Source organism: Tatumella saanichensis (genome assembly GCF_000439375.1).
GTDB lineage: Bacteria > Pseudomonadota > Gammaproteobacteria > Enterobacterales > Enterobacteriaceae > Tatumella > Tatumella saanichensis.
The window spans coordinates 173015-230685 of record NZ_ATMI01000041.1; the positions used below are offsets into that span (position 1 = coordinate 173015).

At 50.6% G+C, this 57671-nt stretch carries 54 protein-coding genes, 2 tRNA genes and 1 other RNA gene (2 of these 57 running past the window's edge); 37 read left to right on the top strand and 20 right to left on the bottom strand.

What is annotated here, in order from left to right; genetic code table 11:
- The 8 genes from DW47_RS0112385 to DW47_RS0112410 all read left to right on the top strand — a co-directional run.
- Window positions 1-681, top strand: the 3' portion of a protein-coding gene (locus tag DW47_RS0112385; RefSeq protein WP_029686726.1) for a 1-aminocyclopropane-1-carboxylate deaminase. It extends 336 nt beyond the left edge of the window; the window shows 681 of its 1017 coding nt (coding positions 337-1017); its start codon lies beyond the left edge, outside the window; its stop codon occupies window positions 679-681.
- An 821-nt stretch (window positions 682-1502) separates the two neighbouring features.
- The gene (locus DW47_RS0112390) at window positions 1503-2171 is read left to right on the top strand and encodes a haloacid dehalogenase type II (RefSeq protein WP_029686727.1); all 669 of its coding nucleotides are present in this window, start codon (window positions 1503-1505) and stop codon (window positions 2169-2171) included.
- 12 nt (window positions 2172-2183) lie between these two features.
- On the top strand, window positions 2184-3461 hold the full coding sequence (locus DW47_RS0112395) for an NAD(P)/FAD-dependent oxidoreductase (RefSeq protein ID WP_029686728.1): 1278 nt from the start codon (window positions 2184-2186) through the stop codon (window positions 3459-3461).
- 27 nt (window positions 3462-3488) lie between these two features.
- Entirely contained in the window at window positions 3489-5081 is a 1593-nt protein-coding gene (locus DW47_RS0112400) for an ABC transporter substrate-binding protein (protein ID WP_029686729.1), read from the top strand.
- Window positions 5082-5576: 495 nt separating this feature from the next.
- Window positions 5577-6152, top strand: a complete 576-nt coding sequence (locus DW47_RS17735; RefSeq protein WP_071846647.1) for a PAAR domain-containing protein — start codon at window positions 5577-5579, stop codon at window positions 6150-6152.
- A gap of 102 nt (window positions 6153-6254) precedes the next feature.
- A complete protein-coding gene (locus DW47_RS17815) occupies window positions 6255-6689 on the top strand; it encodes an S-type pyocin domain-containing protein (protein ID WP_277618938.1) in 435 nt (144 codons plus the stop codon).
- Complete coding sequence (locus tag DW47_RS17820) at window positions 6626-7015, top strand: S-type pyocin domain-containing protein (RefSeq protein WP_277618939.1); 390 nt, start codon at window positions 6626-6628, stop codon at window positions 7013-7015. The genes DW47_RS17815 and DW47_RS17820 overlap by 64 nt, the downstream gene beginning before the upstream one ends.
- 63 nt (window positions 7016-7078) lie before the next feature.
- Entirely contained in the window at window positions 7079-7525 is a 447-nt protein-coding gene (locus DW47_RS0112410) for a hypothetical protein (protein ID WP_029686730.1), read from the top strand.
- Window positions 7526-7994: 469 nt separating this feature from the next.
- On the opposite strand, the gene DW47_RS0112415 is transcribed toward DW47_RS0112410, so the two are convergent.
- Both DW47_RS0112415 and shiA read right to left on the bottom strand, forming a co-directional pair.
- Window positions 7995-8070: transfer RNA gene (locus DW47_RS0112415), tRNA-Asn, on the bottom strand.
- A 318-nt stretch (window positions 8071-8388) separates the two neighbouring features.
- Window positions 8389-9708: a shikimate transporter gene (gene shiA / locus DW47_RS0112425; protein ID WP_029686732.1), complete on the bottom strand. Its 1320-nt coding sequence runs from the start codon at window positions 9706-9708 to the stop codon at window positions 8389-8391.
- Window positions 9709-10084: 376 nt separating this feature from the next.
- Here shiA and DW47_RS0112430 point away from each other — a divergent pair, with 376 nt between their 5' ends.
- The 4 genes from DW47_RS0112430 (at window position 10085) to DW47_RS17825 (ending at window position 12351) form a co-directional block, all read left to right on the top strand.
- Window positions 10085-10801: a phosphohydrolase gene (locus DW47_RS0112430; protein WP_029686733.1), complete on the top strand. Its 717-nt coding sequence runs from the start codon at window positions 10085-10087 to the stop codon at window positions 10799-10801.
- Between the two features lie 119 nt (window positions 10802-10920).
- Window positions 10921-11199 (top strand): hypothetical protein, encoded by a 279-nt coding sequence (locus DW47_RS0112435; RefSeq protein ID WP_029686734.1) that lies wholly within the window; start codon window positions 10921-10923, stop codon window positions 11197-11199.
- Window positions 11200-11270: 71 nt separating this feature from the next.
- Complete coding sequence (locus DW47_RS0112440; protein WP_029686735.1) at window positions 11271-12185, top strand: DUF808 family protein; 915 nt, start codon at window positions 11271-11273, stop codon at window positions 12183-12185.
- Window positions 12186-12216: 31 nt separating this feature from the next.
- Window positions 12217-12351, top strand: coding sequence for a hypothetical protein (locus DW47_RS17825; RefSeq protein WP_277618940.1), 135 nt, complete (start codon window positions 12217-12219; stop codon window positions 12349-12351).
- A 204-nt stretch (window positions 12352-12555) separates the two neighbouring features.
- On the opposite strand, the gene rcsA is transcribed toward DW47_RS17825, so the two are convergent.
- The gene (gene rcsA, locus DW47_RS0112450) at window positions 12556-13197 is read right to left on the bottom strand and encodes a transcriptional regulator RcsA (protein WP_029686736.1); all 642 of its coding nucleotides are present in this window, start codon (window positions 13195-13197) and stop codon (window positions 12556-12558) included.
- A 550-nt stretch (window positions 13198-13747) separates the two neighbouring features.
- Window positions 13748-14743, bottom strand: a complete 996-nt coding sequence (proX, locus tag DW47_RS0112455; RefSeq protein WP_051150945.1) for a glycine betaine/L-proline ABC transporter substrate-binding protein ProX — start codon at window positions 14741-14743, stop codon at window positions 13748-13750.
- Window positions 14744-15071: 328 nt separating this feature from the next.
- Here proX and DW47_RS17515 point away from each other — a divergent pair, with 328 nt between their 5' ends.
- Window positions 15072-15212: a hypothetical protein gene (locus DW47_RS17515; protein ID WP_161606706.1), complete on the top strand. Its 141-nt coding sequence runs from the start codon at window positions 15072-15074 to the stop codon at window positions 15210-15212.
- A gap of 175 nt (window positions 15213-15387) precedes the next feature.
- Here the strand turns inward: DW47_RS17515 and yniD are convergent, their stop codons facing one another.
- Together yniD and DW47_RS0112465 are read right to left on the bottom strand one after the other, a co-directional pair.
- Window positions 15388-15492 (bottom strand): small membrane protein YniD, encoded by a 105-nt coding sequence (gene yniD / locus DW47_RS17750; RefSeq protein ID WP_241430743.1) that lies wholly within the window; start codon window positions 15490-15492, stop codon window positions 15388-15390.
- A 114-nt stretch (window positions 15493-15606) separates the two neighbouring features.
- A complete protein-coding gene (locus DW47_RS0112465) occupies window positions 15607-15930 on the bottom strand; it encodes a DUF6388 family protein (protein ID WP_029686738.1) in 324 nt (107 codons plus the stop codon).
- Between the two features lie 184 nt (window positions 15931-16114).
- On the opposite strand from DW47_RS0112465, the gene yedD reads away from it, so the two are divergent.
- Window positions 16115-16588 carry a lipoprotein YedD gene (yedD, locus tag DW47_RS0112470; RefSeq protein WP_029686739.1) on the top strand — a complete coding sequence of 158 codons (474 nt, stop codon included), beginning with the start codon at window positions 16115-16117 and terminating at the stop codon, window positions 16586-16588.
- Between the two features lie 430 nt (window positions 16589-17018).
- Entirely contained in the window at window positions 17019-17537 is a 519-nt protein-coding gene (locus DW47_RS0112475; RefSeq protein WP_051150946.1) for a flagella biosynthesis regulatory protein FliZ, read from the top strand.
- 164 nt (window positions 17538-17701) lie between these two features.
- Here DW47_RS0112475 and putA read toward each other — a convergent pair whose 3' ends face one another.
- Window positions 17702-21646: a trifunctional transcriptional regulator/proline dehydrogenase/L-glutamate gamma-semialdehyde dehydrogenase gene (gene putA, locus DW47_RS0112480; RefSeq protein ID WP_029686741.1), complete on the bottom strand. Its 3945-nt coding sequence runs from the start codon at window positions 21644-21646 to the stop codon at window positions 17702-17704.
- Window positions 21647-22015: 369 nt separating this feature from the next.
- Here putA and putP point away from each other — a divergent pair, with 369 nt between their 5' ends.
- The 4 genes from putP to DW47_RS0112505 all read left to right on the top strand — a co-directional run bounded on the left by putP (window position 22016) and on the right by DW47_RS0112505 (window position 27602).
- Window positions 22016-23533 (top strand): sodium/proline symporter PutP, encoded by a 1518-nt coding sequence (putP, locus tag DW47_RS0112490; RefSeq protein ID WP_029686742.1) that lies wholly within the window; start codon window positions 22016-22018, stop codon window positions 23531-23533.
- 631 nt (window positions 23534-24164) lie between these two features.
- Window positions 24165-24953 carry a phosphate starvation-inducible protein PhoH gene (phoH, locus tag DW47_RS0112495; protein ID WP_029686743.1) on the top strand — a complete coding sequence of 263 codons (789 nt, stop codon included), beginning with the start codon at window positions 24165-24167 and terminating at the stop codon, window positions 24951-24953.
- Between the two features lie 315 nt (window positions 24954-25268).
- The gene (locus tag DW47_RS0112500) at window positions 25269-26123 is read left to right on the top strand and encodes an SDR family oxidoreductase (protein ID WP_029686744.1); all 855 of its coding nucleotides are present in this window, start codon (window positions 25269-25271) and stop codon (window positions 26121-26123) included.
- 570 nt (window positions 26124-26693) lie between these two features.
- Entirely contained in the window at window positions 26694-27602 is a 909-nt protein-coding gene (locus DW47_RS0112505) for an alpha/beta hydrolase (RefSeq protein ID WP_029686745.1), read from the top strand.
- A 203-nt stretch (window positions 27603-27805) separates the two neighbouring features.
- Here the strand turns inward: DW47_RS0112505 and DW47_RS17055 are convergent.
- The 3 genes from DW47_RS17055 to msrA form a co-directional block, all read right to left on the bottom strand.
- Window positions 27806-27928: non-coding RNA, RtT sRNA (locus tag DW47_RS17055), on the bottom strand.
- Window positions 27929-28145: 217 nt separating this feature from the next.
- Window positions 28146-28233 (bottom strand) — tRNA-Ser (locus tag DW47_RS0112510).
- Window positions 28234-28408: 175 nt separating this feature from the next.
- Complete coding sequence (gene msrA / locus DW47_RS0112515; protein WP_029686746.1) at window positions 28409-28942, bottom strand: peptide-methionine (S)-S-oxide reductase MsrA; 534 nt, start codon at window positions 28940-28942, stop codon at window positions 28409-28411.
- 341 nt (window positions 28943-29283) lie between these two features.
- On the opposite strand from msrA, the gene otsB reads away from it, so the two are divergent.
- From otsB to DW47_RS0112535, 4 genes are all read left to right on the top strand, one after another.
- On the top strand, window positions 29284-30087 hold the full coding sequence (otsB, locus tag DW47_RS0112520) for a trehalose-phosphatase (RefSeq protein WP_338151559.1): 804 nt from the start codon (window positions 29284-29286) through the stop codon (window positions 30085-30087).
- Window positions 30062-31492 carry an alpha,alpha-trehalose-phosphate synthase gene (gene otsA / locus DW47_RS0112525; RefSeq protein WP_051150948.1) on the top strand — a complete coding sequence of 477 codons (1431 nt, stop codon included), beginning with the start codon at window positions 30062-30064 and terminating at the stop codon, window positions 31490-31492. Before otsB ends, otsA begins: the two co-directional genes overlap by 26 nt.
- A 267-nt stretch (window positions 31493-31759) precedes the next feature.
- Window positions 31760-32071, top strand: a complete 312-nt coding sequence (gene flhD, locus DW47_RS0112530) for a flagellar transcriptional regulator FlhD (protein ID WP_038027551.1) — start codon at window positions 31760-31762, stop codon at window positions 32069-32071.
- Window positions 32072-32107: 36 nt separating this feature from the next.
- A complete protein-coding gene (locus DW47_RS0112535; protein ID WP_051150949.1) occupies window positions 32108-32620 on the top strand; it encodes a FlhC family transcriptional regulator in 513 nt (170 codons plus the stop codon).
- Between the two features lie 128 nt (window positions 32621-32748).
- Here DW47_RS0112535 and argS read toward each other — a convergent pair whose 3' ends face one another.
- Entirely contained in the window at window positions 32749-34479 is a 1731-nt protein-coding gene (gene argS, locus DW47_RS0112540; RefSeq protein WP_029686751.1) for an arginine--tRNA ligase, read from the bottom strand.
- Window positions 34480-34732: 253 nt separating this feature from the next.
- Here argS and DW47_RS0112545 point away from each other — a divergent pair, with 253 nt between their 5' ends.
- Window positions 34733-35305, top strand: coding sequence for a VOC family protein (locus DW47_RS0112545; RefSeq protein ID WP_029686752.1), 573 nt, complete (start codon window positions 34733-34735; stop codon window positions 35303-35305).
- Window positions 35306-35461: 156 nt separating this feature from the next.
- On the top strand, window positions 35462-36190 hold the full coding sequence (gene cutC, locus DW47_RS0112550; RefSeq protein ID WP_029686753.1) for a copper homeostasis protein CutC: 729 nt from the start codon (window positions 35462-35464) through the stop codon (window positions 36188-36190).
- A gap of 34 nt (window positions 36191-36224) precedes the next feature.
- Here cutC and cmoB read toward each other — a convergent pair whose 3' ends face one another.
- The 3 genes from cmoB to DW47_RS0112565 all read right to left on the bottom strand — a co-directional run bounded on the left by cmoB (window position 36225) and on the right by DW47_RS0112565 (window position 38851).
- A complete protein-coding gene (gene cmoB, locus DW47_RS0112555; protein WP_029686754.1) occupies window positions 36225-37193 on the bottom strand; it encodes a tRNA 5-methoxyuridine(34)/uridine 5-oxyacetic acid(34) synthase CmoB in 969 nt (322 codons plus the stop codon).
- The gene (gene cmoA, locus DW47_RS0112560; protein ID WP_029686755.1) at window positions 37190-37918 is read right to left on the bottom strand and encodes a carboxy-S-adenosyl-L-methionine synthase CmoA; all 729 of its coding nucleotides are present in this window, start codon (window positions 37916-37918) and stop codon (window positions 37190-37192) included. The genes cmoB and cmoA overlap by 4 nt, the downstream gene beginning before the upstream one ends.
- 111 nt (window positions 37919-38029) lie before the next feature.
- A complete protein-coding gene (locus DW47_RS0112565; protein ID WP_029686756.1) occupies window positions 38030-38851 on the bottom strand; it encodes a DUF72 domain-containing protein in 822 nt (273 codons plus the stop codon).
- A 300-nt stretch (window positions 38852-39151) separates the two neighbouring features.
- On the opposite strand from DW47_RS0112565, the gene aspS reads away from it, so the two are divergent.
- From aspS to ruvB, 6 genes are all read left to right on the top strand, one after another.
- Window positions 39152-40942 (top strand): aspartate--tRNA ligase, encoded by a 1791-nt coding sequence (aspS, locus tag DW47_RS0112570; protein WP_029686757.1) that lies wholly within the window; start codon window positions 39152-39154, stop codon window positions 40940-40942.
- On the top strand, window positions 40942-41382 hold the full coding sequence (gene nudB / locus DW47_RS0112575) for a dihydroneopterin triphosphate diphosphatase (RefSeq protein WP_029686758.1): 441 nt from the start codon (window positions 40942-40944) through the stop codon (window positions 41380-41382). The genes aspS and nudB overlap by 1 nt, the downstream gene beginning before the upstream one ends.
- A gap of 82 nt (window positions 41383-41464) precedes the next feature.
- Entirely contained in the window at window positions 41465-42208 is a 744-nt protein-coding gene (locus DW47_RS0112580) for a YebC/PmpR family DNA-binding transcriptional regulator (RefSeq protein ID WP_029686760.1), read from the top strand.
- Between the two features lie 35 nt (window positions 42209-42243).
- Window positions 42244-42765, top strand: coding sequence for a crossover junction endodeoxyribonuclease RuvC (ruvC, locus tag DW47_RS0112585; RefSeq protein ID WP_029686761.1), 522 nt, complete (start codon window positions 42244-42246; stop codon window positions 42763-42765).
- A 92-nt stretch (window positions 42766-42857) separates the two neighbouring features.
- Window positions 42858-43475, top strand: a complete 618-nt coding sequence (gene ruvA / locus DW47_RS0112590) for a Holliday junction branch migration protein RuvA (RefSeq protein ID WP_029686762.1) — start codon at window positions 42858-42860, stop codon at window positions 43473-43475.
- An 8-nt stretch (window positions 43476-43483) separates the two neighbouring features.
- A complete protein-coding gene (gene ruvB / locus DW47_RS0112595) occupies window positions 43484-44491 on the top strand; it encodes a Holliday junction branch migration DNA helicase RuvB (protein ID WP_029686764.1) in 1008 nt (335 codons plus the stop codon).
- A 9-nt stretch (window positions 44492-44500) separates the two neighbouring features.
- On the opposite strand, the gene znuB is transcribed toward ruvB, so the two are convergent.
- Complete coding sequence (gene znuB / locus DW47_RS0112600) at window positions 44501-45286, bottom strand: zinc ABC transporter permease subunit ZnuB (RefSeq protein WP_029686766.1); 786 nt, start codon at window positions 45284-45286, stop codon at window positions 44501-44503.
- Between the two features lie 4 nt (window positions 45287-45290).
- Window positions 45291-46037: a zinc ABC transporter ATP-binding protein ZnuC gene (znuC, locus tag DW47_RS0112605; RefSeq protein WP_029686767.1), complete on the bottom strand. Its 747-nt coding sequence runs from the start codon at window positions 46035-46037 to the stop codon at window positions 45291-45293.
- A gap of 78 nt (window positions 46038-46115) precedes the next feature.
- On the opposite strand from znuC, the gene znuA reads away from it, so the two are divergent.
- The 3 genes from znuA (at window position 46116) to lpxM (ending at window position 49524) form a co-directional block, all read left to right on the top strand.
- Entirely contained in the window at window positions 46116-47087 is a 972-nt protein-coding gene (gene znuA, locus DW47_RS0112610) for a zinc ABC transporter substrate-binding protein ZnuA (protein WP_029686768.1), read from the top strand.
- Between the two features lie 15 nt (window positions 47088-47102).
- Window positions 47103-48425 (top strand): murein DD-endopeptidase MepM, encoded by a 1323-nt coding sequence (gene mepM, locus DW47_RS0112615; protein WP_029686770.1) that lies wholly within the window; start codon window positions 47103-47105, stop codon window positions 48423-48425.
- Between the two features lie 136 nt (window positions 48426-48561).
- Window positions 48562-49524 carry a lauroyl-Kdo(2)-lipid IV(A) myristoyltransferase gene (gene lpxM / locus DW47_RS0112620; RefSeq protein WP_029686771.1) on the top strand — a complete coding sequence of 321 codons (963 nt, stop codon included), beginning with the start codon at window positions 48562-48564 and terminating at the stop codon, window positions 49522-49524.
- A 48-nt stretch (window positions 49525-49572) separates the two neighbouring features.
- On the opposite strand, the gene pyk is transcribed toward lpxM, so the two are convergent.
- Window positions 49573-51015: a pyruvate kinase gene (gene pyk, locus DW47_RS0112625; RefSeq protein ID WP_029686772.1), complete on the bottom strand. Its 1443-nt coding sequence runs from the start codon at window positions 51013-51015 to the stop codon at window positions 49573-49575.
- 498 nt (window positions 51016-51513) lie between these two features.
- Here pyk and zwf point away from each other — a divergent pair, with 498 nt between their 5' ends.
- On the top strand, window positions 51514-52989 hold the full coding sequence (gene zwf, locus DW47_RS0112630; protein ID WP_029686773.1) for a glucose-6-phosphate dehydrogenase: 1476 nt from the start codon (window positions 51514-51516) through the stop codon (window positions 52987-52989).
- A 69-nt stretch (window positions 52990-53058) separates the two neighbouring features.
- Here zwf and purT read toward each other — a convergent pair whose 3' ends face one another.
- The gene (gene purT, locus DW47_RS0112635) at window positions 53059-54237 is read right to left on the bottom strand and encodes a formate-dependent phosphoribosylglycinamide formyltransferase (protein WP_029686774.1); all 1179 of its coding nucleotides are present in this window, start codon (window positions 54235-54237) and stop codon (window positions 53059-53061) included.
- 179 nt (window positions 54238-54416) lie between these two features.
- Here purT and DW47_RS0112640 point away from each other — a divergent pair, with 179 nt between their 5' ends.
- Window positions 54417-56483 (top strand): S9 family peptidase, encoded by a 2067-nt coding sequence (locus DW47_RS0112640; RefSeq protein ID WP_029686775.1) that lies wholly within the window; start codon window positions 54417-54419, stop codon window positions 56481-56483.
- Here DW47_RS0112640 and exoX read toward each other — a convergent pair.
- Window positions 56480-57151 carry an exodeoxyribonuclease X gene (gene exoX / locus DW47_RS0112645; protein WP_029686776.1) on the bottom strand — a complete coding sequence of 224 codons (672 nt, stop codon included), beginning with the start codon at window positions 57149-57151 and terminating at the stop codon, window positions 56480-56482. The two genes, DW47_RS0112640 and exoX, sit on opposite strands and share 4 nt — an antisense overlap.
- Window positions 57151-57384, bottom strand: a complete 234-nt coding sequence (locus DW47_RS0112650) for a DNA polymerase III subunit theta (protein WP_029686777.1) — start codon at window positions 57382-57384, stop codon at window positions 57151-57153. The genes exoX and DW47_RS0112650 overlap by 1 nt, the downstream gene beginning before the upstream one ends.
- A 180-nt stretch (window positions 57385-57564) precedes the next feature.
- Between DW47_RS0112650 and copD the strand changes: the two genes are divergently transcribed.
- Window positions 57565-57671, top strand: the beginning of a protein-coding gene (copD, locus tag DW47_RS0112655) for a copper homeostasis membrane protein CopD (protein WP_051150950.1). The gene runs 766 nt beyond the window's last position; only the first 107 of its 873 coding nucleotides appear in the window; the start codon lies at window positions 57565-57567; the stop codon falls past the right edge of the window.

Genomic DNA, 57671 nt, shown 5'->3' on the forward strand with positions numbered 1-57671 from the left:
GTCGGTAACATTGAAATGTCTCGTATCATGGGCGCCGATGTACGTCTAGATTCTGCGGGCTTCGATATCGGTATCCGCGAGAGCTGGAAACAGGCGATGGATGAAGTAAAAGAGAAGGGTGGTAAGCCTTTCCCAATCCCGGCCGGTTGTTCTGAACACCCATACGGGGGTTTAGGTTTCGTGGCTTTCGCCGAAGAAGTCCGTCAGCAGGAAAAAGAGCTGGGCTTTAAATTTGACTACATCGTAGTCTGTGCGGTTACCGGCAGTACTCATGCAGGTATGGTGGTCGGCTTTGCTGAAGACGGTCCATCACGTAAGGTTATCGGAATCGATGCTTCTGCAAAACCAGAGAAAACCAAAGCGCAGGTTCTGCGTATTGCGCAAAACACCGCTAAACTGGTTGAACTAGATCGTGAAATTACCGAAGAAGATATCATTCTTGATACCCGTTACGGCGGACCTGAATACGGTCTGCCAAACGAAGGTACCTTAGAAGCGATTCGTCTGTGTGCCCGTACCGAAGGTGTACTGACTGACCCAGTTTACGAAGGTAAATCTATGCACGGTATGATTGATATGGTGCGTAACGGCGAATTCCCAGAAGGTTCTAAAGTGCTTTATGCACACTTGGGGGGAGCACCGGCCCTCAACGCTTACAGCTATATCTTCCGCAACGGCTAATGACCTTGTAGTCGTCAATGTTAAAAACCGGTTCTCTGAAAAGAGAATCGGTTTTTTGTTGCTAAGTACCTGCTTAGCAAGCATCTTCACTTTTCGTCGTCTATTGTCCGACAATTGACCCTAGACTGGGGTTTCTTATCTATAGTACTCCTACCATCCACTATTACGGCTAAACCCACGGCTGCAAATAATATTGCACCTATCCTCAGTGCTGCACTTTGGCGTTTTAATTTCCCCTCTTAGTTGGGGTTGTGTTCGGGCCGAGGTCACACGCAAGCTATTTTAGGGTCCTAAGCACCATCATAATGCCTTTATTTGGCGCAACACTGTCAGCGTAACGGGCAGGTGTAAGTGTTTTTTCCTACAAATGCCGATTGTCAGTGATTCGCGGCATAAAGTGCCGATGCCATTTATGCAAAAGGCATTTAATGCCAATTAAAAAGATGGCACATAAACTGCATCCTTATAAAAGGCCTAGCTGCACAACTCATTGAATTTTGACGAAGAGGTCAGGTTGTATAGGCGGAGTCGACTAATTGATTATCAGATAAATAATCTCTCGACTTCAAAAAGGAGCTGTTTCCAGCTATCGCTGTAAAAATGAGGTGTTTTTATAGAAATAACCACTAATGGGATGATTTTACGCTAGTTAGGCTTTTCTACTAGAAATCAGAGGTGAAAAACAGGCTGCATAACAGGAGACAGGATACCGATTCGTCACCTCAGTAGGCGTCAACCGAATAAGCACGATAGCAGGGTACCCTGCGTCACAGTAATATTACTCAATCAGCACTTTAACCAGTGAATTAACGGAGAATATCATGGCTGTATTTAAACCAAAATTTATCACTTTCGATTGCTATGGAACGCTTATTAATTTTGATATGGCCGGTGCTGCCAGTCGCTGCTTCGCTGATCGCGTCTCACCGGCTGAAATGTCGGCTTTTACCACCGATTTTTACCGCTATCGATTTGATGAAGTATTAGGTGCCTGGAAACCTTATTACGATGTGGTCAGTGATGCTCTGCAGCGTACCTGCAAAAAGTGGGGTGTGGCCTGGAAGCCGGAAGACAGCCATTATATCTACGAAGATTGTAAAACTTGGACTGCACATCCCGATGTTCCTGCCGGACTTGCCAAAATCGCTAACGAAATCCCTTTAGTGTTATTAAGCAACTCAATGAAAGACCTGTTACCGCACCATATTCCTCGGCTAGGTGCACCGATTCATATGGGTATTACTGCCGAAGAAACCGGCGCCTATAAACCGCAAATGCGCGGCTTTGAATATATGCTGGATAAGCTAAATTGTGGTCCGGAAGATATTCTGCATGTGTCTTCTAGCCTGCGTTATGACCTGATGACCGCCCATGATTTGGGGATCAAAAATAAGGTGTTTGTTAACCGGGGTCATGATGTCGGTAATCCGGCCTATGGGTATACCGAAATTAAAGATATTGGCGGGCTAGCAGCAGTCGTCGGTTTATAAGAGGGGAATACCATGAAAATGGAATCCTTCTGGCAGGATAACCGACCGGTATTTACCGGCGGTTGTCAACAAGCATTACCTGAGCGGGCCGACGTGGTAGTGATCGGCGGCGGTTTTTCTGGTATCTCCGCCGCCAGAAATCTCGCCAAGCAGGGTATTGATGTGGTGCTGTTAGAAAGTGAAGGGGTGATGAGTCAAGCCTCAGCACGCAATGGCGGCCATTGTAATAATGGTGTCGCCCAGAACTTTGCTGGACTGGTAGCCAGCAAGGGGGTCGAACGGGCTACCGAAATTTACCGTGCCTTTGATACGGCGGTGGATTATGTCAGCTCAGTGATCAGCGAAGAGCAGATTGATTGTGACTTTCGACGCAGCGGTAAACTCAAGCTCGCCAGTAAACCAGGACATTTTGCCGCATTGCAGTCATCGGCAGAGTGGATGCGAAAAACTGTCGATCCTGAGGTCGAACTGCTCTCCGCCAGTGATATTCGCCGTGAGATCGATAGTGACCAATTTCATGGCGGATTGCTGCAAAAGCGCAGTGCTCAGATGCACATGGGCAAATTTGGTATCGGTCTCGCCGAGTCTGCGGCCCGCTTCGGGGCGAAAATTTTTGAATATCATCCGGTGACTGACATCAAGCGCATTTCCGGTTATCAGCATCGGATCACGACTCCTCGCGGTGACATCCTAGCAGATAAAGTTCTGCTGGCCACCGGCTGCTCTAATCAAGGCCCCTTTCCTTGGCTACAGCGACGTATTGTTCCGGTGGGTAGCTTTATTATTACCACCGCTCCGCTGGAGGCCGAACGTTTACAGCGGCTGTTGCCTGGGGATCGCACCTACGTGACCTCCAGCAATATCCATAACTACTTTCGTACTACCGGTGATCACCGACTGGTATTCGGTGGCCGGGCACGTTTCTCTATCAGTAACCCGACCTCTGATGCTCGCAGCGGGGATATTTTACGGGCTTCTTTGAAGAAGCTGTTTCCCTCATTGGCAGATGTACCGATTGATTACTGTTGGGGAGGAATGGTCGACATGAGTGCCGATCGACTGCCCCATGCCGGGGAGGAGAATGGGCTGTTCTATACCCTCGGCTACAGTGGCCATGGCGCACAGATGTCAGTGTGGATGGGCAACGTGATGGCAGATCTATTGGCGGAAAAAGCTAATCTTAATCCGTGGAAATCGACATCCTGGCCAGCGCTGCCAGGCTATTTTGGTAAGCCTTGGTTTTTGCCGATGACCGGACTGTATTACAAGACCAAAGACCTCCTGTTTTAAGACACTTTACTCTTTGGAGAGGCCTGAATGAAAAAAGATAATGCACCTAATCACCTGGAAATGTTGCTTAAGCAAGGAACCTTGTCCCGCCGCAGTATGCTGAAACTGTTATCAGCAGGTGCGGTTGCCAGCAGCGGGATCATCGGTTTTCCGGACTTGGCTATTGCCGCCGAACAACCGGTGAAGGGCGGAAAAATGCGGGTCGCACTCTCTACTTCCTCAGCGTCGGATACCCTTGACCCGGCGCGCTCCAATAACAGTGCCGACTATACTCGACAGTTCATGTTCCTTAATGGGCTCACTGAAATTGATAATGAGCTGGTGGCAAAACCGGCGTTAGCCGCCGATTTTCATTCAGATGACGGGATCACTTGGCAATTTAATCTACGCCAAGGGGTCAACTTCCATAACGGTAAGGCATTGACCGCGGAAGATGTCGTCTGGTCATTATTACGTCATAAAGATCCGGCTGTCGCCTCGTCCGCTTTCAGCTTGGCTCAGCAGTTTAAAACCATCATTGCCACCAACCCACAACAAGTGACCATTGTTCTTGATGGGTCGAACTTCGATCTGCCTTTGATGCTGGCGATGCCTTACTTCTTGATCGTACCAGCGAATACTACTAACTTCGCAAAAGGGATCGGCACCGGTCCATTCCTATGCAAAACCTTTACTCCAGGATTACAAACCATCGGCACCCGCAACCCGCATTATTGGAAAGCTGGCTTGCCGCACCTAGAGGAGGTAGAACTACTGGGGATCACCGACCAGGCTGCGAGGGTAAATGGACTTCTGGCGGGTGAGCTGCAGATGTGTTCGTCTATCAGCGCCGGCTATGCTAAACAAATCAACGCCAGTGGTGGCCGCTGTAAAGTATTGGAAACCAAATCCGGCATGTACAGTGATCTGATTATTCGCACGGATATCGCCCCTGGGAACCATCCAGACTTTGTGATGGCCATGAAATACCTGCAACCCCGTGAATTATTGATAAAAACCGCTTTACAGGGATATGGCACAGTGGCTAATGATACGCCGGTTCCCCCTTGGCACCCGTTGTATAACGCTGACTTGAAGCCACGCCCGGTAGACACCGACAAAGCCCGTTATCATTTGAAAAAAGCCGGTATGGAAGGGGCTAAGGTCGAGGTGGTGACGGCACCGAATATTGAAGGTGCTAACGAAGACGGTTTGATGATGCAAAATCTTGCCCATCAGGCTGGACTCAACCTCAATGTCCGCCAGGTCCCGTATGACGGTTACTGGTCAACGCACTGGATGAAGGACCCAGTGGGTTTTGGCTCCATCAACGCGCGGCCGACCATTAACCTGTTACTGTCACAGTTTTACCTGTCCTCCTCAGCCAATAATGAGTCCAAGTGGCACAATCCGCAGTTTGACCAATTGGTGATTGCCTCACGGGGGGAGCGTGACGCCACCAAACGCAAGCAGATGTATGATGATATGCAGAAGCTGATTTATGACCACTGCGGCACACTGATCCCGATGTTTGTCAGTAACCTCGACGGCTACAGCAATCAGGTGAAGGGATTGGAAGCCTGGCCAAGCGGATTGATGATGAACTACCGCTTCCATGAAAATGTCTGGCTCTCTGCTTGATTTAGGTGTGCCTTTCCGTCGCGTCAGACTGCGGCGGAGAGGCAGTGATCATAGCGGTGCAAACCTTGTCCCTTTAACCCCTATACCCGTTCTGGTTTCCTTGAACGGGTTTTAGCCCACTGTCTGGACTGGAACTTTTGCTATGACTTCTGTGTCGGCCGAAAAGGGAGAATTGATGTTAGGTCTGCTTAGTGATGATGTGTAGTAAAAAACTTTTGAAAACAATTAACTATTATACTTTTACGCCATAAATATTGACGCTTTAAGCTCCCACAGTTATTGATTCATAGCAGTCCTCAACGTCTACAAAAATTCCCCTCTTTTGACTTTTGTGATCCCTATCGTCTGCTGCTTGCCAATATCGAGGGCAGATCACCGTATTGCCTTAACTTAACCCTGAAAATACCCCGTTAAAAGGAAATGACCGTCAACACAGCGACAAACGTATCCAGGATATCTCGATAGGTTACGTCTAAGGATAAGGAAATCCGACGCATGGCAGCGATGGGTTTTTACCTGCGGGTGGGTGATGCGACGACCTGCGGGGGAAAGATACTGACCGGCGATGAAACCTTAAGCTGGTACGGGGTTGCGGGCGCACGGGAAGGTGATGCGGTGTCGTGCGGCCAGCATCCTGGGACGTATAGCATTCTCGGGGGGACCGCGGATACATGGGATAAGGGCCGAAGGCTGGCAGGAACACTGGACAGTATCAGCTCCTGCCCATGTGGTGCTCGGTTTATACCGACTAACCCAGATGGCTATATCAAGGATGAACCGCCAACAGACAAAGCACGCTTGCAGGCTATTGCGCAACAAAAGATGGAGGAAAAACAGCAAGCACAAGAACGTGACCGCCAGCGGGTGTTCGCCAAATCTTGCCTGCGGGGTGAGGGGTGTAATGATGCCGAGGAACAGCAGGAACCCCACACCCATTTTGCGGCCATGGCGTTTTATCAGGCCGTTCCCGCTTCCGAGAGCGATGTGCCCCAATTTGCGCAGGGCGCTAACAAAAAGAACCCCGTCGACGCTATACCCAAGCCGAAAAAGCGAAGTGCCCTGTATAAATGACTGAACGGTGACCATGAGGAATTCGAATACCAGCAGGCGTTAGCCGCAGCGACCAGCGCGGCTAACGCCGATAAAGCCGTTGAGGGTGCCAGTGTTTTTGGATTGGTAGGCGGAAATGCCATTACCTCAGGAACCTGGGGAGTAAAACCGGGTGAGATGGTCACAGGGCTTGGGAGGATTGCTGCCAGCGGTCCCGGTGCTCCCCTCGCAGCCATAGTGATGGGCATGATGCCCGGTAAGCTGAATGACGGGGAGCAGGATTATTTAGACCGCCTGAGACTGGAGCAGATGCGAGAAGCCCCCACGCGGGTGCGCTACACCTGGGAGCAGGATGATAAAGGTAATCCGGTTCCCCATGGCTGGCATACGCCCCCCGGTAAAGATAGGGTGCGTGTACGCAAGATGGCGTGGGATAGTGGAGTGGCCGTCAAGCCTATACGTTCACTACCGAAGAAACGTCAGCTATCACCCTCATCTGGACGCCAGACAGTTCAGGTGTCAATGTTCCATCAAATACAGGCAACCAGAACCCGCTGAGGATACCCAATCCGGTTGTTGTTGATCCGATGCCAGAAGACACCCGTATTGAGGCGACGACGACACCGGCTGCGGATGAGAAGACCTTTGCAGATTATATTCTGATCCTGCCGCTATCGAATATTCTACCTATTTATGTTTATCTTAGTTCTGCCCTTAAAGGCAAAGAGTTGGCTGAAGCAGCGAGAAAGCTCGGTTATGACCGCCGTGTTTCAGCGGAGAAAATGCCCTTTAACTCTCATGGACAACCAGCATTTTTTAATGGGAAATATTATATAACTCCGGACGTTGATGGACACAACACATCTTATGGTTGGAAAAAATGAGTAAAAAAGGCGTTCGTTTAGGAACATATGATAAAAATTTAACTAGGATAAAGGAGTGACAATATGTTTGGTATTTTTACTGAAAATAAAGCGATTCAATCTTCATACAATGAAATGGTATCACCAGCTAAAATAATTATCAGTGGTTATGATGAGGAGATGCAAATACCGTTAACCTATTGGAGTATAGAACAATATAAAGATAGTTGGGTAAAGAGTGTTAGGCAAGGTTTAAAAAAAGGCGATCATTCAGTTCTGGCTGTGTCTATGTATAACCCAGAGACGGTTAACTTTATATTAACATGGGTCCTTTACTATAAGGGGTCTAAGGTTATTATTCAAAATAAAATGATTTTTGTGAGTGAGATACCAGGCTTTTCCAGTGATCGTTTAAATGAATATACTGGAGAGTATGAGGCCTATTCAGATGGAGAAAAGGTATCTGAGTGGTACACAACGGTTGATGAAGTGAAGGTGTTTCTTGAGTATTTAGAAGCTAAATCAATATGAATATAAACTGAATAAACTGCTGGTTAATCATATAATAGGGTGGTATTTAATTTTTTATTTCTCACCACTATTGTCAATTAATCTCTCTATTCAATGTATTATTAATAACTTGTATCTATTGGCAGTCGCTTGCTGATAGTTATTTTAATCAATAAAACTAGCCGAGATGATTTATTTTGAGGTGACTGTACATATCCTGTTTTATCGATCTATTTAAACGAGTCTGCAAAAAAAATATAACCCTATTAACTCGATTTTTCCCTGAATCTGTGTGTCTAGGCCAAAAAAGAGGTTCTCTTTATCTTGTTTGCTGGTAAAGCCAAGCTATTCACTTCAATGAGGGAAGATGGCGATAAAATCTGACGGGCGTTTAGCGCTAGGGAGCTTGCAGGAGAGGGTAATGATAAGTCTATTATCAACGCCAAAAAGCAAAAACCCAGATATCTGAAGATATCTGGGTTCTTAAATATGGCTCCTCTGACTGGACTCGAACCAGTGACATACGGATTAACAGTCCGCCGTTCTACCGACTGAACTACAGAGGAATTGTCGTGAAGACGGGGCGCATAGTAACGGGGTCGCTGCTGCTTGTCAAAGCTCTTTATTCCGTTATGACACTGATTGCTGCTTATTTCAGCAGGGGTTGTATCGGGAGGAGGAAAAACACTCAGATTGGCTGTAAAGCCGGCAAGGACGGGGTAGATCACTCTCGCGCACTGATAGGCACTGACGAAATAGAGAGGGTCTCAGTTTACGGAGGTTGGAAGGGTATAAACGGGTGTTGGATCATTTAGAAGATGTCACTACTCAATAAGCTGCGAGAAGCCGCTGCAACGAAGACGCTACAGCGGCCCCTTAGCCAGTTAGTGACGAGTGGGTTTCACTAAGGCAGCCACCAACAATGAGATAAGGCAGCCAAGGGTCAGGTAGGCCGCAACGCTATACCAAGAACCTCCTGAAGCACTAACCAGTGCAGCGGCGATAAACGGGGTAAAGCCCCCCCCAATGACGCTGGCCACTTGATAGCCAACGCCTGCACCACTATAGCGATAACGGGCACCAAACATCTCGGTAAACATCGGTTGCTGAACGCAGACCACCATATCATGGGCAATATTCGCCAGCATTAGCGAGAAAAAGACAATCCACACCAGTGAGCGGGCCTCTAGGGCCATAAAGAAGGGGACTGCGCTAAGCGCCCCGATGAGGGCTCCGGTAATGTAGATACGGCGTCTGCCATAGCTATCTGCCAGCCAGGCGAACAGCGGGATAGTCACACAGCTGATGGCACCGACCAGCAAGCCAATGTTCAGAAACAGCTCTCGGCCAAGTCCAAGGTTCTGAGTTGAGTAATTAAGGGCGAAGGTGGTAACAATATACATGGTCAGTAACTCACACAGTCGCAATGCCACAATCTGTAAGAAGGCCCCAGGATGGCGCAACAGTGCTTGGATCACCGGCAACCTTTTTGGCTGAGAGGAGATTGCCGGTTGCTCTACCACCTTTTCAAACTCTTCAGACTCGTGCATGCCATTGCGTACCCACAATGCCCCTGCCACCAGCAGTACGCTGAAAATAAACGGGATCCGCCATCCCCAACTGAGGAACTGCTGATCGCTGGTGAAGTGGCTGATCAATGAAACTAGACCGGTTGCTAACAGCAGGCCGACACCATAGCCGACTTGAACGCCGCTACTGTAAAAGGCTTTCTTATTTTTCGGTGCACTTTCTACAGACATTAAGGCCGCACCGCCCCATTCACCGCCAACGGCAAAACCTTGGATGGCGCGGAGGGTGACCAGCAATACCGGAGCCAGCCAGCCAGCGGTATCGAAGGAGGGGAGAAGGCCAATGGCGGCGGTCGCACATCCCATGATCCACACCGTCAGCATTAACATACGCTTACGTCCCAGGCGGTCACCAAAATGGCCAAAAACAATTCCGCCTAATGGCCGGAACAAAAAGCCGACACCGAAGGTTGCAAAGGCCGCTAAGGTCCCCATTGCTGGGCTGACTTGTGGAAAGAATTCGTGATTAAACACCAGTGCCGCTGTGATGCCGTATAACAGAAAGTCATACCAGTCTACGACGGCCCCGGCGAAACTTCCCCAAGCGGCACGTCGCGCACGGGAGAGAGCAGTCGGATTAACCCCTCCGCGGTCTGATGTCAGTGATGAGTCCATAATTGTCCTGCTAGAAATTAGTTTTTATTATTGCCTTGCGCGATATCGAGTCTCTGAAAGCAGAAAATTGTCACAGAGTTTGACTGAACCGCAGGGGTAAGAGACTAGCGCGACACGGCCCCCGTGAAAACCGTTTTACAGCATTAAACGGCAGAAAATATAAAATAAAGTTATAACAGGCCATCAGGGCATGGGTGCCACTGGGTAGATAGCATGGCAGAACGTACCGCCTTCGCCGACGGGTAGAGACGTGGCAATGGTTTTCCAGCCACAACGAGTAAAGACTTTTCTGGCTAGAATTGCGCGGATACACAAAAGCTGACCTAGAATACATTAAGCTAGACAGGAATATCGGTCAGACAGGAGGAACTGCATAATGAAAGACTTACATCACTGGCAGTCGGCGTTTGATCTTTGGTTCAAGGAGAATTGGAACCATAACGATAAGGCCCATGACTTGGCGCATCTACAACGGGTTTGGGCCAGTGCACAAAAAATTATGGTAGGAACAGCAGCAGATCCGTTAGTGGTACTGACCGCGTGTTATTTCCATGATGTGGTCAATCTGCCGAAAAATCATCCCGAACGCCACATGGCTTCACGCTATGCTGCTCGCGAAACACTGCGAATACTAGAGACTGATTTCCCTTCATTCCCTGCTGCGTTATACAGTGCCGTCAGTCATGCCGTGGAAGCTCACAGTTTCAGTGCTGGCATCTCTGCCGAAACCCTCGAGGCGAAGATCGTTCAGGATGCGGACCGACTCGAATCTCTAGGGGCTATTGGGTTAGCGCGAGTCTTTTACACCTCCGGTGCCTTGGGAAGGTCATTGTTTGACAGCCAAGACCCGTTTGCCCGTGAGCGTCCGCTGGATGACGTACGCTGGGCACTGGATCATTTCCAGAAAAAGTTATTGGGACTGCCAGCCACCATGCATACCGCTCAAGGACGGGCGTTAGCCGAATACCATGCGACATTTCTGGTGGATTTTATGGCCCGTCTGAGCAGCGAACTGTCACTCGATCCCTCCCAACTGGGGCCTGATGAAGCTATTCGTCGTGAGTTTATGGCGCGTATTCGTCCCAAAACATAGCCCTGTTACTGATCCCCTCGCAAGAGACCGACTGGCTGTTTTAGATGAGTTATTTGCGTCGAACGGGGGGGATTCAGTACAGTAGCGTTCTGTTCACTGTTCCGACCAGGAGTAAAATGATGGCCAGTATCAAACTGACTGTCCGACGGCTGTATGCGTTACAGGGTCAGCGCATGGTGAATACTCGGGCGACGGCCAGAATTTATGTCGGAGGCCAGCTAGTGGCCAACGAGGAAATTACCGGTCTGACGGAAAGTGCGGTCAGTAAATATATTCACCATGACTTGCCAAGCGGGCAAGAACTGAAGGTGGAGTGGGACACGCCAGGTATTGCAGATATGAGTGTCACTGAAATGGAGGTTTGCCCTTGCTGTCATGACAGCGAACCCGAAATATGAAGAATTACGACGGCGGCTAACCTCAACTGACTGTTGTCGATCATGTTAACGTTTAACAAAGGAAATCACTCTTGGCCGGAACCAGCTTACTTGCATTGCTTGACGATATTGCGACCTTACTGGATGACATCTCTGTGATGGGGAAGGTCGCGGCTAAAAAAACCGCAGGGGTCTTAGGCGATGATTTATCCCTGAATGCCCAACAGGTCACCGGAGTTAAGGCTAACCGGGAACTGCCGGTAGTCTGGGGTGTTGCCAAAGGCTCGCTACTGAATAAAGTGATCCTAGTCCCTCTTGCGCTACTGATTTCCGCCTTTATTCCTTGGCTGATTACGCCACTATTAATGATCGGCGGGGCTTACCTCAGTTACGAGGGAGTTGAAAAGGTGGTGCATTGGTTAACGGCTGATAAGGACCGTAAAAGTCCTGAACAGCGGCAAAAACGTTTGCAAAATCTCAGTCAGCAGGATGCTGCCAAATATGAGAAAGATAAAATTAAAGGCGCGGTCAGAACCGATTTTATTTTGTCGGCAGAAATAGTGGCCCTAACACTCGGCATTGTTGCCGGCGCACCTCTACTTAATCAAGTGGTGATCTTAGCGGGTATCTCAATATTGGTGACGGTCGCGGTGTACGGTATCGTGGCAATTATCGTTAAAATTGATGATCTTGGATTTTGGTTGGAGACGAAATCGTCACTACTGGCACAAAAAGCCGGCAGTAGTTTGCTGTTCCTTGCGCCGCTGATGATGAAAGTACTGTCAGTTGTCGGAACACTGGCAATGTTCCTAGTTGGCGGCGGTATCGTTGTTCACGGCATCCCGCGGCTACATGCTCTAATCAGTCAATTAACCGTGTCTGCACCTGCACTGGTCAGTTCGTTTATTACCAGCCTGTTAGCACCGATGCTGATTGGCGCTGTGATTGGGTCGATTGTGCTGTTACTGGTAAAACTGGCTGGAAAACTGAAGGGGGGAAAGGTATAACAGCCCGCAGACACTGAGTAATGGAGAACAGATGATGAGTGACGATATGTTTGAATTTGATATTGATGCCCAACTGGCGGATGCTGAAGCAAAAGCCCGTGAAAAAGCCAGTGAAGTGCCCGCAGACCTGAGTGATGAAGCCGATTGTGAAGGCTGCAAAATCTGAATCTTGCTGACACAGTTGAGCGTAACTGAGGCTGCCCATTGGGCAGCTTTTTTATGGCAAAGATTTGTCGCCGCCGACAGTAAGTTCTCTCAAATTGCCAATAAATGTCATATTGCTATTTGAGTCGGTAGGTGGACCTGCCCACGACATTTATTATTCACCAGTAGCGTCCATGCCAATAACATCTCGTGGAGCGGTACCAAGTCAAGCCGAATACTGGCTCCAAGTGAAGATACTCGGTGTGATAGTGTCACTAATCCTCATAAGCTGATGGATCACCTGTACGTTCTGAGTATTAATTTTTTTACGGATATTCCCTTTATGGGAAGAGATGGTTTTGGCTTTGATGTTTAGAGACTTGGAAATCTGTAGGGTGTTATAGCCGGACATCCACATCTTAAGCATCTCTGTTTCCGCAGGGCTTAGTGTGACAGGCTGGGGTCGCATCTGATTGACTCGCCGCCGGCGGTATTTTAAATCGAACACATAAGGCGACAACATTTGATCGATTTTTTCTGTTGCGAATGCTTTACTGACCACAATAATATTTTCCCGGAGATAGAGAAAACCATTGAAATGGCTATCCGGTAGTGACATCAAAACAATAAATAACCGATCTTCGCTGGCGGAGATGATAGATTGCATTTGTTCGCATTCGGACGTGAGATTTTCAAAACAGTGGCAGGAAATAAACACCAAACGTGCGTCACTTTGCGCTAAGACATATTCTAGTTGTTGCGGACTCTCTAGGTCGGAAAAACACTGCACCGGCAGTTGGAGGGGCTGGAGATGGGCCTTCAGGCCAACCCGAGTAAAATTACACGGGTCAATAATAATACATGACATAGAGTTCCCTGCGTAATGATTGTACGGTACGTATAATGGCACTCCCTAGTAAGGAGGTGCGTTTAAGGCTCATTTTACCGTTTTAACTAAGCTTACCGCGAAGCGCTATACGGAATACTGGTATTTCATCAGGCTGAACGTATATGGAATGATCATTCCATTGTTTTTACTACCTAAATTTCTGCCTGCCGAAGAATATATCAGGGGATAATAAATAGTACCAGACTAATTATGGTTATTAGTAGTTACTGATGGCTATATGAGCAATGTTGAAAAGTACCTTATGTCGAGCCTCTAAAACCCCCCAGGGATTTCTACATTCGCGAGTGGCGATTGGGTTGTTGCAGACAGGTACTCACCTCATGACAGCGGTAAGTAGTAGGGGATTACACTTTCCACTTATCAGAGAATGAGTGAAATTGGCAGCCTAGTGGGGGAAGACGTCATTAGCGGCTGAGGTTATGGGAGGGAACTGATAGTCTACGATAATTCTTAAAATCGAGGGGATGTATCGAAATAACTCCCGGAGTGATTATCCGGGAGTGAAGTATTATTTTTTTGCGGTCTGCTCGGCGGCAGCGATCCAAGAATTAAATAATGATTGGTGAGCATGTATCCAAGCATCAACCTGCGCTGAAACATCGGCACCGGTGTTTTCACCTTTGTGCATGCTCAAATTCTGCTGACTGATATCCTGTAACGGAATTTTCATTACGCTGAAGAGTTTTCTTGCTGCTGGGTTTTTTTCGGCCCATGCTTTATTCGCAATAATGTTTTCCACGTTCACGTTAAAGCCATAATTTTTCCCGTTGGGCAAACGGGTATCTTCTTTAGGCTGGCCTGGAGGCCCAGCAGAAAATGGTACCGTTAACCAAACCACGTCAGTACCCGGTTTGAGAATAAAACTGACCCAATAAGGTGTCCAAGTATAATACAGCACCGGTTTGCCGGCGTTATAGCGTGAAATAACATTAGCAATCATAGCAGAGTAACTGCCTTGATTCTGTTCCACGGTGTTGCTTAGACCATAAGCTTTCAGCTGAGCGTCAATCACTTTCCCACAAGCCCAACCCGCTTCGCAGCCGGTCAATGACGCTTTACCGTCGCCGGTATCATCGAACAGTCGTGCGATACGTGGGTCCTTAAGCTGCGAAATATCGGTGATATGGTATTTTTCTGCAGTTTTTTTATCGATCAGGTAACCCTGAGCAGCACCAGTAATATAGGGACCGGCACGGAAGAAACTCTTATCCCCTCCTGCGGCCTGATACATCTCAGATTGTAACGGCTCCCAATCATTGGCAGCGAAGGTGGCATCACCACGGGCGATGGAGGCGTAGGCAACGCTGTAATCAACTTCTTGAGTCGGTTTCACGTCGTAACCTAATTTGGCTAATGCACGATTCACCAATTCAGTCTGAAAAGATTCTTCTGCTAGGGGACTTTTTACCGGTTGGACAGTGATCCCTTTACCCGGAAGATCCTGTGCCGACACTGTTCCGCAGACAGAAAGAAATAATGCAGGGAGAATTATTTTTTTATTCACATGTTGCTCCTGTTGTTCAGATGTTTTTTACGCTAACAACCCCTTGAGAATAAATCAAATGCACAGTCCGCCTGTCGGCAGGGATATATTCTGTAATACGGGCATTATCGCCTATAAATTTATTTAGGATCCTTTAGCATAATAATTTACCGATGAACGCCGATAAGGTCGGGTTAATTTGTCCAGAACATGGGGCGATATTTAAATAAATAATGATTAATTGTGACAGTAACTATTCACAGGCTAACAAAATCTGAGGGGTAATGTTAATTCCAACCCAACAGGCGGCAATCGCCCGATAGTAAAGGGCTTAGGCAAAAAGAAGAAAGTGAATACATGTACAGAAGCCGCCCGCTCGTGCCGCTATGGGATCCAGCCACCAGCCTATCAGAAAGCTAAAATGATCATTGATGACCGTAGAGAAAAACTACTTGCCACAGAGCTTCGTAGCGACGCCACTGAAGGCTAAAAGTCGACAGCATACGTTCAGAACAAAATGCTGAGATAAGCTCAATAAGCAGGATGATTACACTAAAAGAAGGGATTTGAGGGCTATGGCAGTCGGGTAAGCCAAGCAGCACCGAGATACTACGTTGTTGGCTGTAAAAGCTGGCTGCCACGGCCACAAGGGCGTTATGGGGAAATTAGCCCCAAATCATGGCTGCCCAGCGCAGTAGTAACAGTCCTAGGCAGATCAGTACCAACATCAGTACCATTTTTCCGTATTTCTTACCAGGTGTGTTAGACATACAGCATTTCCGGTAGTAAGTGGACTGAGAGCCACAGTAGCAGATGGCGGATCAACACACAATCAACAGAAAAGGGAGATTGACTCCCTGAGTCGCACTGTGAGCCCGTCCAGATTACAGTTCATTTTTAATGCAAAATTCTTCCCAGCTCATTCCCAGCGCTTCGGCATGAGATTTGAGGTAATTTTCGATGGCCTGGGCAGCAACTGCTTTATCGGGTTCTGCCAACTGGATAGAAAAAATCATCCCGTCCAATTTTTTCTGTCGAAGAAAAGCGGCATAGATACGTTCAGCTTGGAGTTCACGACAGGCCTGAAGGGTCATTCCTGCCTGCAGTGCATCCTGTTGCGTAATTTCATCTAATGCCGCAGAAAAATCGGGATGTGCGGCAAAAAACATCTCGCGGGCGATGGCATAATAGTGTTCAGGCGTTTTCATACATAGCAGTCTGTCAGTTAGCAATAAGGAGGGGAATTGTATCTGCTTAGGCGTCAGATGTCAGGGGCTGTCCCTGTCAGTGATCAGATAAATGGCTATAATAGGCTTCTGGGGCTGCAATAGCGACAAGAGTCGATATAATGGGCCGATCGCATTTACTGTCACAGGTTGCTGAGAACAGATTATGAAAAAATGGATGTTATTACCTTTGCTGGCACTGGCTGGCTGCGCACAGATTGAGAACTATCAACAGGCTGTCAAAGTTCCAGCACCGGACGGTCTGGCAGGGGTTTGGCAGAGTGATGGCCCTCAGTCGGCACTGGTCAGTCCACAGGCACAGGCCTCCTTGATCATCAGTGATGCTGGCGACACTCTAGATTGCCGACAGTGGCAAAGAGTCATCGCTAAACCAGGAAAACTGGTACGGATTGATGACCAACTGATGAATATAAATCGTCAGTTACGCATGATGCCGATAGACCTGGATAACGGGGTGCTACATTATGACGGCCTCTCATTAAAGAAAGTATCTGCCGCAACGACAGAATGCCAGCAGGCCTTGGCCGAGAGCGCCCGATCTCCACAGCAGGCAGTTATTCAAAATATCGAGCCGACTCTGATGCAAAACCACTTTGCCGACCGTAACACCGCACAGTAATCACTGTAGTGTTTTGCCCTTGTCGTGACGTTAGCCAGACAGGGGCGTTTATCCCGTCATATCCTCATACTCTTGGTCATAGCTGCGTACCTGGGTGAAGCTTGCGGTGCGAACAGTCTCCGTCAATGATGCTCTAGGTTGTTCAATGCACACAATCTCGAGATCAATGGGCTGATTAACGGCCGATCCCGCACGCTATTCATCGCATAGCTCGGTCGTTTATAGGGGAATAATTTCTGAAGGTATCCGGTCATCTGTCGCTGAGGGTAGAGGTGGAACCTCTGTACCTGCCCTGACCGGTGACCTGCCTGTTAGAGTCAATGTGCTGTCTAGCTGTAGTTTAGGGTGGTTCTTACCCAGCCAAGCTAGGCATGACTGCCCGCCAAACAGGTATTCAGGAGTCACACTCGCAGCGGAGCCTGTACAGCCCATGAAACGGAAACATCAATGCTTAAGCCGCTATATCAGAGATTATAAATATATGCAGCAGCAGTGTGCCCACTGCGGCACACTGCTACGCCGAGTCCGTTTGTTATATGCCAACAAGCCGATCTCTCACCAGCAGATCCTTAGAATGGATCGTCAGATCACCGCTCAGGAGTGGGCGGTCTTTCGCAGTCAGTTGACCCCTGTGTGCCGTTTTTGCTCAGCCGTGACTGACAGCGCGCGAGGTCGCTTTTTTGATATTGAAGGGTTTAAACAGAATTTACTGGAGGATAAGGCTATCTGTCTGGCGACCTTAAGGGAATATGTACTGCGCCTACGGCGTTTAGATAAGCGATTAGCGGAAACCGGCTACTGTCCCAATGGAAAAGAGGTTCTCAGCCATCAATATTTGACAGATGTGTTGTTCCCAGAGAGTAAATGTGTGAACTACCAGATAGCCTTGGCGAAATATTTCAGTTACTACCCGCAGCATAAAGCTGCCAGTGATTTAGTGAGATCCTGACCTTTCGCCAAATCCGTGCGGAGCAGGGCATAATGCTACTATGCCTTTGTAGACCGATTGTGGTGAGGATAGCAGAAACAGAAATCTGGTGAGGAGCGAGTATCGCCCCTGCACTGACTAAAAGGGGCAGAAACTGCCCCGTTCAGCGTTAACCAGCGCCTCAATCAGCCCAGTGTCATCAGACTGGCGTTTCCTCCTGCAGCAGCGGTATTCACGCTCACCGATCTTTCCAGTAATAAACGTTCAGTGAGTAAGTTACTTTCACCGCGGGCAAAGCCTTGGACAGAAACTATCGGTCCGTTGCGTAGCGCAACTTGCTGGCAGACTTCGCTAAGCTGATCGGCATCACCATGGAAAATAACCGCATCAAAACTGGCTTCAAATGGAGCATCGCTAAAGTCGATTTCCGCGGCTACCAGCGGTGGTAATTGAGTATACCATTGACGATGTAAGTCGTCCTCCGGCCACAGTAGCCGACAGCCAGTACAGATCACAGCGGCCAGTTGACAGAAAGCATCTTGCGTATTGTCTGCCAAGCAGAGTACCCTTTCCCGTGGCAATAGTGCATAACTGTTACGTTCGCCGGTGGGGCCGGTCAGAAGTCTGATGCTGTGGCTTTGGTTGTGTTCAGCAAACCGCTGACATTGTGTATTCAATGCCGTCATCTGGTTGCTTTCTGCCCACGTACTCAGGGCGACGAAAGGTGCTGTTAATGATACGTCCTGATGGGAGTGCGGCAATTGTGACATTGTCAGCCTAATGGCATCTTGCGGTCGTGAGGAGAGCAGACGATACAGATAGAGTGGCCCTCCTGCTTTCGGACCGGTACCGGATAACCCTTCACCGCCAAATGGCTGAACACCGACCACTGCACCGACCATATTACGGTTCACATACAGATTCCCTGCGGCAATCCCAGCAGTAACCTTGTTTATTGTTTCATCGATGCGGCTATGTACGCCGAAGGTGAGACCATAACCAGCACTGTTGATTTCATTCATCAATGCCAGCAGCCCATCACGGCGGTAGCGGACAACATGCAGCACTGGACCAAAAATTTCCTGACGCAGGTCGCTGGCAGAATTGATTTCGATCAGTGCAGGTACCACAAAATGCCCACCTTTTAGGGCCGCCGTGCTGCCGCCACGGGTAATACGTGACACTCTGAAGCCTTTATCTGCCATGGCTTCGATATGCTGCTCAATCATCTGTCGGGCATCATCATCGATCACTGGACCTATGTCGGTATGCAGATATTCAGGATTACCGGTGCGATATTCCGCCATAGCACCGCGTAACATTTCCAGTGTGTGGTCGGCAATATCTTCCTGCAGGCAAAGTAGCCGCAAAGCGGAACAGCGTTGTCCAGCACTGTCAAAGGCTGAAGCGATGACATCGCTTACTACCTGCTCGGTGAGTGCCGAAGAATCTACAATCATGGCATTCATACCGCCGGTTTCAGCAATTAATGGGATCGGCTGGCCGGCCGGATCCAGGCGACCGGCAATATTACGTTGCAGTAATGAGGCAACGGCAGTCGAACCGGTAAAGATCACACCGCGAATAACCGTGCTGGTAACCAGTGCTGCACCGACGGTCTCGCCACGGCCGGGTAACAGTTGTAAGACACCGCGTGGAATCCCAGCTTCGTGCATGATTTCGACCGCTTTCATGGCAATTAACGGCGTTTGTTCGGCAGGTTTAGCCAGTACCGCATTACCGGCGGCCAGTGCAGCGGCTATCTGACCGGTAAAAATTGCCAGCGGGAAGTTCCATGGACTGATACAAACCACTGGCCCTAAGGGACGGTGTGTTTCGTTATCAAAACTGTCACGTACTGACGCCGCATAATAACGGAGGAAATCCACCGCCTCACGGACCTCGGCAATGGCATTGGCATAGGATTTACCGGCTTCACGTACCAAAATACCGATAAGCGGCTGCAACTGACTTTCCATATAGACAGCAGCATTATCGAGGATAGCGGCACGTTCATGGGCAGGGGTAGCAAACCAGATACTGCAGGCTCGGGTACTGGCTTCAAGAGCGGCATCCACTTCTTGTAGGCTGGCATGGCGGACAGTACCGACGAGATCGCGGGTATTTGCTGGGTTTTGCACGGCTACGGCTTTTTCCTCCTGTGGACAGGCCGGTGCATCAATTAAAGGCGCAGCATGGGCGGGCTGGCTGGCACTGTTCAGCAGTGCGCTCGACAAAGAGGCTAAACGGTGTTCATTCGAAAGGTCTAGCCCGACAGAATTCTGTCGGTCTTCACCGTAAAGGGTACGAGGCAATGGAATAGCCGGATGAGGCAGGCCGGTAATGCCTTCCTCGGCGGCCAGTGCTTCGGTAGCCGCCACAGGGTCAATGATTAAATCATCCAAAGACAGGCTCTTATCAGCGATACGATTAACGAACGAGGTATTGGCTCCGTTCTCCAACAAACGGCGAACTAGATAGGCCAATAGGGTTTCATGGGTGCCGACCGGCGCATAGATACGGCATGGGCGGTTCAGCTTACCGTCTGACAGAGGGCCGACTACCTGTTCATACAGCGGCTCCCCCATACCGTGCAGGCACTGGAATTCGTACTGGCCGGGATAATAGTTATTGCCTGCAAGCTGATAGATCGCTGCCAAGCTCTGGGCATTATGGGTAGCAAATTGCGGGTAGATCAAATTCGGCACCGACAAAAGCTTACGGGCACAGGCTAGGTAAGACACATCGGTATAGATTTTGCGGGTATAAACCGGATAACCCTCTAGGCCATCAGTCTGGGCACGCTTGATTTCACTGTCCCAGTAAGCACCTTTGACTAGGCGGATCATCAAACGGCGACGACTACGCTGTGCCAAGTCGATCAGATAATCAATCACAAAAGGACAGCGCTTTTGATAGGCCTGGATAACAAATCCGATGCCGTTCCAACCTTCAAGTTCCGGCTCGAAACACAGTCTTTCCAGCAGGTCAAGGGAAAGCTCCAAACGGTCCGCCTCTTCGGCATCAATATTAATGCCAATATCGTAGTCACGGGCCAGTAAGGTTAGGGATTTCAATGTAGGGTAGAGCTCTTCCATCACTCGATCATAGTGAGCCCGTTGATAACGGGGATGCAAGGCAGAAAGCTTAATAGAGATACCGGGCCCTTCATAAATACCACGGCCATTGGAGGCTTTACCGATTGCATGGATCGCTTGCTGATAGGATTTGAGATAAGCATCAGCATCTTTTTGTGTTAACGCTGCTTCACCGAGCATGTCATAAGAATAACGAAAACCTTTATCTTCCAAGCGGCGGGCGTTAGCCAGTGCTTCAGCAATAGATTCCCCGGTCACAAACTGTTCGCCCATCAGGCGCATAGCCATATCCACCCCTTTACGGATAACCGGCTCACCACTTTTGCTGATCAGACGGTTTAGCGAACGGGACAGGCTGTCTTCATTATGAGTGGCGACCAGTTTTCCAGTGACCAGTAAACCCCAAGTCGCCGCATTCACAAACACAGAGGTACTGCGTCCGAGATGTGACTGCCAGTTACCATGACTGATCTTATCGCGGATCAGAGCATCTCGGGTAGGTTTGTCGGGGATACGTAGCAGCGCCTCGGCAAGGCACATTAGCGCGACGCCTTCCTGAGAGGAGAGTGAAAATTCTTGTAGCAACCCTTGGACCATGCCCGAACGCCCACCCGCCGCTTTTTGATCACGAAGATGACTTGCTAATCGGTGTGCCAGCTGGTGGGTTTTCTCAGCCAACAACGGAAGCATGCGTGCGTGTTCCAAAACCATGGGCACAGCATCGGTCTCCGGGCGTCGCCAAGCGGCGGTGATCGCTGAACGGAGGACCGATTGTGGCAATACTTGTTCGGCAAAATCGAGGAAAGGCTGATGATTTTCTTCACGACCGCCAGTATCCGCTGGTACGTCGTGTTCCGCTGTATCTTCACTGTTGAGCCAAGGACTGTTTCCGGATTCTAACGATTCCAGAAGGTTGAAGACCGCCTGACGTAATAACCAGTGCGGCGTTCTGTCCAATTTCTGAGCCGCCTGCTTTAGGCGCTCCCGGGTGGGTTCATCCAACTTGACGCCCATCGTGGTAGTCGTAGCCATGGCACTCTCCGTTAACAATACAATTAGGTTGCACCAGAATATCACCTATGTTGCAACTTGTTGCAACCTTGAAAGTGCGATGCATAGCAAAACGTTATCGATGGTCACTTACTGGCTAGCGTGCGCTATCAGTTTAACGGTGGAGTATGCGCCGTAGATAGGCTGTATCGCATGAGGTTGCAGTCTCAGCGCATAAGATTGCAAGTATTGAAATTTGATCTGGCGCGGATTGTTGATAAAAACCAGGTGCAACCCAAAGCGTATAGTGTTAATTCTTTGTTAAAAGTGAAGAGTTTCACCTTCACCCTTCTTTTTCAGGCCATGGAGATGGCGAAAAGTTAGCCGCCACTCCCGGAAACGGAGAACACCATGACAGCGAGTACCCCTCTGGTAATCACCTTTATTATTTATATCGCCGGTATGCTGCTTATCGGTTTCTTTGCTTGGCGTGCGACCAAAAATTTTGATGACTATATTCTCGGTGGACGACGGCTGGGAAGTGTTGTGACCGCGCTCTCTGCCGGGGCGTCTGATATGAGTGGCTGGCTGTTAATGGGGCTGCCGGGCGCAATATTTATCGCCGGCCTTTCTGAGAGTTGGATTGCAGTCGGCCTGACGCTTGGGGCATGGCTTAACTGGAAGGTCATTGCGGGTCGTCTCCGAGTGCAGACCGAATACCATAACAATGCCCTGACGCTGCCGGATTATTTTACCAGCCGCTTTGAGGACCGCAGTAAGCTACTACGGGTGATCTCTGCCGCCATCATACTGATCTTTTTCACTATCTACTGCGCCTCCGGTATTGTTGCAGGTGCAAGGTTGTTCGAAAGCAGCTTCGGGATGAGTTATCAAACCGCGCTGTGGGCAGGTGCGGGGGCAACCATTGCCTATACGTTTCTCGGTGGCTTTTTGGCGGTGAGTTGGACAGATACCGTACAAGCGGCGTTGATGATTTTTGCTTTACTGTTAACACCGGTAATGGTGATCGTTGCTGTGGGCGGTATTCCAGAGGCATTAACGGTGATCCGTGCACATGGCTCCGGTTTTACCAATATGATGAATCGACTGGATATTCTCGGTGTTGTGTCCTTACTGGGCTGGGGCTTAGGATATTTTGGACAGCCTCATATATTGGCTCGGTTTATGGCTGCTGATTCACACCGTTCGATGCCTGCTGCTCGTCGCATCGGTATGATTTGGATGGTGCTGTGCCTGCTGGGGGCATTATCAGTGGGTTTCTTTGGTATTGCCTGGTTTGATGCCAATCCTGAGCAGGCTGCTGCCGTCAGCAGTAACGGTGAACGGGTATTTATCGAACTGGCAAAAATTTTATTTAATCCTTGGGTTGCCGGTGTGTTGTTGTCCGCTATATTGGCGGCGGTTATGTCCACTCTAAGTTGTCAGTTACTGGTTTGTTCCAGTGCCTTGACGGAAGATTTTTATCGCGCTTTTTTCCGAAAAAATGCTGGCCAGCGTGAGCGGGTTTGGGTGGGGAGGGCGATGGTATTACTGGTGGCGATCATTGCCATTTTACTGGCTAGAGATCCGCAGAATAAAGTCTTGGGGCTTGTCAGTTACGCCTGGGCAGGATTTGGGGCGGCTTTTGGCCCCGTGATCTTGTTAAGTGTCTGCTGGAAGAGAATGACCCGTAATGGTGCTTTAGCCGGCATGGTTACCGGAGCGATAACAGTTATTATCTGGAAGCAGGGCAGCTTATTCGGACTACTAGGTTGGGAAAAAACCGGCTTGCTTGCCCTGTATGAAATTATTCCTGGTTTTATTTTGGCCTCATTGGCAATCGTATTGGTGAGTTACCTAGGGGCTGTACCTTCCTCACAAGCGGTGGCGCGCTTCGAGGCTGCTCGTCAGGAATATTCTGCGGATTAACCCGCGCGACACAGAAGGATGCGACCAAATGCCATTACGGCGCATCCTTTTATTTGTGATGACCCAAATGTTCTTGGCGAGGGGGATTGGGCCGATTATCACAGGCGGATTAATTCGGCTGGCAACCTTGTCAGCCTGAAATTTAACCATGTACTGGTTCAGTGGATATGCTTAAGTTGAGTGATTAATGAGCAATAAATTAGAAAATACTCCACTTTCAATTGGTTATAATTATCCTTGGACTTTCGTTTTGGGGCACTGAAAAAATATTTCACTTTTATAGTAAAATTATTGTTGCATTCTTTTTCGCATAGGTTCAGGTTATTCCATGAGAGTTTCATCTATTATGAAGTTCCCAGGAGAGTACCTATGGAATGTTACTGTCAGTCTGTTTCAGGAAACTTTTCACTTCTACCGGCGGGTATCCATTCCGCACGTACTCATCATTCATCCTTTAACTTCCACTTGATTTCCCTTTTCCATTTCTTTTTAACCGATGCATGTACATCTCAGTATGTACGGTTGCTAATGATTGTTCGCGGCTCAAAAGGAAGCCTGTAAACCTCTAAAGCGTTCACATAACCGTGTTGCAGTGTGACACGGAAAATGAAACCAACTGTAAGGTGCTAACATGGGAAGACAGAAAGCAGTGGTCAAAGCACGTCGTGAAGCTCGTCGGGTGATTCGTCATGATTCCCGTAGTTATCGTCAGCGTGAGGAAGAGTCAGTCACTTCGCTGGTACAAATGAGTGGTCTCGACGCTATCGGTATGGCACGGGATAACCGTGATCGGTCACCCATCTCGGCCCGGAATAGTGCGCAGGCCCGTTATTTGGCGGCCATTGAAGGAAAGCAACTTATCTTCGCTACCGGAGAGGCCGGTTGCGGTAAAACGTGGATTAGCGCAGCAAAAGCTGCGGAAGCGTTGTCTAATAAAGATGTTGAACGGATTATCGTCACCCGGCCAGTTTTGCAGGCTGATGAAGATCTTGGTTTCCTGCCCGGCGATATCTCTGAAAAATTCGCCCCTTATTTCCGCCCTGTTTACGATGTACTGGTAAAACGACTGGGTGCTTCTTTTATGCAGTATTGCTTACGTCCTGAAATCGGCAAAGTCGAAATTGCCCCCTTTGCTTATATGCGTGGACGCACTTTCGAGAATGCGTTTGTTATTCTTGATGAAGCGCAAAATGTGACCGCGGCTCAGATGAAGATGTTCCTGACGCGGTTAGGCGAGAATGTTACCGTGATTGTTAACGGCGATATTACTCAGTGTGATCTTCCTTGTGGGGTGACATCGGGTCTTGCCGATGCACTACAGCGTTTTGAGGACGATGAGTTGGTCGGGTTGGTTCGTTTTGATGCCCAAGATTGCGTGCGTTCAGAGTTGTGCCAAAGAACCCTACATGCTTACAGTTAGCCGTTAAACTCTAAGACGATGGTCTCCTAATATTTATGAAAACCCAGCGTTGGCTGGGTTTTTTTTGCTTGTTTTTTGAGCGAGTAAAGTGCTTTTTAATTTATAAGTTAGCTCATTATTACGGGTGTACTGTGTCATTTAGTGAATACCATTTATATAACCAACTGAAAGAAATAATTATTTTTATTTTGATCTCGAAGGGAACAGGAGAGTTAAACGTTGAGATGGCGTGGAAAGGGTCGCAGAGCCGCGGATCTTGTCCTACAGTTTTAAGCAGACAACTTAACGATGCACGCTAACGCTACAGGAGGGATTATGGAAGCTCAGACAGTATTGATTACCGGAGCAGGCACAGGTTTTGGCAAGGAAAGCGCGTTTCTATTAGCCAAAGCGGGTTACCGGGTCATCGCTACTACCGAAGCCGTTGCACAGATCCAGACTCTTAAAACGGAAGCCAAAGCGGCAGGTTTAGATATACAGTTCCGTAAATTAGATATTACCGATGAAAATGATCGCTTGCAGGCGGCGGAATGGGATATTGATATTCTCCTGAACAATGCTGGTATCTCTGAAGGTGGGGCAGTCGTCGATCTGCCAGAAGATAAACTACGCCGTCAGTTTGAGGTTAATGTGTTCGGCACCGTACTGCTGACCCAATTATTCGCCCGTCAGTTTATCGAGAAGCGTAAGGGGAAAATTGTCATTGTTTCTTCGGTCGCGGGTATCACTACTGACCCGTTTGCTGGGGCTTACTCCGCGAGCAAACATGCGTTGGAAGCGTTTGCTGAAGCACTGCATATTGAGCTCAGTGAGTTTGGGGTGCAGGTGGCGACAGTCAATCCAGGTCCGATCCTTACCGGATTCAATGATCGTATGTTTGAGGCGTGGGAACACTGGTGGCCGGAAGATAAGGCAGATACAGTCTTCGATTACAGCAAGCTTGCTTTCCCACACGAGCAATATCAGCCGACTCAGGTCTCTGAATTGATTGTGCGAGTGGTGACCGGGGAAGAGACCCATTTCCGAAATGTGGTTCCGCAGGAGATAATCTCAGGCACTCGTCAGCAAATGGATGAAAAGTGGCAGCGTAAAGTCACCGAAAGGGCTGAACGTCACTCGTTGGTTCAGACTGCTTATGAAATTGCCCCCGAAACACCAAATGGTAAATAATGACGGCAGCACACCGCCCCATAAAGGGGCGGTTTTTTTGTGTGTTAACGATGCTTGCCGCGCGAAAATGGACTTTTGCTTTTTTCTCTAAAGTAAGAAATTAGTAAAAACAGTGCAACGATCAACAGGACAATAGCGATACCTAACAATAGATAATTCATCATAATGTTTCCCCGAGATAAAAATTGGAATTATTTCGATTTAATATTAAATAGATAAATATATATTCCACTTATACCTTAAAGAGATCTGTATCAAATAGCATTGCGGCCATGTCTTAAATGTCGACACAACATAAGTGTTAGGTCACCGATAACATCGCATCATCCCTTTCCCCATCAGACCTGTAAGACAGTATTCCGACGTGGGTTCTGTGATCCTTAGTGATTTTTTCGGGTTAATCTCAGATAAAAACAGTGCTAAGGGTATCTTTGATCATGGGTCATGACGAAACAGACTAACTGGAAGGGTAAAATGTGCGTTAAGTTAACCTAAGACTTTGTCATCCTCTTCTATGAAAAATTCACATAGCGTTGAGTGAACGGAAAACCGATCATCAGTGGAGCTTTTATGGATCGTCGTCAGTTCTTAGTAGGGATCACCAGCTGCTTAGCAGCTGCCCACCTCAAAGCCAGAACTTTGCCTGACCAGCAGTTACCACTATGGCCTAATGGCCCGCCGGGTGGTGGCGGCCCACAGGGACCCTTACGTGTTTCATCCAGTGGTGCGATTTCTCATATCCGAGTGCCGATGCTGACTTGTATCGCACCAGAAACCTCTAATGGTTATGGTGTGCTAGTGGCGGCAGGGGGAGGATACCGGCACATTGAGATGCGTAAAGAAGCTTGGCCGGCTGCGAAATGGTTAGTACAAGGGGGTTTTACTGCCTACATTTTGACCTATAGACTGCCTGGTGAAGGTTGGCATGACGGTAGTAGGGTCGCACTACAAGATGCTCAGCGAGCACTGCGAATTATCCATTCGCAACATACCCGATGTGGTGTGCTAGGTTTTTCTGCCGGAGGCCATCTGCTGGGTATGGCGGTAAATCGCCCCAATTATACCAGTTATGCCCCACAAGATAGCCTCGATAGATTGCCAGCAACTGCAGAGCGAGCAGCCCTGATTTACCCGATTATTACCCTCGATCCGCCCTATACGCATACCTCGACCCATAAGCTGCTGGTGGGCCCTCGTGGCAACTTGGCACAAGATAATCACTGGTCAGTGCAAAACTTTGTGACGCCTCAGTCTCCGCCATTTTTTTTGGTACAGGCGGAAGATGACCCGGTTTCCAATCCGCAAAATACCTTGATTATGCAACAGGCCTGCTTGCGGGCTGGGGTGCCGGTAGAATTATTACGGTATCCCACCGGTGGCCATGGTTTTGCTCTGGGACGGCCGGGTACGGAGACGGTGCAATGGCCAGCGCATTATCAGCAGTGGCTTCAGGAATGGGTCAACAACCGTAGCCGTTAATCACACCATTACCACCACCGGCAGAGTAATCGGCTCATAGAATGAAGGGATGGTCTGCGCCACTGCGTGGCTGGCCCTACGGGTGGCCTGCGGCCAACCAAAACTGCGTTTTGTCGAACCCTGCGAGGGTTCTCACCCTCCCTGTACGGAATTACAGGTAATAAAAAAGCCTGAACGTGAGTTCAGGCTCTTCTATGAAATGATGGCGGTGAGGGAGGGATGGTCTGCGCCACTGCGTGGCTGGCCCTTCGGGTGGCCTGCGGCCAACCAAAACTGCGTTTTGTCGAACCCTGCGAGGGTTCTCACCCTCCCTGTACGGAATTACAGGTAATAAAAAAGCCTGAACGTGAGTTCAGGCTCTTCTATGAAATGATGGCGGTGAGGGAGTGATGGTCTGCGCCACTGCGTGGCTGGCCCTCCGGGTGGCCTGCGGCCAACCAAAACTACGTTTTGTCGAACCCTGCGAGGGTTCTCACCCTCCCTGTACGGAATTACAGGTAATAAAAAAGCCTGAACGTGAGTTCAGGCTCTTCTATGAAATGATGGCGGTGAGGGAGGGATTCGAACCCTCGATACGTTGCCGTATACACACTTTCCAGGCGTGCTCCTTCAGCCACTCGGACACCTCACCACATTTTGTTTGCTTGCCGTCTCAGCGGCTAACGGGGCGGTACTATAGGGAGTCAGTTGCAAAGGGTCAAGATTTTTTTTTCTGTTTCGTTTCGCATGGTTAACTCCTGAGCGAATCGCGCTGTATTACAGCGATTCGCTCGGTTTTTATGCCGGCAAACCGCTTAATACTGGGATTACTCTTTAACGTGGCTGGCGTACTTTTTACGGAGTTTCTGCAATTTTGGGGGGATCACCGCGAGACAAAAACCATTACGTTGCCCTTCACCAGCCCAGTAGTCCTGGTGGTAGGCCTCAGCCGGGTACCATGTCTGTAAGGGTTCAATGGTGGTGACGATCGGCTGGTTGTGATCCAGTGCAGCCCTGGCGATCGCTGCCTTGGCTTCAATGGCTTGCGCCTCGTTTGCTGGGAAAATCGCAGACCGGTATTGGGTACCGATATCATTTCCCTGGCGGTTAAGCTGGGTCGGATCATGAGTCGCGAAACTGATGTCCAGTAAATCGCCATAGCTGACAACCGCCGGATCGAAGCCGATACGAATCGCCTCTGCATGGCCGGTATCACCCTGACAGACTTGCTGGTAAGTCGGGGAGGGAGTGTGCCCGCCGGTATAACCGCTTTCTACCGTTTCAACGCCCTGAATGCTTTTAAATACTGCTTCGGTACACCAGAAGCATCCTCCTGCAATCACTGCATATTCTATAGCCATAATCGTTACTCTCTGTTTAGACGGATAGACAGGTTAATTCTATCAGATAAGTGCGCAGGATCCTGTTTCAACTCCAGCAGCACAAAAGGTATATGTGGACAGATTTTTTCGTGAACTAGTAAAGTTTTCTGCAGGGAGTCAACAGAGCAGGGGGCGGTGAAGTTAAAAAAACGGTCTATACTTAACAATAGAGCAACAAATTTAACCTAAATCAGGGGGCGATATTAGCGGAAGCGGCCACACTAATAAAAGCAGCTAATGAGACTATTTCAGAACGGCGATTTCGCTCCACAATATTAATACCAGTAGCGGAATGATTTGCAGAATTTACAGGAGATCATGTGGAAAATAGAAAAGACCCTTTGCTCGGAATTAGCATGGAGCGTGCGGCCTTCTTTTTCGATATTGATGGTACCCTGGCAGCCTTACAGGAAACCCCGGAAATGGTCAGCATACCCTCTCATGTCCGTAAGGACCTGTCACAACTCAGTAAGCAGTGTGGTGGCGCACTGGCAGTGGTATCTGGCAGACCTTTATCTCAGATCGATCAACTGTTTAATCCGCTAGTGCTCCCTGCTGCGGGGATCCATGGTGCAGAGTGGCGGGATCTTCAGGGTGTGGTATCTCGTACTTCCACTGATCCTCAAACCTTGAAACGTATCGAACAGCGTCTTGAGCAGGGCATCAAACAGCTGCCAGGCGTAGTGTTAGAGAAAAAACGGATCGCTTTTGCGCTCCATTATCGACAGGCCAGGGCATGGAGTCATCAGACTAGAGAATTGGCCCGCACAGTAGCTGAGGAGTTTCCTGGGTTGGCGTTACAGTCAGGAAAATGTGTAGCGGAGCTTAAACCTGCCAGTATCGATAAGGGCGTCGCGATTACTCGTTTGATGCAGCAAAACCCTTTTAACGGACGGGTACCGGTTTTTTTCGGCGATGATTTAACCGATGAGCGCGGATTTAAAGTCGTTAACCAGTTACAGGGGATCTCTGTAAAAGTAGGGGAAGGACAGACTCAGGCCCGTTATCGCCTGCATTCTACAGACGATGTTTACGCTTGGATTAAGCAGGTTCTTGAGCCAAGGATTCGACAATCACCACCTCTGAGGAGCGTTCAGAATGGGACAGTTAGTCGTAGTTTCTAACCGTGTAGCCTTACCGGAAAACGGCAAAAGCAGCGCCGGTGGGTTGGCAGTAGGGATCCTAGATGCGCTCAAAGAAAACGGCGGAATGTGGTTTGGTTGGAACGGAGAAATAAGTGAAATCTCCGGTGAAGAAGAGAAGGTCACTATTCTCCGCGATCAGGGTATCGATTATGCTTCTTTCAGCTTGGATCAGAATGACTATGATCTTTACTACAGCCAGTTTTCAAATGCCGTCCTCTGGCCAGCCTTCCATTATCGGCTCGATCTGGTCGATTATCAGCGTACTGCTTGGCGTGGCTATTGCCGAGTCAATCTGTTGCTGGCAGATCGCCTTACTCCATTGCTTTCAGAGGATGATATTGTCTGGGTCCACGATTATCACCTGATCCCGCTGGCAGAGGCATTACGTCAGCATAACCAGCGACAGCCGCTAGGTTTTTTCCTGCATATCCCGTTTCCGTCTCCTGAAGTGTTCAATTCTATTCCCAACCATGCGCGGATGCTGGAAATGCTCTGTCACTATGACTTGTTGGGTTTTCAAACCGAAACGGATAAACAGGCCTTTCTGAGTACCTTGGCGCAGGAAACCTGTCTCAGACAAACGGAAGCCGGTTACTACAATGCCTATGGACGCTCATTTAAGGTTTCCCATTACCCCATCGGTATCGAACCGGAAAGTATCCGGCAGATAGCCTCAGGACCTTTGCCACCGAAAATGGCGGCAATCAAAGATGAACTAGGGGATGCGAAAAATATCATCGCTTGCGAGCGCCTCGATTATTCAAAGGGGTTACCAGAACGCTTCCTTGCCTTTGAGGCACTGCTAGAACATTACCCGCAACACCGCGGGCATATCCGCTATACACAGATTGCCCCGACTTCACGGGGTGAAGTTCAGGCCTACCAGACCATACGTCATAAGTTGGAAACTGAGGCGGGGAGGATCAACGGCAAGTATGGCACCCTGAGTTGGACGCCGCTTTATTATCTTAACCAGCATTTCGACCGCCGTTTATTGATGAAGATTTTCCGTTTGACGGATATCGCGCTAGTGACACCATTGCGTGACGGTATGAACTTAGTGGCTAAAGAGTATGTTGCCGCGCAAGATCCAGAAGATCCTGGCGTTCTGATCTTGTCACGGTTTGCTGGGGCGGCGGATGAATTGACGTCTGCTCTGATCGTCAATCCCTACGACCGTGGTGATGTGGCAGCGGCGATTAATCAAGCGCTGAATATGAGCCGCAGTGAAAGGATTACGCGTCATCAGCAAATGATGAAAGTGCTTAAATGGCAAACTATTGACCGCTGGCGTGATACTTTCCTGCAGGATCTGCGGGATACTGGACATATTGCACCGGCGGTATTGCCAGATAAAGGGCAGAGTACGGTGTTTCTTCCTTAAGACGTTAAGATGGGGTTGCTTGCCAAAGATCTGTCTAACGTTTCTCCCTGCCTGACCACACAAGCTTCCGTTTGACTAAAGGGGCACACTGTCCGATTAAGTAAGCATCGTTCAAAAGCTAATAGGGCCTGCCTGCCATTCGGCGGTGACCAATTTAAGAATATTTCATATCAATGATCCCAATCGATAATGATCCTATTCCCCCTAGGGGCGGGAAAGGGCAGATTATCCCTTGTCAGGAGCAAGAACCATGACGGAGGATAAAGTATGGAGTGCCATCTTCGGCTTAAAAATATTTACGAGTGTAATCTGTCCTATTTGCTGCTGGCCCGCCAGTTACTTGCCGAGGACTGGCCGACGGCGTTGTATCGTCTTGGGCTCAGCGACGATATGGCGACTGCACTCGTAGAGCTGTCCCCGACAGGGATGATTAGGTTGGCTGAGACCGGGCAGCTGATTTGTCAGTTGCGTATCAGTGATGTTGAGGATGTGCGGCGCATGAGCCGGAGTTCACGGATTGATGGACTGCAACCGCTGTATAACGACATTATGCTTGCCAGTAAAGGGACTGTACGGTGATCAATAGCCAGTATTTGCCTGATAGGAGGTTCTGCCATGTTGCGTGACGCAGCAGAGATCCTCTGTGCGGGAGAGCTCATCCGTCTTGGCGCACGCCTGCCATTGTTAGAAAGTGTCACTGCGTTAAGTCGACGTAAACTGACTAGGCTCTACAAACAGGTGGCCGGTACTCCGCCATCTACTGGGCAATTACCGTATTCTGCTGACTGGTTTATCAATTGGCAGCATAACCTGCATGCCACGGCATTTTATCATGTGTGGGTTGGGGTCCAGCCACAAAAAAAGGCATCTGCAGCCGCTTGTCTACTCAGTGCCTACCGATTATATCTGGAAAACTGCCCGCCCGGATGCGTATCTCCGCTGACCTTGACCCGTGCTTGGATGCTTATCCGATTCTGCCAAGCGGGGATGCTAGAGCTTATTCCCTGTAGCCACTGTGGCGGCAAATTCATTAATCACCGCCATCAGCCGCAAGGTAGCTTTATCTGTTGTTTCTGCCAACCACCGTCGCGTGCACAACATCGGTGCCAGCCCTTAGAGCAAGCATAGTGGTCGGCAGAGAACACATCGACATCCAGTGGGCATAAAAAAAGCTGAAAGCACTGTGGCTTTCAGCTTATTCGGGCCAGCCATAAACGATGGGCAACAGCAGTCCTTATCAGGACTGTGAAGGACGATTACATACGTTCTACGGTATTGATACCTAGGGTATCCAATCCGGCTTTCAGCGTTCTTGCGGTTAAGCTGGCCAGCTTCAGGCGGCTCTGGCGGGTCTGGTTATCTTCCGCAGCCAGGATGGGGCAGTGCTCGTAGAAACCTGAGAACAGGCCGGCTAGGTCATAGAGATAGGCGCACATCACATGTGGAGTCCCTTCACGCGCGACTTGCAGCAAGGTCTCTTCGAACTGTAGGAGACGGGTCGCCAGTGCCGCTTCACGGCTTTCGGTCAGGAACAGCTCACCGGTCAGTGACTGCTCATCCACTTCGGCTTTTCGGAACACAGACAATACGCGGGTGTAGGCGTACAGCAGGTAAGGTGCCGTATTCCCCTCAAAGGCCAACATGTTATCCCAATCGAAGATATAGTCGGTGGTACGGTTTTTTGACAGGTCGGCATATTTCACGGCACCGATACCGATCACTTCTGCCAACGCGTTCAATTCCTCTGGGTCCATCTCTGGGTTTTTGCTTTTCACTAGCGTGAGTGCACGCTCGTGGGCTTCGTCCAACAGGTCTGCAAGCTTAATGGTTCCGCCAGCACGGGTCTTGAACGGACGACCATCTTTGCCCAGCATCATACCGAACATATGATGTTCCAGCGGGATACTCTCTGGTACATAGCCCGCCTTACGGACAATAGTCCAAGCTTGCATCAGGTGCTGATGCTGACGGGAATCGATATAATAGAGAACCCGGTCCGCTTTCAGAGTTTCATAGCGGTATTTGGCACAGGCAATATCTGTGGTGGTATACAGGTAGCCGCCATCCTTTTTACGGATGATGACGCCCATAGGTTCACCTTCTTTATTTTTATATTCGTCGAGGAAAACGACGATCGCGCCTTCACTTTCCACCGCCAGACCTTTCTGCTGCAGATCCGCAACGATCCCAGGCAGCATAGGGTTGTACAGGCTCTCGCCCATGACATCATCACGGGTCAGGCTGACATTCAGGCGGTTATAGTTGAACTGGTTCTGTGCCATGGTGATATCCACCAGTTTTTTCCACATCTCAGCACAGTACTGATCACCGCCCTGTAACTTGACGACATAACTCCGGGCGCGTTCGGCAAAAGCTTCGTCCTGATCATACAGCTGTTTAGCTTCACGATAGAAAGCTTCGAGGTCAGAAAGGGCAATGTCGCTATTCTGCTCTTGCTGCTTTTTCTCAAGAAAAGCAATTAACATTCCGAACTGAGTCCCCCAGTCACCAATATGGTTAGCGCGGATCACCGTATGCCCTAGATACTCTAGGGTACGGGCAGCTGCATCACCAATGATGGTGGAACGAAGGTGGCCGACGTGCATTTCTTTCGCGACGTTTGGGGCCGAGTAATCGATCACGATACGCTGCGGAGCGACGCCAGAAATACTGAGTTTGTCACTATCCAACGCCAAGCTTGCTTGCGTTGCCAGCCAGCTAGGGTCGAGGAAAATATTGATAAAACCAGGACCGGCAATTTCAGTTTTTGCCGCAATTCCGTTCAGATCAAGGTTTGCAACAACCTGCTCCGCAAACTGACGTGGCGCCCGGCCCAGCTTTTTGGCAATGGCCATAATGCCGTTGGCCTGATAGTCACCAAACTGTGGTTTGGCAGACTGACGGACCTGAGGTTCACAGTCACTCGCAGCACCTGCTGCGATCATTGCCTGACTGACTTTTGCTGAAAGAAGCGCCTGAATATTCACCGAATTACCTTCATAAGCTGTTAAAACCCTCGCCGGACCCTCTGTGATGGCCGGCAGCCGCTAACAAAATGAGCGGTCATGGGAGTGTTATCGAAATTAATCTGCCAGTATACGTGAATCCGCCGGTGGCGTCAGTAGCCATGTCGCCGTACAGGGATGAACAGGGCAACGAGAAAATTTGTCCATCACTGTTATTTACATGTTGGCAGCCAGCCGCAAGAATAGCCGCAGTTTCCCGCGAATAAATAAACTTATGACTGATAACACCGATTTTTCAAGATTACTGCCGGATCTGGCACAGGACCTTAATCGTTTTACGCTCGATCTGGCGCATCTGGCCGGTCGCCTGGGGCTGTCATTACAGACACTGGCACCGGACCATATTTCTCTGCGCTGTCATCAGAATAGTACGGCAGAGCGCTGGGCGGCCGGCTTGGCACAGGTCGGGGAGATGTTCTCTCAGGCTGAGATCAATGGACGACCAGTTTGTCTGTTCCGCTTGAATCAGCCGCTATCGCTGCTGGGCCATCAGGTGTCGGTGGTTGAGCTGCCTTGGCCGGGGGCAAAGCACTATCCCCATGAAGGCTGGGAACATATTGAGGTGGTACTGGAAGGGGATCCTCAGACCCTTGGCCAGCGAGCGATGGCGTTGATTGCCGACCATGGTCTGACACAACCTGGCATCTCTTTTAAAACCAGTCAGCCTGCTGCTGTCGAAGGGGCATTGCCTAACCCGACCTTAGCGGTGACGGACGGCAAAACCACCCTTAAATTTCATCCTTATTCTCTTGAGGCCGTGGTCGCCAGCGAGCAGTCTCTGTTTTAATCCCTGATGACACGACGGCCACTCTTTCGGAGTGTGATTATATCAATGTGAGGCGGATCGCCGCTTTTCAGTGGTAATGCTGGCAGGATAATCAGCGTACAGCAGTCTGTATCCGTTATGGTGGTCAGTGTCATCGGATTGAAATGGGAGGGAATAATGGCAACCCTAGAAATCTGTTGTTACGGGGTCGAGTGTGCCTTCCGTGCCGCGGAGGCTGGCGCAGACCGTATTGAGCTTTGCGCTGCTCCAGCGGAAGGCGGACTTACGCCGTCCGCCGGTATGTTGGAGGCGCTCAGAGATACCCTGAATGTGCCCGTGTTTCCGATCATACGCCCGCGCGGCGGCGATTTTTGTTACAGTGACCGAGAATTTGCGGTACTGAAATCGGATATCGCCCGAGTACGAGAGTGGGGGTTTCCGGGACTGGTGACTGGCGTGCTGGACCGTGGCGGGCACATCGACCTGCCGCGAATGGCCCAGATTATGGCGCTCTGCGAGGGGATGCAGGTCACTTTCCATCGTGCCTTTGATTTATGCTGCAACCCGCTGCGAGCGCTTGACACACTGACTCAGCTTGGTGTTGATCGGATACTGACTTCCGGCCAACAGGAAAACGCCGAAAATGGCCTGACGTTGCTGGCAGACTTACAGCAGCGCAGCCGGGGGCCAATCATCATGGCGGGCAGTGGGGTGAGACTGAGTAATTTGCATCGTTTTCTGCAGGCGGGTCTGACTGAGGTACACAGTTCGGCCGCCAGGATTGTTCCCTCGGCGATGACGTACCGTAAGGCGGGGGTGGCGATGAGCGCCGTCGGCCCAGCTGACGAATATACTCGTAGGGTGGTGGACGAAGAGATGGTCGCGGCGATGAAAAGTATGATGTGAGAAAGCCGGCACAGCGCCGGCTTTCAGGCAGTGCTTAGGGCTTACGGGCCACCAGTACAGCACGCAGTGGGGCAGGGTATCCTTCAACCGTCCGTTGCGGATTTTCAGGGTCGAGGAATTCGGCCAGTGAATCACTGGTCATCCACTTGGTGCGCCGCTGTTCCTGTGTCGAGGTTACGGCATGGTCTGCAATACGCACGTCAACAAACCCGCATTTCTCTAGCCATTTTTTCAGGGCAGCCGCGCTGGGTAAGAAGTAGACATTACGCATCTGAGCATAACGTTCGCCAGGAACCAGCACCGCATTTTCATCGCCTTCAATGACTAACGTTTCCAGAACCAGCTCGCCGTCGCTCACGAGCTGATTTTTCAATTGCCAGAGATGGTCAAGTGGGGAACGGCGGTGATAGAGCACCCCCATCGAGAATACGGTATCAAAGGCATTAAGTGCCGGTAACTGTTCAATGCCGACCGGCAATAAATGGGCACGCTGATCATCACCCAACAGCTTACGCACCGCTTCAAACTGACAGAGGAAGAGCTGCATTGGGTCGATACCGACTACCATCGAGGCGCCTGCGCCCAGCATCCGCCACATGTGGTAACCACTGCCGCAACCGACATCTAGGATAGTCCGTCCTTCCAAGGGCGAAATATGGGGTAGCACCCGATCCCACTTCCAGTCCGACCGCCATTCGGTATCAATGTTGGTGCCATACAGGGAAAACGGGCCTTTGCGCCACGGCATTAATTGGCGAAGTAGGGTTTCAATACCCAGGCGCTGACGTGGCGTTAAATCGTCACGGTCAGCACTGACACTGTTGACCAGGTCAAGTTGTTGCGGCGACAGTAGCGGTAAGTGGTCAATCGATTTTTTCCATTGATGGAAATGACCGTGTAAATTCTCCCGCTGCCACTGGCTTAGCTGAGCGGGCAGGACTTCCAGCCACGGTGCCAAAGGGCCGGTAGCGATCTGCTGATAAAAACGTCCAAAATCAATCATTTTAATGCCACAAGTGAACCAAAGTTAAAACACTGAAACCATAATTCTGCGTGCGCAAAACCGGCTTTCGCCAGCCGTGCTTTATGAACAGAGACGCTGTCTGTTAGCATCACATTTTCCAACATGCTACGCTTCTGGCTGATCTCCAGTTCGCTGTAACCGTTAGCGCGTTTAAAGTCGTGGTGCATATCGAACAGTAATTCGCCGGTAGTAGCATCATCGAAACTGAATTTTTCAGACAGCACCAGAGCACCGCCCGGAGCTAATCCCTGGTAAATTTTTTCTAACAGTTGCAGACGCTCTGCTGGAGCGAGGAACTGCAAGGTAAAGTTAAGCACTACCAGTGAGGCGTTACTGATCGCCACGTCACGGATATCAGCCTCAATGACCTGTACCGGCGTCTCTGCACGAAAAGCATCGATATGGCGACGACAGCGTTCGACCATGGCGGGTGAGTTGTCCACGGCAATAATTTCACAACCGGGGTGCTGAATATTGCGTCGTACCGACAGCGTCGCCGCGCCTAACGAGCAACCGAGATCATAGACCCGGCTTCCAGGGCTGACAAAGCGTCCGGCTAGCATACCGATCATCGAAATGATGTTGGAGTAGCCTGGCACCGAGCGTTGGATCATATCAGGGAAGACTTCGGCAACCCGTTCATCAAAAGTCCAGTCACCTAATTTTTCAATGGGTGCTGAGAAAAGCGTATCACGGTCAGACATCACAGAATCCGCTGAAACCTTAAAAGCGGTATTCTCGCAGAATCCGTCGCTGGCTGCACCTCTGATCGCTGTTTTAAGCGGATTGAGATGCCGAAGCCGGTAGGTTATTGCTCAAAATAGACTTTCCTGCTGCGGCCATTCCGGCAGACCAGCGAACCTTTGACTTAAGGGCTGCAACTTTGGCCACAGTTGGTGTAACAGCGGAAACACTTCTCCCATGTCCGGGGTATGAATAAATAGAAATGGCTGATGTTCCGCCTGCCATTTCAGCAATTTTGGTATCCAGTCATTAAACAGGGAGACAGAGTCGGCGGTCTCTTCACTGCCGATAAAGCGGATCATGGGTTGCTCGGCGGTACAGAGAGCATGAACCGGGAGTCGCGGCTTTTTGCCTTTGGCGTCTAGTGCCGCGGTGCTGGTCGACGCTGAGGCATGCACAGCACGGCTATCGAGGATCACTCGATTTACGCCGCGATCCGCCAGTCCACGATTGAGGATCCGCTCTGCTTCACCACGGGCAAAAAAGTCTGGATGACGTACTTCGACGCCGTAATGAAAGCAGTCTGGTAACTGATCCAAAAAGGCCCACAGCTGCGGTAACTGCTGCGGGGCGAAACGGGCCGGTAATTGCAGCCAGTATTCACCGATGCGCTCACTGAGCGGATCCAGACGACGGAAAAAGTCGCTAGTCAGCTGCTGACAATCGAGGAGTGATGCGTTATGGCTGATGGTCGCCGGAAACTTAAAGCAAAAGCGAAAATCGTCATCGGTCATCGCCCGCCATCGCAACACGGTTTCCGGGTCCGGCAGCGCATAGAGGGTGGTATTGCCCTCCACACAGTCGAAATGACGGGCATAGTCTTCAAGGTTATGCAGCCCAGCCCGTTTCCAGCCGGGATGTTGCCATTGTGGCAAGCCAATTCGCAATGTCACAGGGTCTCCTTATAAAAGTCGTCAGCCGGATTTCACACGTTTGCCAAGACTGAGTTCGGCGCTGTACTGAGATGAAAAGAGGAAGAAAAGCAGTTACTGAAGCCGGCAGAATAACCTGAAACGGCGTCATCAGACACGTAATTGTCACTGAGTGGCGAGGAAAGCAGCGGTTTCTCAGGGCTCTACTTATACAGCGGCGGTTTTTCCAGTATAATATGCCCCATTTTGCAGCCGGTGATAGCCGGTGAATTTCCGGCCCGATAACAGACCGCTGCGGCACGGTCAAAAAAGGATAGCGTAATGCGTACAGAATATTGCGGACAGCTCAACCTGTCTCATGTCGGACAGAAAGTTACTCTAAGCGGATGGGTTAACCGTCGCCGAGACCTTGGCAGCCTGATTTTTATCGATATGCGTGATCGCGAAGGTATCGTCCAAGTGTTCTTTGACCCAGATTATGCACAGGCATTTGATTTGGCCTCAGAGTTACGTAATGAATTCTGTATTACCCTGGAAGGGGTGGTACGTGCCCGTGACGAGCGCAATAAAAATTCAGACATGGCGACCGGCGAAGTGGAAGTGCTGGCCACCGGCCTGACCATTATTAACCGCTCTGAGCCGTTACCTCTTGACTCTAACCACGTCAATTCAGAAGAAGCGCGCCTAAAGTACCGTTATCTGGACCTGCGTCGCCCAGAAATGGCTCAACGCTTTAAAACCCGTGCCCGTGTCAGCAGTTTTGTTCGACGTTTTATGGATGACAATGGTTTCCTAGATATCGAAACGCCGATGCTGACTAAGGCAACGCCAGAAGGCGCCCGCGATTACCTGGTGCCAAGCCGGGTGCATAAGGGCGAATTTTATGCCCTGCCGCAGTCCCCGCAACTGTTTAAACAGTTGCTGATGATCTCTGGCTTTGATCGCTACTACCAGATCGTCAAATGTTTCCGTGACGAAGATTTACGTGCTGACCGTCAGCCAGAATTTACTCAAATCGACGTGGAAACCTCCTTTATGACAGCACCACAGGTGCGTGAAATGATGGAGCGGATGATCCGTGAGCTGTGGCAGGATATCGTGAATGTCGATCTGGGTGACTTCCCACAGATGACTTACGCCGAAGCGATGCGCCGTTACGGTTCGGATAAACCAGACTTGCGTAACCCGATGGAATTGGTGGATGTAGCGGATCTGTTGAAAGCGGTGGAGTTTGCAGTCTTCGCTAGCCCTGCCAATGACCCTAAAGGACGTGTGGCCGCGTTACGCGTGCCGGGCGGTGCACAGCTTACCCGTAAACAAATTGATGAATACACCCGTTTTGTCGGCAATTACGGCGCCAAGGGACTGGCATGGATGAAGGTTAACCAGCGTGATGCGATCCCTGAAGGGGTACAGAGTCCGGTGGCGAAATTCCTCAGTGCTGACATTATTGAACAGATCCTGGTCCGTACCGGTGCCGTCGACGGTGACCTGATCTTCTTTGGCGCGGATAAAGCCACTGTCGTCGCAGATGCTATCGGGGCTCTGCGTCTGAAAACAGGTCGCGACCTGGGGATCACCGATGTTAATGCCTGGGCACCGTTGTGGGTGGTAGATTTCCCAATGTTTGAAGAGGACGGCGAAGGACATCTGGCGGCGATGCACCATCCGTTTACCGCTCCGCGTGATCTGACGCCGCAGGCGCTGATGGATGCCCCGGCAGAGGCGATTGCTAATGCTTACGATATGGTGATCAACGGCTATGAAGTAGGCGGTGGCTCGGTACGTATTCATAACGGCCAAATGCAACAGGCAGTGTTTACGTTGCTGGGTATTGATGAACAGCAGCAGCAGGAAAAATTTGGCTTCCTGTTGGATGCCCTTAAATACGGTGCACCGCCGCATGCAGGTCTGGCTTTTGGACTGGATCGCTTGACCATGCTATTAACTGGCACTGATAACATCCGTGATGTCATTGCCTTCCCGAAAACTACGGCAGCAGCGTGTCTGTTGACCGATGCACCAGGTGAAGCTAATCCAGATGCCCTTGACGAGTTGGCACTGCAGGTCGTCAAAAAAGAGAAGAAACCAACGGAAGCGGCTGATCACTGATGACCGTTTTCAAGCACCCGGTCTCGGTATTGGTGATCATTTATGCGCAAAATACCGGCAGGGTGCTGATGCTGCAGCGGCGTGATGATGCAGAGTTCTGGCAGTCGGTGACCGGAAGCTTGGAACCAGGAGAAGCACCCTGTGATGCGGCTCGGCGCGAAGTGGCTGAAGAAACCGGCATCGATATTGTCGACTCGGGTCTGATGCTGGTGGATTGCCAGCACAGTATCCACTTTGAAATTTTTGCACAGTACCGGCATCGTTATGCCCCGGATGTCAGCCATAACCAGGAACACTGGTTTATGCTGCCATTACCGGAAGAATGGCCGGTGCAGCTCACAGAGCATACCGCTGGACAGTGGCTGTCGGCCACTGAGGCCGCTGCGCTGACAAAATCTTGGAGCAATCGTGAAGCGATTGAGCGCCTTATTGCGGTCTGAGCAGCAGACATTGATTTTCCGGCACTCCCATTGGAGTGCCCTGTACCCGATTATCTAATTAGCAGATAGTGAGAGAGTTAATATGGCTGGACACAGTAAATGGGCTAACACCAAACACCGTAAAGCAGCACAGGATGCAAAACGCGGTAAAATCTTCACCAAGATCATTCGTGAGCTGGTGACCGCAGCGAAATTAGGCGGTGCCGATCCATCTTCTAACCCACGTTTACGTGCGGCTATGGATAAAGCCTTATCCAATAACATGACCCGGGACACCATGGATCGTGCCATTGCCCGTGGTGCCGGTGGTGAAGATAATGCCAACATGGAAACCATTATCTATGAAGGATACGGCCCAGGTGGCAGCGCGATTATGGTTGAGTGTCTGAGTGATAACCGTAACCGTACCGTTTCCGAAGTCCGTCACGCCTTCACTAAAACCGGCGGAAACCTCGGGACTGACGGTTCGGTAGCCTATCTGTTCAGCCGCAAAGGTATTATCTCCTATGCCCCAGGTCAGGATGAAGATGTCTTAATGGAAGCAGCACTGGAAGCCGGCGCAGAAGACGTGGTCAGCTACGATGATGGCGCGATTGACGTGTTCACCGCTTGGGAAGAACTGGGTAAAGTGCGCGATGCGCTAGAAGCTACCGGCCTGAAAGGGGACGAAGCGGAAGTCACCATGATCCCATCGACCAAAGCAGAAATGGATGCCGAAACCGCACCAAAACTGATGCGTCTGGTCGACATGCTGGAAGATTGCGATGATGTGCAGGAAGTTTACCATAACGGTGAAATCTCTGACGAAGTCGCAGCTAGCCTGTAACCGGCATCTGCTGTCGCAGTGGATTGAGAGAACATATGGCGATTATTCTGGGGATTGATCCGGGGTCAAGAATTACCGGTTACGGTGTGATCCGCCAGACCGGCAGGCAGTTAACCTATTTGGGCAGTGGCTGTATTCGCACCAATACCCCTGAACTACCGGAACGGTTGCGTCTGATCTATGCCGGGGTGAGCGAAATCATTACCCAATTTTCGCCGGATTACTTTGCCATTGAACAGGTATTCATGGCGAAAAATGCCGACTCTGCTCTGAAACTTGGACAAGCGAGAGGGGCCGCCATCGTGGCCGCCGTCAATTTAGCGCTGCCGGTATTTGAGTATGCTGCCAGACAGGTTAAACAGACGGTCACCGGTACCGGGGCAGCGGAAAAGTCACAGGTTCAGCATATGGTGCGTAATCTGTTAAAACTGCCGTCCAATCCGCAGGCGGACGCTGCCGATGCGTTGGCGATTGCCATCACGCATTGCCATATCAGCCAGAACAGCGTGCGGGTCAGTGACAAATCATTACTGCTTGCTCGTGGGCGATTACGCTAACAGGCTGGGTTAAACCAGAGGGGCTGGATATTCATCCAGCCTTTTTTGTGTTATAACCCTCAGAATCAACGTAAACAAAAAGGATAGAGACAGTGATTGGTCGTCTGCGGGGTCTAATACTGGAAAAACAGCCACCACTGGTGTTAATTGAAGCAGGCGGAGTGGGCTATGAAGTCCATATGCCAATGACCTGTTTTTATGAGCTACCAGAACAAAATCAGGAAGCAGCCATCTTTACCCACTTTGTGGTTAGGGAAGATGCGCAACTGCTGTATGGTTTCAACAATAAGCAGGAACGGACGCTGTTCCGTGAATTGATCAAAGTTAACGGTGTGGGTCCTAAACTGGCGCTGGCTATCCTTTCCGGTATGTCTGCACAGCAGTTTGTCCAAGCGGTTGAGCATCAGGAAATCGGCGCATTGGTGAAGTTACCGGGTGTGGGTAAGAAAACCGCTGAGCGATTGGTGGTTGAAATGAAAGACCGCTTTAAAGGACTGCACGGCGATCTGTTCTCCGGCGAGACATCGTTTGAACTTTCCGCGCCATCTTCCGCGCCTGCACAGAGCAATGATGCCGAATCGGAAGCGGTAGCGGCACTGGTGGCGCTGGGCTATAAGCCTCAGGAGGCCAGCCGTATGATCAGTAAAGTCGGCCACCCGGGGGCTGACTGCGAAACCTTAATCCGTGAAGCACTGCGTGCTGCAATTTAGAGGCCTGTATGATTGAAGCTGACCGTCTGATCTCCGCTGCGCCGCAAACCGAAGAAGAGACTTTAGATCGTGCCATCCGGCCGAAATTACTTGATGAGTATGTCGGACAGCCGCAGGTGCGCGAGCAGATGGAAATCTTCATTAAAGCGGCCAAAATGCGTAATGATGCCCTCGATCATCTGCTGATCTTCGGCCCGCCGGGGTTAGGGAAGACCACCTTGGCCAATATCGTTGCCAATGAGATGGGCGTCAATCTACGGACTACCTCTGGTCCCGTGCTGGAGAAAGCGGGCGATTTAGCGGCGATGCTGACCAACCTTGAGCCCCATGATGTGCTGTTTATCGATGAAATTCATCGACTCTCCCCGGTGGTCGAAGAGGTACTCTATCCGGCGATGGAAGACTATCAGCTGGATATTATGATCGGTGAAGGGCCGGCGGCGCGTTCGATTAAAATCGATCTGCCACCGTTTACCCTGATCGGTGCCACAACCCGAGCGGGCTCACTGACCTCACCGTTGCGTGACCGTTTCGGCATTGTTCAGCGTCTGGAGTTCTATCAGGTTAAGGATTTACAACACATTATCTCGCGAAGCGCCGCTTGTCTGGGACTGCCTTTGAGTGACGAAGGTGCACTGGAGATTGCTCGCCGTGCCCGGGGCACGCCGCGTATCGCCAACCGTCTATTACGTCGTGTTCGTGATTATGCTGAGGTAAAAGCCGCCGGTGAGATGAGTGGCGGTGTAACCGGCAGCGCACTGGACATGCTGGATGTCGACAGTGAAGGCTTTGATTTTATGGACCGCAAATTACTGCTGGCTATCATTGATAAATTTACCGGCGGACCGGTGGGCTTGGATAACCTCGCGGCAGCAATCGGGGAAGAGCGAGAAACCATCGAGGATGTGATTGAACCCTACCTGATCCAGCAGGGCTTTATTCAGCGTACTCCACGGGGTAGGATGGCGACACAGCACGCCTATCGCCACTTTAATATCGTCCGCGACCCAGACTAAACGCCGGTATCACCCGACGGTTTTCTTCAGCAGACTGAATACAAATAGTAGTCCACTGCACAGCACTACTGACGGCCCGGCGGGGGTATCGTAAAGGGCCGAAAAGGCCATACCGCCGGTTACCGACAGCATGCCACACACCACCGCCCCAAACGCCATCTGCTCGGGTGAACGGGCAAAACGCCGTGCGGTGGCCGCTGGGATAATCAGCAGCGACGTGATGATCAATGCGCCGACAAACTTCATCGCTACCCCAATAGTCAGTGCGGTCACCAGCATCAGCAATAGACGGCTACGGGGCAGGTTGACGCCTTCAACTTGTGCCAGGTCAGGGCTTAAAGTCATCAATAATAATGATCGCCACTGCCAACCGAGGAGCGCGACTACCACGGCGACACCGCCACCAATCAGCCACAGGTCTTGGGGCACTACCGACAAGAGATCACCGAAAAGGTAAGCCATTAGATCGACTCGTACCCCTGACATGAGGCTGACCACGACCAGCCCCAGTGATAAGGCCGTGTGCGCCATAATTCCCAGCAGGGTATCGACAGCCAAAGGTTGGCGATATTCGATGAGCACCAGCAACACGGCCAACAGCAGTGTGATCGCAATTACCGCGTAGTAAGGGTTGATATTTAGCAGTAAACCAAAGGCGACGCCCAGCAGTGAGGCATGGGCCAGCGTATCGCCGAAATAGGACATCCGCCGCCATACGACAAAAGAACCCAGCGGACCCGCCGCCAAGGTCAGCATCATTCCGCCCAGCCAACCGGGTAACAGTAATTCGAGCATCGGCTTATTTCCCTTTTGTCAGAACAATACGGCCGCGTAGATCATGGCGGTGGTTATGTTGGTGCCGGTAAATGCCTAGTTGTTGTGCGCCACGGGTGCCGAACATCGCCACAAACTCCGGATGCTGTGAGACCACCTCAGGTTTACCGGAGCAGCAGATATGCTGGTTTAGGCATAACACTTCATCAGTACGGGCCATCACCAGATGCAGGTCATGCGAGACCATCAGCACCGCACAGCCGGTTTGTTGGCGGATCTGATTGATCAAGTCATACAGGGCAACTTGGCCATTAACGTCGACACCTTGGGTCGGTTCATCAAGCACCAGTAACTGCGGGTCACCCAACAGTGCCCGTGCCAGCAGCACTCTCTGCATCTCTCCACCGGATAAATTCTGCAGGGTAGCATTTTCCAGCCCTAACGCATTGACCTGCTGTAGACAGGAGTGGACCGCCGCCGGAGTGGCCTGCGGTGACAATGTCATAAAACGACCTACAGTCAGGGGAAGCGCCGGGTCGATATGCAGTTTTTGCGGCACGTAGCCGATACGTAGGTTGTTGGCACGCACACAGGTACCCGAAGAGGGTTTTAGTAATCCAAGGATCACCCTGACCAGCGTTGATTTTCCGGCGCCGTTAGGGCCGAGTAACGTCAGAATACGGCCCGGTTGCAGTGTCAGGGAGATGCCGCTTAGCACATGGCGCTGATCGAAGGTGACAGAGATATCCGTCAAGGTGACGAGCATGGTCATAGTATTTACATTTTGTCACAAAGGGTATTATGTTATAATATCACAATTACTGACAATTACACTGAAGATTGACTCACTATGTTACATTTCAAGGCTAAGACACTGATCCCCCTTTTTGTAGCAGGCAGTAGTCTGCTGTTTGCTGCCACTGCTCACAGTGCAGTGGTAACCTCGATTAGGCCTCTGGGGTTTATTGCATCAGCGATTGCCAGTGGTGTTACGCCGGTTGAGGTGATCCTACCGGATGGGGCGTCAGAGCATGACTATGCGTTACGACCCTCCGATATCAAGCGGATTAAAAACGGTGACTTAGTGGTGTGGGTTGGACCACAGATGGAAGCGTTTATGGATAAAGCCGTGGCGACATTGCCTGAGGAAAATCGCCTTGAATTGGCAGCATTACCTTCGGTCCAGGCACTGTTGCAAAAGGGGGAACATGAACACGCAGAGGATCTGGGTCACGAGCACTCTCACAGCCATGATGATCACCCACAGGCAACGGAGAACTCTGATGTTCATCACTCACATGGGCAATATAATATGCACCTGTGGATGTCATTACCTATTGCAAAAGCCTCTGCGATCGCAATTCATAACAAGCTGGTGGAACTTATGCCCACCAGTAGAGACAAATTGGATGCTAACTTGGCACTATTCAGTGCTGAACTGGATCAGGCAGATCAACAGATCCGCAATCGGCTAGCACCGATGTCCCACAAAGGGTATTTCGTCTTCCATGACGCATACGGCTATTTTGAACACCATTACGGGTTATCGCCGCTGGGCTATTTTACCGTAAACCCGGAAATCCAGCCTGGTGCAGTGCGGTTACATCAGATCAGAACACAATTGGTTGAGCAAAAAGCGGTGTGCGTTTTTGCTGAGCCACAATTCAGGCCAGCCGTCATTGATGCTGTGACTCGGGGAACCGGAGTGCGTATTGGAACACTGGACCCACTGGGGATAGGCATCAGCCTGACTCAAGACAGTTACATCAGATTTTTAACGCAACTGTCCGGCCAGTACACAAGCTGCCTGGAAGGAGCATAAAAGGAAAATAAATAAGTGCAGCAGATAGCCCGCTCTGTCGCTCTGGCAATGAATACCTTGCCGCGGCCCCACCGCATTATACTGGGGTCGCTGACAGTAATTACGCTCGCGGTTGCCGTCTGGCGACCGCCGTTTTATCACCATAGCGAAGATTCCGACGTCATCGTCAGAACCATCGAAACCGATGCAGAAAACCTGCGAACATTATTGCCGGAAGCCAGTGAACCTGTGGACCAAACCACTTCTTCTCCAGAAGAAGAATCCCCATCGGAAGAGACCGACAGCAGTGATGTTGCAGATACCCGTGATTACACGGTATCGTCTGGTGATACACTGAGCAGCGTCCTTAACCAATTTGGTGTTGATCTCAATGATATCAATGCATTGGTTGCCAGTGATAAAGATTTACGTACCTTAAATGTCGGCCAGACCCTGAGTTGGACCCTGACCCCAGACGGCAATTTGCAGTCACTCAGTTGGAGCCTGTCCCGGCGCGAGAGCCGTGACTACCAGCGCACGGATCAAGGAACCTTCACTATGACACCTTCCATCCAGAAGGGGGTCTGGCAGGATACTGTTCTACGTGGAACGGTGCAGGGTAGCTTTGCCGTGAGTGCCGTGCAGGCTGGCCTGAGTCGTACTGAAGCCAGTACGGTGACCAAAGCGCTACAGTGGCAGATGGATTTTCGAAAGCTACGCAGTGGTGACAAGTTCAGCGTGCTACTCTCTCGGGAAAAGCTAGACGGTAAAGCCATGCAGAGTCAGCTACTGGCAGTCCGGTTACAATCGGGTGGCAAGGATTATTACGCGTTTCGTGCCGAAGACGGCAAGTATTACGACCGCAGTGGCTCAGGGTTGTCCCGTGGCTTTATGCGCTTTCCGACGGTGAAACAATATCGGGTTTCCTCAGGGTTTAATCCGCGTCGACTTAACCCAGTTACCGGCAGAGTTGCACCCCACCGCGGAGTAGACTTTGCTGTGCCAGTTGGTACGCCGGTACTGGCAGTAGGTGACGGTGAAGTCGAAGTGGCAAAAAGGAGTGGCGCGGCGGGTAACTACGTAGCATTGCGTCATGGACGTCAATATATGACCCGTTATATGCACCTTAGTCGTCTGCTGGTGAAGCCTGGGCAGAAAGTGAAGCGCGGCGATCGTATTGCGTTATCAGGGAACACCGGCCGCTCAACCGGCCCTCATCTGCATTATGAAATCTGGATCAATAACCAAGCGGTGAATCCATTAACCGCACGATTACCTGATATTGAAGGACTGAGTGGTAAGGATCGTAAGGATTATCTGGCGCAGGTTAAAGACTGGCAGAAACAGCTGACGTTATAAGGGCATAGCTCACCCAACGTGAACACTCCATAGCAAAGCCGGTGTATTTTCACTCGGCTTTTTTCAATTGTGCAGATGAATATTGCAAATTATCCCCTCAGCACTATCATAACCGGTTCATTACAGAGGTTAGTGCATGAAGAATGAGAAAAAAAGCGCTGCAGAGTTTATTCCGCAGTTTAAAGCGGAGTTTCTGAAACCCAAATTCTGGGGCAATTGGCTGGCAATCGGTGCCCTGGGCGGCATGGCATTGCTCCCCGCGGCGCTGCGTGATCCACTACTTGGCTCACTGGGACACCGAGTTGGTCGGCTGGCGAAAAGTGCCCGCCGTCGTGCACGTATTAATCTGATCTATTGTCTGCCGGAGCTTTCAGAGGCAGAGCGTGAAACCATTATCGATAATATGTTCAGCACTGCGCCTCAAGCGATGGTGATGATGGCCGAACTGGCGCTAAAAAAACCGCACAGTATTCGGCAGCGAGTGAACTGGCATGGCCGTGAAATCATTGATGAACTGCAGGCGCAGCAGCAGAATGTCATTTTCCTGGTGCCCCATGGTTGGGCCGTAGACATTCCGGCGATGTTGCTAGCGTCAGAAGGGCAAAAAATGGCGGCCATGTTCCATAACCAGAAAAATCCGTTGATGGACTATATCTGGAATCGCCTACGCCGTATCTACGGTGGCCGTATGCATGCCCGCAATGACGGTATTAAGCCGTTTATTAGTTCAGTGCGTCAGGGATACTGGGGCTATTATTTGCCCGATCAGGATCACGGTCCGGAGCACAGCGAGTTTGTTGATTTCTTTGCTACCTACAAGGCGACGCTGCCGGCGATTGGTCGTTTGATGAAAGTGTGTCGTGCCAAAGTGGTACCGCTGTTTCCGGTGTACAACGGTAAAACGCATCAGTTGGATGTGTATATCCGCCCGCCGATGGATGACTTGGCAGAGGCCGATGATAAAACCTTGGCCCGTCGGATGAATGAAGAGGTTGAAGTGTTCGTTCGGCCACATCCTGAGCAGTACACGTGGATACTCAAACTACTGAAAACCCGTAAAAATGGGGATATCGAACCCTACGAACGTCGCGACCTGTAACCGGTTACTGTGTGAGAGGGCTGGCGTTGCCGCCAGCCCTCTCACGGTTTACTCTACGCGCAGCACGCGGCTGGTATTGGTCGTTCCGCTGGCCCCCATCACATCTCCCTGGGTGACAATCACTAAATCGCCACTCATCAGATAACCCCGTTCGCGCAGTAAGCTGATGGCATCATGCACCGCCGCAACGCCATCGGTATAGGACTTAAAGGCGACGGGCGTCACGCCACGGTACATTGCCGTACGGTTTAGGGTTTCCGGATGACGAGATAGGGCGAAAATTGGTAACCCGGAGGTGATCCGTGAGGTCATCAATGCCGTTCTGCCAGATTCTGTCATGGTAATAATTGCCGTCACACCCTGTAGGTGGTTAGCAGCATACATCGCCGACATGGCAATGGCTTCCTCGATATTATCGAACTGCACATCTAGGCGGTGTTTCGAGACATTCAGACTAGGGATTTTCTCTGCACCCAAGCAGACATCGGCCATCGCCTTGACGGTTTCTGCGGGATATTGTCCGGCAGCAGTTTCCGCAGACAGCATTACCGCATCGGTTCCATCCAATACCGCATTGGCCACATCCATGACCTCAGCGCGGGTTGGCATTGGGTTAGTGATCATCGACTCCATCATCTGGGTAGCCGTGATGACGGCGCGATTCAGTTGACGGGCACGGCGGATCAGGTTCTTCTGGGTACCCACTAATTCTGGATCGCCGATTTCAACCCCGAGATCACCACGCGCTACCATCACCACATCACAGGCGAGAATAATGTCATCCATCGCTTGTATCGAAGCGACTGCTTCTGCACGTTCGACTTTGGCAACGATCTGCGCCTCACAGCCAGCTTCACGGGCCAAACGGCGGGCATAATGTAAATCCTCGCCGGTGCGTGGGAAGGAGACGGCTAGATAATCGACGCCAATGCGCGCAGCAGTATGAATATCGGCTTTATCCTTATCGGTCAAAGCGGCCGCAGACAGCCCACCCCCTAACTTATTGATGCCTTTGTTATTCGACAGTGGGCCGCCAAGGGTGACTTCGGTAAATACCTGAGTCTCTGATACCTGTATCACTTTCAGTTGTACCCGACCATCATCCAGCAGCAGGATATCCCCAGGCACGACATCTTGCGGCAGACTTTTATAATCGATTCCCACTTGTTGTTGATTGCCTTCCCCTTTTTCCAAAGTAGCATCTAATACAAAGCGATCGCCGGTATTGAGGAAGACTTTACCTTCGCGAAAGGTAGAAATACGAATTTTCGGTCCCTGTAAATCGCCGAGGATAGCGACATGGCGCCCAAGACGAGCAGCGATTTCACGGGTTTTGTCCGCACGAGCTTGATGATCTTCAGCACTGCCATGAGAAAAGTTGAGCCGGACCACGTTGGCTCCAGCAGCGATAATTTTTTCGAGGTTTTTATCCCGGTCAGTGGCAGGGCCCAGGGTAGTGACAATTTTGGTTCTTCTCAGTCGTCTTGGCATGAAAAACTCCGTTGATCATAAAGCAGGGTGCGCACAGACAGTACCCACAGGATAGCGACAGTTTATCTGATTACAGGGCAGCGTTTCGAGTACAAATGTTGTCAACCTGTTAACGCAAGCCTGTCCCTCTCTACAGTATCCCCGATAAAGCTGGCCGGTTCTTTGATTCTCTACAATCTCTGCTTAGAAACTGTGCCTAGGATCCATTAGGCGCGGTTTATAACTATCGCTCTGACAGGCAAAGGCTTAAACGGGAAGCATGCTAAGCTGTCAATATTACGGCTTAGCCCAATCCTGGCGCAGAAAGCTCCCGCGCAGCCATACTTTTATCGGTCCGCGATGAGGGATGTGACAACACTTTGACGGATCAGGGTGTTATCTGCGTATTTACCTGACGGCATAAAAAGAAGTACAGTGTCACGCAAATAAATTAATAATGAAAAGAGTCCGGCCTGCGCTGTCAGTGGGCAATGATGACTCGGTAATGAGGAGAGTAAAATGGCGGTAACCCATCAGGCCCAGGCATGCGATCTGGTCATTTTCGGTGCCAAAGGCGATTTAGCACGCCGCAAATTGTTGCCTTCCCTGTATCAACTGGAAAAAGCCGGCCAGATCCATGAGGGTTCACGCATTATAGGTGTGGGCCGTGCTGATTGGGATAAAGTGGCCTACACCAAAGTGGTGCGCGAGGCGCTGGAAACTTTCATGAAAGAAAAAATCGATGAAGCGCTGTGGGATAAACTCAGCGCCCGTCTCGATTTTTGTAACCTGGACGTCAATGATGCGGCTCACTTTACCCGTCTCGGTAAAATGCTGGATCAGAAAGAGCGTGTCACCATTAACTATTTTGCGATGCCACCGGGGACCTTTGGTGCCATCTGTCAGGGACTGGGTAAGGCCAAACTGAACGCTAAACCGGCCCGTGTGGTGATGGAAAAGCCACTTGGCACCTCCTTGGAAACCTCCAAACAGATTAACGACAGTGTCGGTGAATTCTTCGACGAGAGCCAGGTGTTCCGTATCGACCACTATCTGGGCAAAGAGACAGTGTTGAACCTGCTAGCGCTGCGCTTTGCTAACTCTATCTTCGTTAACAACTGGGATAACCGTACCATCGATCACGTGCAGATCACCGTGGCGGAAGAGGTCGGTATTGAAGGGCGTTGGGGCTACTTCGATAAAGCCGGTCAGATGCGCGATATGATCCAGAACCACTTGCTGCAAATCCTGACTATGATCGCCATGTCACCTCCGTCAGATCTCAGTGCTGACAGCATCCGTGACGAAAAGGTCAAAGTGTTACGCTCACTGCGCCGTATCGATGAGACCAATGTGCGGGAAAAAACCGTGCGTGGTCAGTACACCGCCGGTTTTGTGCAGGGTAAAAAGGTGCCGGGTTATTTGGAAGAAGAGGGTGCCAACAAAACTAGCAGCACCGAAACCTTTGCCGCAATCCGTGTCGACATTGATAACTGGCGTTGGGCTGGTGTTCCATTCTATCTAAGAACTGGTAAACGTCTGCCGTCGAAATGTTCAGAGGTGGTGGTCTACTTTAAGAACCCAGAAATGAATCTGTTTAAAGATTCCTACGCCGAGTTGCCGCAGAACAAACTGACTATTCGTCTGCAGCCGGATGAAGGTGTGGATATCGAAATCATGAACAAGGTGCCGGGTCTGGATCACAAACATCATTTACAGACCACCAAACTTGATCTCAGTTTCTCTGAGACCTTTAACGAGTCTCATCTGGCGGATGCGTATGAGCGTCTGCTGCTGGAGAGTATGCGTGGGATCCAGGCGTTGTTTGTTCGTCGTGACGAAGTGGAAGCGGCGTGGACCTGGGTGGATTCAATCATTAACGCCTGGGCCAGTGATGGTGATGTGGCTAAGCCTTACCAAGCAGGGACATGGGGACCGGTTGCGTCGGTGGCCATGATCGCTCGTGATGGCCGTTCATGGAACGAGTTTGAATAATCGCTGATCGTTGCAGAGCAAAACGGCCCGCTAAAAGCGGGCCGTTTTTTTGGCTTATCTGCTCTGGAATCAGCCGTTAACGCTGATAGACTTTGCGGCAGTGACTGCCCGTTCCACCGCTTCTTCGGTACTGTCGGCAACGGCCAACGCGACCCCAAGACGACGACGGCCAGCAATTTCTGGCTTACCAAATAGACGCACTTGCAGGCCAGCGGCCAATGCTTTATCGACATCGACAAAGCGGACATCATTACTGTTCAGTTCCGGTAAGATCACCGCAGAGGCGGCCGGTCCATACTGACGGATCCCGCCCACGGGCAGACCCAGGAAGGCACGGACATGCAGGGCAAACTCTGACAGGTCTTGAGAGATCAAGGTCACCATACCGGTATCATGAGGGCGTGGTGAGATTTCACTGAAGATGATCTCATCACCGCAGACAAACAGCTCGACGCCGAATAACCCATAGCCGCCCAAGGCTTTGACGACCGAGGCAGAGATCTCTTGGGCCCGTTGCAGAGCGATACTGCTCATCACCTGTGGCTGCCAAGATTCACGGTAGTCGCCATCTTCTTGGCGGTGGCCGATAGGGGCACAGAAATGGATCCCGTCCGCGGCACTGACGGTCAGTAGGGTGATTTCAAAGTCGAAGTTTACCACGGCCTCAACGATGACCCGACCGGCACCGGCGCGTCCGCCTTCTTGGGCGTAGGCCCAGGCTTTATCCAGACCCGCAGCATCGCGAATAAAACTCTGACCTTTGCCGGATGAGCTCATCACCGGTTTGACAATACAGGGAAAACCGATAGCTTCGGCGGCGGCGTAGAACGCTTCTTTGCTGTCTGCAAAGCGATAACCGGATGTCGGTAAAGCGAGTTCCTCTGCGGCCAAACGGCGGATGCCTTCGCGGTTCATGGTCAGTTTGGCGGCCCTAGCGGTAGGAACCACGCGTAATCCCTGCTGTTCGAGTTCCAACAGTTTATCTGTGGCGATCGCTTCAATTTCCGGTACCACGTAATCTGGCTTTTCGCGGGCAATAATCTCCGCCAGTGCCTCACCATCCAGCATGTTCACCACATAGCTGCGGTGGGCGACATGCATGGCCGGTGCATCGGCATAGCGGTCGACGGCTATCACTTCCACCCCGAGGCGTTGGCACTCCAAGGCGACTTCTTTCCCCAGTTCACCGGAGCCTAATAACATGACGCGTGTCGCGGAAGGACGTAATGCAGTACCGAGAGTAACCATCTTTTCACCCATAAATGCTTGTCATAAAAAACCGTCACAGTATAAAGGAAAACGATTGCGCAGGCATTAGCGGGCGATTTATTTTTTATAGTGTTACAGTCGACAGGTCGCAGTGCATTGTTTTCGTGACACTGTCACACACAACCCTTACCCGGACGTCTGATTGTAGGAAAAACAGTATGGCAGCCCCTGAAGCAGCAAAACATCCTTACCCGTTAGTGATGCATGGTGAGACCCGAGTCGATCCCTATTATTGGCTACGGGACGACCAGCGCAGCCGCCCAGAAGTGCTGGACTATCTGCATCAGGAAAACCAATACTGCCTTGAGCAGTTGGCCGCGGTAAAAACACTGGAAAACGATCTCTATAAAGAAATTGTTGCTCGTATTCCTGCCCGTGACCAGTCAGTACCTTACGATAAAAATGGCTATCTGTATCAGCAGCGCTATGAAGAGGGAGCCGAATACCCGAGCTGGTTCCGCGCGCCGTTAACCGCCACGGGGCAAGGCGATTGGCAGTGTCTGCTGGATGGTAATCAGCGGGCAGATAGCCGTGACTATTACAACTTAGGTGCCTTAGACATTACCCCAGATAATCGACTGATGGCGGTTGCCGAAGACTTTCAGTCGCGAAGACAGTATGAGATCCGTTTCTATGATATTGACAGGCGTCAATGGTTGGATGACGTACTGACCGGTGTGTCGCCCTCACTGATGTGGGCGAATGATAACCAGACTCTGTTCTATATCCGTCAGGATGAAGAGACACTGTTACCTTGGCAGGTGTGGCGCCATCAAGTGGGCACACCGGTAAGCGATGATCAGTTGGTCTATGAGGAGAGCGATGACAGTTTTTATCTCAGTCTCGGTAAAACCACCTCTGAGGACTATATAGAGATTATTATCGATAGCACCACCACCAGTGAAGTCTGGCTGGTGCAGGCCAATCAGCCTGATCACCCCCCAGTCTGTTTTCTGAGTCGTCGCGAAGATCATGAATATGAGTTGGATCATTACCAGCAGCAGTTCTATATCCGTTCGAATGCACAGGGTATCAACTTTGGTTTGTATAGCGTTTCGCAGAGTGATCCGCAGGAGACACAGTGGCAAACCCTGATACCGGTACGTGAGTCGCGGGTACTCGAATCTTTCCAAGTATTCCGTGATTGGCTGGTGACGGAAGAGCGGGAGAATGGTCTCAGTTGTCTGTCACAATATCATCGCTTCCGTGACGAGCGGCGAGACATTGAGTTTGATGATGCTACCTATGTAGCTTGGCTGGGGTTTAATCCCAACCCAGATACCGCAATGCTGCGTTACGGCTATTCCTCGATGACGACGCCGGTGACGACTTATCAGTTGGATCTCGACAGCGGCGAGCGCAAGGTCCTTAAACAGAGTGCAGTGAAAGGGTTCCAAGCGGACCGCTATCACAGTGAGTATCTATGGCTGACAATGGAAGATGGCTGTCAGGTACCGGTATCAGTGGTGTATCGCAAATCCCTGTATCAGCCTGGCAAAAATCCGCTGCTGGTCTATGGCTACGGCGCATATGGCAGCAGTATGGATGCCGATTTCAGCAGCAGTCGACTGAGCCTGCTGGATCGCGGCTTTGTCTATGCACTGATCCATGTGCGCGGTGGTGGCGAACTGGGCCAGGCTTGGTATGACGCCGGGAGACTGGAAAATAAACAGAATAGTTTTAGCGATTTTATCAGCGGTACTGAACAGTTACTGGCCCGGGGCTATGGTGACCCGCAGCGTTGTTACGCGATGGGCGGTAGCGCCGGCGGGCTACTGATGGGGGCGGTAATCAATCAAGCACCGGCGCTTTATCACGGTGTAGTGGCCCAAGTCCCTTTTGTCGATGTTCTCACCACGATGCTGGATGAATCGATTCCGCTGACGACCGGTGAGTATGATGAATGGGGTAATCCAGCGGATGAGGAGAGTTACCGGACGATCCGCGCCTATAGCCCTTACGATAATATTTGTGCCGGTGAATACCCACATCTACTGGTAACCACCGGGCTGTATGACTCACAGGTTCAGTATTGGGAGCCAGCCAAATGGGTCGCCAAGTTACGGGAAACGGCAACCGGTGATCAACTGTTGCTACTGTGGACCGACATGACGTCCGGACATGGCGGCAAGTCCGGACGTTTTAAAGGCTGTGAGGATATCGCCCAAGAGATGGCGTTTCTGATTGGTTTGTCCGAAGGCATTCTACCGGGGCAGACAGCTTAGGACTGACCTTTAAGATAGCGCTGCAGGGTCTGACGAAAGCCCGGGCGCAAATCATCCAGGTTATCCAGCATCCAGCGTAAGTATCCTGGGTTTTTGCGGGCAACCAGTGCCACGGGTTGTCCACGATATTTACCAAACGGAAAGATATCATCACTGACTTCAGTCGGCGGAGTATTAAGCGCAGACATCTGTGCCGGGCTCCAGCCAGAGTCCTGCATGATACGGACTAACAACGACGCCGTGACGTAGCAGTCGTACAATGCCCGGTGCGCGTGCAAATCTGCTGGTGGCTGAACTTCCAGTTTTAGGCTGTGGCGTAGCGCCTGATTACCGTATTTGCGTCCTGGCCAGAGCTTACGGGCCATCTTCAGGGTGCACAGCCACTCGCCACCCATTTCCGGTAATACCCGGCGGTCAAAAGAAGCATTGTGGGCGACGTAATAAGCGCTGCCGCGATAACGGTCAATAATTGCTTCGATAGGCGGCTTATTTGCCACCATCTGAGGCGTAATGCGATGGATAGCCATGGCTTGGTGGCTAATCGGTCGGTCAGGGCAAACCAAGTCACTCATTGGATTACAGATCTCACCGTCAATCACATCGACTGAGGCGATTTCAACTATGCCTCCCTGCAAACCGCAAGTTTCGGTATCAATGACACGCAGCATCAGCTTTTCACTTTCGGCTCATAGGGCAGGCGGGAGAGGGTCACCGACCGCTGGCGATAGAACGCCAGTCGTTCACGAAACCAATCACGTAAAGCCTCGGGCTGCTCACGTTCGACAATTTCGGCCACCACCGGCATATTATAACGCTCTTTAAAGGCCACTCCGGAGGCTGCTAAATCAGTATTGATTTTATCTTTTTCTTCAGCGCTGAGTCGCGCAAGGTTATTGCTCATGATGAACTCCCGATAATCTGGCGCCAAAGTAATGTTTTCCGGCGACAGGATCAAGTGCTGTACTGGGTGATGTGTGTTAAACGAGTGATGCAGCAGGGTTCCTTTCACCAGCATAGGAAAGGACTCGCGGCGGTGATAGTATAGATTTCCTATCAGTCAGGGGACAGGGAGATCTTAGCATTGGCGGAGTCCGGTTTTATTATCCTGCGTTTTTTCCATTTTAGCAGCTTACTGTTTAGCAGCGGGGCACTTTGCTATCTATGGTGGCTGACCCCCCGTGACTATCG

Excerpts from the sequence above, each read along its gene's own strand:
- DW47_RS0112390 (WP_029686727.1), top strand. The coding sequence starts at position 1,503 with ATGGCTGTATTTAAACCAAAATTTATCACTTTCGATTGCTATGGAACG.
- DW47_RS0112395 (WP_029686728.1), top strand. The coding sequence starts at position 2,184 with ATGAAAATGGAATCCTTCTGGCAGGATAACCGACCGGTATTTACCGGC.
- DW47_RS0112400 (WP_029686729.1), top strand. The coding sequence starts at position 3,489 with ATGAAAAAAGATAATGCACCTAATCACCTGGAAATGTTGCTTAAGCAA.
- DW47_RS17735 (WP_071846647.1), top strand. The coding sequence starts at position 5,577 with ATGGCAGCGATGGGTTTTTACCTGCGGGTGGGTGATGCGACGACCTGC.
- DW47_RS0112410 (WP_029686730.1), top strand. The coding sequence starts at position 7,079 with ATGTTTGGTATTTTTACTGAAAATAAAGCGATTCAATCTTCATACAAT.
- shiA (WP_029686732.1), bottom strand. The coding sequence starts at position 9,708 with ATGGACTCATCACTGACATCAGACCGCGGAGGGGTTAATCCGACTGCT.
- DW47_RS0112430 (WP_029686733.1), top strand. The coding sequence starts at position 10,085 with ATGAAAGACTTACATCACTGGCAGTCGGCGTTTGATCTTTGGTTCAAG.
- DW47_RS0112435 (WP_029686734.1), top strand. The coding sequence starts at position 10,921 with ATGGCCAGTATCAAACTGACTGTCCGACGGCTGTATGCGTTACAGGGT.
- DW47_RS17825 (WP_277618940.1), top strand. The coding sequence starts at position 12,217 with ATGATGAGTGACGATATGTTTGAATTTGATATTGATGCCCAACTGGCG.
- rcsA (WP_029686736.1), bottom strand. The coding sequence starts at position 13,197 with ATGTCATGTATTATTATTGACCCGTGTAATTTTACTCGGGTTGGCCTG.
- yniD (WP_241430743.1), bottom strand. The coding sequence starts at position 15,492 with ATGTCTAACACACCTGGTAAGAAATACGGAAAAATGGTACTGATGTTG.
- DW47_RS0112465 (WP_029686738.1), bottom strand. The coding sequence starts at position 15,930 with ATGAAAACGCCTGAACACTATTATGCCATCGCCCGCGAGATGTTTTTT.
- yedD (WP_029686739.1), top strand. The coding sequence starts at position 16,115 with ATGAAAAAATGGATGTTATTACCTTTGCTGGCACTGGCTGGCTGCGCA.
- DW47_RS0112475 (WP_051150946.1), top strand. The coding sequence starts at position 17,019 with ATGAAACGGAAACATCAATGCTTAAGCCGCTATATCAGAGATTATAAA.
- putA (WP_029686741.1), bottom strand. The coding sequence starts at position 21,646 with ATGGCTACGACTACCACGATGGGCGTCAAGTTGGATGAACCCACCCGG.
- putP (WP_029686742.1), top strand. The coding sequence starts at position 22,016 with ATGACAGCGAGTACCCCTCTGGTAATCACCTTTATTATTTATATCGCC.
- phoH (WP_029686743.1), top strand. The coding sequence starts at position 24,165 with ATGGGAAGACAGAAAGCAGTGGTCAAAGCACGTCGTGAAGCTCGTCGG.
- DW47_RS0112500 (WP_029686744.1), top strand. The coding sequence starts at position 25,269 with ATGGAAGCTCAGACAGTATTGATTACCGGAGCAGGCACAGGTTTTGGC.
- DW47_RS0112505 (WP_029686745.1), top strand. The coding sequence starts at position 26,694 with ATGGATCGTCGTCAGTTCTTAGTAGGGATCACCAGCTGCTTAGCAGCT.
- msrA (WP_029686746.1), bottom strand. The coding sequence starts at position 28,942 with ATGGCTATAGAATATGCAGTGATTGCAGGAGGATGCTTCTGGTGTACC.
- otsA (WP_051150948.1), top strand. The coding sequence starts at position 30,062 with ATGGGACAGTTAGTCGTAGTTTCTAACCGTGTAGCCTTACCGGAAAAC.
- flhD (WP_038027551.1), top strand. The coding sequence starts at position 31,760 with ATGGAGTGCCATCTTCGGCTTAAAAATATTTACGAGTGTAATCTGTCC.
- DW47_RS0112535 (WP_051150949.1), top strand. The coding sequence starts at position 32,108 with ATGTTGCGTGACGCAGCAGAGATCCTCTGTGCGGGAGAGCTCATCCGT.
- DW47_RS0112545 (WP_029686752.1), top strand. The coding sequence starts at position 34,733 with ATGACTGATAACACCGATTTTTCAAGATTACTGCCGGATCTGGCACAG.
- cutC (WP_029686753.1), top strand. The coding sequence starts at position 35,462 with ATGGCAACCCTAGAAATCTGTTGTTACGGGGTCGAGTGTGCCTTCCGT.
- cmoB (WP_029686754.1), bottom strand. The coding sequence starts at position 37,193 with ATGATTGATTTTGGACGTTTTTATCAGCAGATCGCTACCGGCCCTTTG.
- cmoA (WP_029686755.1), bottom strand. The coding sequence starts at position 37,918 with ATGTCTGACCGTGATACGCTTTTCTCAGCACCCATTGAAAAATTAGGT.
- aspS (WP_029686757.1), top strand. The coding sequence starts at position 39,152 with ATGCGTACAGAATATTGCGGACAGCTCAACCTGTCTCATGTCGGACAG.
- nudB (WP_029686758.1), top strand. The coding sequence starts at position 40,942 with ATGACCGTTTTCAAGCACCCGGTCTCGGTATTGGTGATCATTTATGCG.
- DW47_RS0112580 (WP_029686760.1), top strand. The coding sequence starts at position 41,465 with ATGGCTGGACACAGTAAATGGGCTAACACCAAACACCGTAAAGCAGCA.
- ruvC (WP_029686761.1), top strand. The coding sequence starts at position 42,244 with ATGGCGATTATTCTGGGGATTGATCCGGGGTCAAGAATTACCGGTTAC.
- ruvB (WP_029686764.1), top strand. The coding sequence starts at position 43,484 with ATGATTGAAGCTGACCGTCTGATCTCCGCTGCGCCGCAAACCGAAGAA.
- znuB (WP_029686766.1), bottom strand. The coding sequence starts at position 45,286 with ATGCTCGAATTACTGTTACCCGGTTGGCTGGGCGGAATGATGCTGACC.
- znuC (WP_029686767.1), bottom strand. The coding sequence starts at position 46,037 with ATGACCATGCTCGTCACCTTGACGGATATCTCTGTCACCTTCGATCAG.
- znuA (WP_029686768.1), top strand. The coding sequence starts at position 46,116 with ATGTTACATTTCAAGGCTAAGACACTGATCCCCCTTTTTGTAGCAGGC.
- lpxM (WP_029686771.1), top strand. The coding sequence starts at position 48,562 with ATGAAGAATGAGAAAAAAAGCGCTGCAGAGTTTATTCCGCAGTTTAAA.
- pyk (WP_029686772.1), bottom strand. The coding sequence starts at position 51,015 with ATGCCAAGACGACTGAGAAGAACCAAAATTGTCACTACCCTGGGCCCT.
- zwf (WP_029686773.1), top strand. The coding sequence starts at position 51,514 with ATGGCGGTAACCCATCAGGCCCAGGCATGCGATCTGGTCATTTTCGGT.
- purT (WP_029686774.1), bottom strand. The coding sequence starts at position 54,237 with ATGGTTACTCTCGGTACTGCATTACGTCCTTCCGCGACACGCGTCATG.
- DW47_RS0112640 (WP_029686775.1), top strand. The coding sequence starts at position 54,417 with ATGGCAGCCCCTGAAGCAGCAAAACATCCTTACCCGTTAGTGATGCAT.
- exoX (WP_029686776.1), bottom strand. The coding sequence starts at position 57,151 with ATGCTGCGTGTCATTGATACCGAAACTTGCGGTTTGCAGGGAGGCATA.
- DW47_RS0112650 (WP_029686777.1), bottom strand. The coding sequence starts at position 57,384 with ATGAGCAATAACCTTGCGCGACTCAGCGCTGAAGAAAAAGATAAAATC.